We start from the raw sequence: 46,054 nt of genomic DNA, 5'->3' as shown, positions 1-46,054 counted from the left end.
TGTTGCTCCTTCTTTTGCCGAGAAAGGTGGTGGGTGGGGCGACCTGTGGTGACCGGCCAGCTTCCCCGTCCCTCCCGTTGTTTTTTGGCTGCTGGCGAAGCTTGCGGAGCTGTGACCGACGGAGGCCTGTCTACCCTTGGGCAAGGGGTGGGAAATTCCCGGAGGAAATAAGCGACGCAGGAGCGCCGCAGGGACATTTCCTGCCCCGCAGGCCCCGACGAAGGAGGGGCTAGACGGGCCGGAGCGGGCACGTACAATCCGAAGGACAGCAGCCAAAAAACGTCGTAGACACACAGGACCGGGCACGGCGGAGCTCTGCGAGGCCGGGACCGGGCCCAACAGCCGGCCACGGAGCGAAGCGGAGAGGACGCCCAAAAGGGTGCGAGCCCCGCGAGCACGCTCTTCCCTGGTCCCCGCGGATCCGCCCAGATCAGTCCCGGTCTGGGCTTGCCGCACGCACCAGGTGAGCACAGCCGGCCCCGTTGCGGGAACGGCGGTCCGTCGCCGGCAACCACCCACCAGGGCCGGCCACCTGCGGCGGACCGCCCGCCCACATGAGGCGAACGGCCCACCATCGCCTATGCGCCGCTGTCGGACATTGCCGGGATCGGGTGGGTGTTGAATCTACGGAAGTTGGCGGCGATTTCATGGGCAATGTCCGCTATCGGTGTTCCCGGCGTGATGGTCTTCTCGTCGTCGGCGGAGAACTCCACCGGTTCGCCGTCGTCGTCGTAATGGTCCGGGCCGTAGTAGAGCTCCGCCGTGGTGAACCTGGATTCCAGGGGGTTCTTCCAGCTGAATGATCCGGGGCCAATAGTGAATGTGTGGCTGCCTTCGCTCTGAAGGAAAAGGGTGGCGGTGCCTCCGCCGGTTTGGTCGACGTGAAGTTCCAGGCCTTCGGCTTTCATCGCGTCCACCAGTTCACGCGCGGGAAACCATGTGATCTCTTCGGTGGTCTGTCGGGTTTCGGGGCTTTCAGTCATGATCGTTCTTCCTTTACGAATGGGGTGGTGGCCGGGACGGGCGTCCCGGCCACCAGTGGGTTTAGCTGGCGAGTAGTTCGGCCAGTTCTGCGGCGTCGGAGACCAGGGCGGCCGCGCCTTCTTTCAGGAGCCTGTGGCAGCCTGCCGAGTTCGCGCTGTGCACGCTTCCGGGGACTGCCGCCACATGTCGGGCGATGGTTTCGGCGTGGTGCGCGGCGTTCAGCGCGCCGGAACGCCACCGGGCTTCGACAACACAGGTGACTCCGGCCAGGGCTGCGATGATGCGGTTCCGCTGCAGAAAGCGGTGACGCGTGGGCGCGTTTCCCGGGGGCTGCTCTGAGACGACCAAACCGTTGGCCCTGATCGCGGCCGCGAGGTCGGCGTTGCCGGACGGGTAAACCCGGTCAAGGCCTCCGGCGGCAACCGCGATGGTCGCCGGTCCGGTGCCGGTAAAGCCAGCAAGCGCGCCACGGTGGGCGTGGGCGTCGATGCCGTAGGCCAGGCCGGAGACGATGCAGATTCCACGCTGGGCCAGTCCATGGGCCATGTCACCGGTGACAGCTGCGCCGTAGCTGGTGGAATCGCGGGAACCGGTCAGCGCTGCCGCGCGCTGTACCGCGGGGATCCCCTGGGTGATGTTTCCGACGTACCAGAGCCCATACGGGGCATCAGGCAGATCATCGAGGCCGATGGGCCAATGTTCATCACCGGGGATAAGGAAACCTCCGCCCAGTCGTTCGATGGTGGCAAGGTCCCTTTCTGCGTCCACGTCCGGGATCCGCTGCGCCCAGCGGCGCAGCCCTTCGTTCAATTCCTCTTCGCCAATGCGGCGGAAGGTGTGGGGCGGTTGCGCCCCGGTGGCTACTCTCAGGGCCGCGTAGGCGCCCAAAGCGTGGACAAGCGCCCGGCCAGTGGAGTCCTGGGAGTCGAAAAGACGAGTCAGGGCGGCGCGTGCAATGCGGTCGTTCATGGTGTTGCTCCTTCTTTTGCCGAGAAAGGTGGTGGGTGGGGTGGCCTGTGGTGACCGGCCAGCTTCCCCGTCCCTCCCGTTGTTTTTTGGCTGCTGGCGAAGCTTGCGGAGCTGTGACCGACGGAGGCCTGTCTACCCTTGGGCAAGGGGTGGGAAATTCCCGGAGGAAATAAGCGACGCAGGAGCGCCGGAGGGACATTTCCTGCACCGCAGGCGCCGACGGAGGAGGGGCTAGACGGGCTGGAGCGGACACATAGAATCCGAAGGACAGCAGCCAAAAAACGTCGTAGACACAACAGGGCCAGGGTCTCCGGAGCTCTGCGACGGCGCGCCCTGGACCCAACAGCCGGCCACGGAGCGAAGCGGAGAGGACGCCCAATAGCTGGTTGGAGCGCAGCGGAGACCAGAGGTGTGCTCTGACGTTTCCCGATATGCTGCCGCAATGACAAACACTCAAGAAGCCAGATTCCTACCGCCTGCTTATCCCCGGAATGAATTCGTGCATTTGATGAAGAGCCCCGGTGAACCACAACACACGAAGGTTCTCTTGGATGAGGCCCGGATTCAGGTCCAGGAACAGCTGCGTGAGCACGAATTTGTAGAGGTGGAACCGACCAACCTCAACGGCGAGGACGTCGGAGACAATACTCGATGGACTGCAGTGTTTCAGGTCAATGTGAGGACAAATGAGCCTGAGAGCCTCTGATTGAAAACAGAAAGAGCCGACACATGGGTGCCGGCTCTTTCTGTTTTCTCTGCAAAAGAAATTTGTGGGGGCAGCGTGGTCGCTGCCGTGCTTTACAGCTCGTCTAGGCGGTGGTCTTCCAGGGGCCGGTCAACCGGTCCCGTGACTGGTCCGGCTGTGAGTAAGCGCAGCTCCAAGACGTCTTCAGCCGGGCTTGCGTCGGGGGCAATGGTGTCTGCCTCGGTCATGCGGATCTCATCGGCCACGGTGGGGTCCTGCCTTCGGGTGTTGGGCTGCTTGTCCTTTCACCGTATCGGCTGTTCCTGCGATTTGGCTGGATAGTGGCTACGCCCGCGACAGCGACATCGCGGCCGGCGGAGCGTAGCGGGGGAGGCCGCGCGCACCTAGGCGAGATCCCGTCGGGTAAGGCCGGACCCTTGGTGTGAGGTCCGGCCTCATCCGGTTAGCGGCCTATCTTGCGGGCATAGGCCTTTTTCGGATCACGCACGCAGTCAGCGATCAAGCCGCGGCTGACCAAATCGGTCATGAGTTCCGCGAACCGGTAACCCTCGACGTCCTCCAACGCGAGCTTGAAATACCGTCCCGCGAAGCTGGACTTTCCTTTCAGCCATTCCGTCCAGCCGATCACGCTCAGCATCGGGGCGCGTTGTCCTTCGGGGGTGACTTTCATCAGTTCAAAAACAAGTTCCTGGGCCGTATCCACGCGGTTCCAGTCGGGACGGGCAATGAACACACCCAGCAGCACGGAGGTGAACTGATCCGGGGCGTTGGTGATGATGTCCGCCATCAGGTAATCCCGGGTGATGGGGTGCTGCAACGCTCCTGCCAGTTCCAGCGCGGCCTCGTGGGTGAGTCCTTTGGGGCTTTCAAGGAGTTCAGCCCATTGGGTGCGGCGTGCTTCGGTGTCCTCGGGCCAGCCGTCGGGCTTGTGCGCGGCGATCGTTTCGCGCGCTGCATCTTCGCCGGTGAACGGCTCAGGGGCGGTGAAACCGGTGACGTTGCTTCCCCGGTAGATGAAGGCGGTGTTGCCGGTGCTGTTGGTGATCTCGTCCAGTGAGCGCTCGGTGCAGCAAGCGCTGTCCGTGCACAGGTAGTTGTTCCACACTTCCGAGGTCACCATCCATGCGTCTTTCAGGGGCATCCGGGCTGTCTCCAACTCGGTGCGCAACGCCTGAACGTGCTCGGAGAACGGGCGGGGTTCGGCCGTGGTGTTCTCGTCGGTGTAGATGACCAGCAGGGTCCCGGTTGCCGCCTCGTCGGCTGTTGCGTAGCTGACGACGGTTTGGGCGAACGCCTTGGGTTCGAAGCAGAGCGGGGCATCAAGGCGCAGCGTGGCGCCAAGTGCGTTGCCCTGCATCGTCATCAGGACGAAGGATTCCTTGGGGGTCTCGCCCAGCATGTGGGGGACGTAGGCCAGGATGTCGGCTGGGGTGCTGATGTTGATGGGATCGTTCATGGTTTTGTGTCCTTTGCAGAGGATTGGTGAGGGAGCGGTGTGACCCGGCCAGCTACTTTCTTTCCTCCCCCGTTGTTTTTTGGCTGCTGGCGAAGCTTGCGGAGCTGTGACCGACGGAGGCCTGTCTACCCTTGGGCAAGGGGTGGGAAATTCCCGGAGGAAATAAGCGACGCAGGAGCGCCGGAGGGACATTTCCTGCACCGCAGGCGCCGACGGAGGAGGGGCTAGACGGGCTGGAGCGGACACATAGAATCCGAAGGACAGCAGCCAAAAAACGTCGTAGACATACAGGACCGGGCACGGCGGAGCTCTGCGACGTCGGGACCGGGCCCAACAGCCGGCCACGGAGCGAAGCGGAGTGGACGCCCAAAAGGGTGCGAGCCCTGCGAGCACGCTCTTCCCCTGGTCCCCGCGGATCCGCCCAGATCAGTCCCGGTTTGGGCTTGCCGCGCGCACCAGGTGAGCACAGCCGGCCCCGTTGCGGGAACGGCGGTCCGTCGCCGGCAACCACCCACCCAAGCAGCCACCCGCGGCGGACCGCCCGAGCGTGACCGGCCCCGGAGGACCGGCCACCGTCGGGTCTATTCGCGGCGGTCGTGGAGTGGGATGGCTCCGTACTGTCCGGCTGCGCGTCGGAATCGTGAGTCGCTGCTGTAGATGAACGTGCCGCCGAACATGTACCACGGGGCGGGTTCGTCGTCCGGGGTGACCGGTTCGGCGTGGATCACGGTTTCGCGGTGGAGATTTTCGTTTTTGACGAGCCTGACGGCGGGCCGTTCCTTGGTGGCTTCGAAAACGGGGTCGATGCCCTCGCCGATGACGGTCACCTCCATGACGCGGGCGGAGATGCCCTGATTGGAGAAGTCCGTGCCCAGGGCGTCGCGGTAGATCAGTGCGGTGATGCCTTTGGGGGCTGTGGTTTCGTTGCTCATGTGCCTGCTCCTTTTGAAGTGGTGGGGGCTGTACTGCCCGGCTCTGGCCGGGCAGTACAGCGGTTCTCAGTCCCGCTAGAGGAAAGTGGGGCGGTGTTCTGCGGCGAACAGGACGGCTACGGCTTCGTTATGCCACTCCAGTGCCGCGTATTGCCGGGTGGTGGTCAGCTCGCCGGGGTTCACGTTGGCCTCCGTATTGATCGCTTTGGCCATGCCGCGGATGTGCGCGGCGAGGTCAGCGGCGGAGTCGGTGCTGTAGGCCACCGGGGATTTCTCGACGAGTCCGGCGAGAGTTTCGAGGAACACCACGGCTTGGGCCGGGGTTTGGGCAATGCTGCGGTTGCCGGTCATGGTCCTTGGTCCTTCGTGGGTGGAGTTCGGGCCTTGCCGGGCAGTGGGGTTCCGCCCGGCAAGGAGTCGAGGGGTGTTAGGCGGCTTCCTGGTACATCGAGGGAATGCGGTAGCGGCTGGGTAGCTCTGCGGCGGCTGCGGGCAGGTCCGCCGGGCCGTGGGCCTGGCCGTTTTTCCAGTGGTAGAAAGCCTGTTCCGTGATGGCGTCCCAGAACCGGGCCTTGGTCCGGTAGAACGTGGTCTTTACGTCGCCTTCGCAGTAGGTAGCCATCCCGAACAGGTTGCCGATCTCATCGGCCGTGCGGATCCCCGCGACCATGACATAGGGCCACTGGCCGAGGTCCCAGCCATCGGATCCCCAGCTGGGAATCACGGCCCAGCCGTGTTCTGAGATGAGTTCCATCCAGTCGTAGCCGTCGTTCATGTGGTAATCCACGAGCACGGGCACGTCGTGGATCGTTTCCTCGGTGTCCTCCGTGGTGATGGTCTGGACGCTGATTGCGTTCATGGTGTTGCTCCTTCTTTTGCCGAGAAAGGTGGTGGGTGGGGCGACCTGTGGTGACCGGCCAGCTTCCCCGTCCCTCCCGTTGTTTTTTGGCTGCTGGCGAAGCTTGCGGAGCTGTGACCGACGGAGGCCTGTCTACCCTTGGGCAAGGGGTGGGAAATTCCCGGAGGAAATAAGCGACGCAGGAGCGCCGGAGGGACATTTCCTGCCCCGCAGGCCCCGACGGAGGAGGGGCTAGACGGGCTGGAGCGGGCACGTACAATCCGAAGGACAGCAGCCAAAAAACGTCGTAGACATACAGGACCGGGCACGGCGGAGCTCTGCGAGGCCGGGACCGGGCCCAGCAGCCGGCCACGGAGCGAAGCGGAGTGGACGCCCGTCAACTGGTTGAAGCGCAGCGCAAACCAGGGCGAGCCCCACGAGCCTGTAACCGTTGCGGAAACTGTCAGGCGGGGCGGGTACGGTGGGTATGTCCCGCCTGGTTCCCCCAATCCCAGGCGGGACGCTTGTTTCTAAAGGAGAGGTAAGGCGATGGGACTACTAAACTTTTTGAACAGGCGCAGCCTGCCCACTGTGGTTGCTCCCCCATCGGCTGTGGGGCAGGACGCGTCCACAGGGCAGGAGCCGAAGCCGGCCGCCGAACCGGTACCCGGGCAGTTGGCGGACCTCGAGGCTGCGCGCACTGAATTGCTGCAGCTCGCCGCTGCTGTCGGGGTGGAGAGCCTCAACGCTTGCCCGCGGGACGGGAGCCGCTGGCAGGATGATCCTGCGACTATCAGGGCAATCACCGCAGTCATCAGGGAAGCGCATCTGGAGGAACAGCTGTCGGCGGAGGATGGGTGGTCGGCCCGGTAAGGCGTGGCCGCCGGTACTGGCGCACCCCTTGGTGATTCCGGTTTGCCCTTTCTTCTTCCGGTGGTCTTGGTCCTTTAGGCTGAGCGCATGAGCGAGTCCATCCCTCGGACACTTCAACCGCCGGTTGCTGTAGCCCTGGCCAAGCTCGTCAAGACGTTCCCCGGCCCTGGAGCGTTGCCCGGGAAGGTCTACGCGAACCCAAATGGGACGGGTATAGGGCCATCGTCCTGAATGATTCAGACCGGGCGACGCTATGGAGCCGTCAGGGCAAGGACTTATCGAGGATCTTCCCCGACCTCTGCACCGCGATCCGGGACCACGTCCCACCCGGTGTAGTGCTCGATGGCGAGGCCGTCATATGGAACGCGGACCGGCTGGACTTTGAAGCGCTGCAGCGGCGCATGGTCAGTTCCAGGGCGGCTTTGCCGGCCCTGGTCCATGAGCTTCCGGCCGCATATGCGGCCTTCGACGTCCTGGCCGTTGCCGGGCAGGACATTAGGACGATTCCGTTCGAGGGGCGGCGGCAGCTGCTCGAAGAGCTGGCCCGGCAATGGACCGCGCCGTTGAACCTCTCCCCCACCACCACGGACATGGAGCTGGCCAAGACCTGGTTGAAGGATCTGCCCGCAACGCGAGTGGAAGGGCTCGTGTTCAAGGGCGGCTCCCAACCATACGATCCCTCCCGGGCGTGGTTGAAGCTGAAGACCAAAAGCACCTTTGATGCGGTTTGCGCGGCCGTCATCGGCCCGATCACGCAACCGCAGGCCATCATCGCTGGCTTGCCGGTCGATGGGACGCTGCGGATCATTGGCCGGTCCACAGTCCTTTCCGCGCGGGCAGGGCGCGAGCTGGGCCGCCACCTGCGCCCAGCCCAGCCAGGTCACCCATGGCCGGAAGAAATCAGCGAAGCCTCACTGAACAGATTCAGCAAAGACAAAGGCCCGGTCCACCTGACACTGGTGGAACCGATCGTGGTCGAGATCGCGGCCGACGTCGCGTGGACCGGCAAATCCTTCCGGCACCCCGTGAATTACCTGCGGGCCCGTCCGGACCTGGCAGCCGCCGACGTCGAACCCCCTCCATACCTTCATCACCGCTAGTGGGTGGCGGTCTTTGCCTTCCGAGCGTTTACCGCGTCCTGAAATAGGTCTGCGAGGCGCAGCCAGTCGCTGACTGGCAGCTCATCGCACCAGTCCTCCAAAAACTCTTCTGGCGCTGAAGTTTTTGAAGGGCGATGTGGACCTTTGAACGCGAAAGAGGATGTAGCGGGGTTGGTTCGCCCACTGAATTCCACCTTGGGTAATGCCGTGGGTGACTGGACGGTTGGCTCCCATGCCCGCCAAGCGGTCAGGAATGGACCTTCAAAGTCGGGGTTGCTGGTGGGGATCCGAGTGATGCCCCGAGCTGCCAGGGCACCCAGAAAGCCATTGGCCAGGGTGAGGGATTTTTTTCTTGTCCATGATCCTCAACTTTATTCTGGCCAATGTCGTCGGCCCTTGCATGTAGACTCTTGATTCGAACATATTTTCGAAAAGTGGTGTGTTGTGGGCGTGATAGTTGGCCCCCGCGTGATAGATGCGGAGCTTTCTCTGGCGGTGGTTCAGCTGGCACCGGTAGCGGTAGCTGCTGGCTACCCGTCCCCGGCCCAGGACTACTTTGACGGCCGGATCGACCTCAATGAGCACCTGATAAAAGACGTGACCAGCACGTTTATTGTCCGGGTGAGCGGCCATTCCATGGAGCAGGCCGGCATCAGCGACGGAGATGAACTTCTGGTCAATCGTGCCTTGGAACCGAAAGATGGCTCCGTCGTGATCGCCGTCCTGGATGGGGAACTGACTGTCAAGCGGTTACGGATTACCCCTTCGGGAGTGATCCTGCAGGCAGACAACCCCGCCTACCCGGACATCGAGGTTCCGGCCTTATCGGAACTGACCATTTGGGGCGTGGCGACCACATGCCTGCACCACGTATAGGCGAGGTATTGCGCTTACCGGGTGGATTCAGTGCGGTGCCAGGTACGAAGATACAGGCTCATGGATGTGGGCGGAACAGGAGAAACCAGCTGTGACCTTGGCCCCAGAAAGGCGACAGACCCTCCCGGACGTAAATGTCCGGTTCAGTCCCGACGGCACCCCGTTGGCGATCCGTCACGACGGCCGGATCTGGATGGTCGACCCCGACGTCCACACGGCGCACTGGTTCACCCGGGACGCATGGTGGGAAACCCGGACCCGGGCCGCCGTCGGCACCGGGGACATGGTCAGCGTCGAGCACTGGCAAGTCCAAGCCAAACTGCCGTCCGCCAGTGCAGAGCTGCGCACGTTTACGCTAAGGCGCGAGCCCCTGGCCACCGGGTGGCAGCTGGAAGCCCTCAGCTAGTGCCCGCCGACTTGTATCGCTCTCCCATCCCCGAACCATTCTGGGAGCGGATTCGCAACGAATACGGCCTGCCCACCCTGGAACAGGTCCACGAACGACTCTCCGCCGTGCAGGAGGATCCCAAACCCGTCATGCGCCAACTCCTCAGGGTCTTCGTCGGAGAAGGCGCGTACTGTCCTGGTTTCCAGTTCCGCCCTGACCTGTCCCTGGACCCGGTCGTGGCGGAGCTGTTCGACCGTGCCATGGAACTGCGGATCCCGCACAACTACTTTGCTCTCTGGATGATGGTCCCCTCCCCCGCCCTGCAAGGGAGACGGCCAGTGGACCTCCGGAACAGATGCGCAGCATCGACACTGGTCGCGGCCCTCGAACGGGCCTTCACCTCGATGGCGGCCTAGGATATGAGAGTGAAAGTGACCCTGACAGTCGAGGCCTTTACCGGGGAACTGAGCCACGTCGAGGCCGAAGGAGAGACGTACGAGAACGCCAAATCAGCCGCCGAAGCACAAATCCCCGAAGGCTCCAAAGCCATTGCCATCCGCACCAGCTAACAGGCGCTCGTACCTGGAATCGGCGCAGCACATAGCCGCCTACGTCCAGCGAACCGGTTCCCTACCCATTTCCGATGGTCAGAACGGAAGTGAGACGGAACGCCTCGCCCGGGCCCTCACCGTTCTACGGCATCAGAAACGGCGCGGCCACCTCACGGACGAAGCCATCCAGGTCCTCGACGCGAACTACCCTGCTTGGGCGGACGGGACCACCCTGAAAATCGAACGTCAGTGGCAGGCCCGGGCGACGGAGTTCATCGAATGGGTCACCAAGAACGGCAGACGCCCACACCACAGCTCCGCGGACCCGACCGAACGGGCACTGTCCAGTTGGATCACACGGCAACGACGGCACGCCGCCAAGGGCGAGTACCCTGCCCGGATCCAGGAACTCAACGCACGCATGCCCGGATGGGACCGCACACCTGGCCCCGGGTCTTCGAGCTGAGGTTCAAGGCTATCTGTCGGCCCAACGCTCGTGTGCAGCCTGCCGGCTGATCCCTGCCGCACGGCCGATATCAGTCCAGGAAGCGCCCGCAGCTTTCGCGGCCGCGACGGTCTTATCCAGACGATGGGCCGCCTGTCGGTGCTCCTTCGCTGCTGCCTCCACGCCAAGAATCGCTTCGGACGGGGCAATGTGGATCATCCACTCATCCTGAACGGCGTCCTCCACCCGTTCGGAAACAAAAGCTCCCTCACCTGGAGGGCAATACTCTTTACGGGCGTCGAAGTCAGCCTCGGACTGCGTGAGAACACGTTCCCACACCTCTCCCTGCCACCCGCAGGTGCAGGCACCACGCCAACTCATAATGAGGTCGTGAGGAATGATCTCCTCATCAGGGTGGAATTCCCCTGCCGGTTCGTAGTGTCCTGTGATCCCGTGGAAAAGGATTCCTGCCCCGGTCGAAGACCCTGAAAGCCGCCCGTCAGGCGCGATCGCGGCCACCCAGCCCTCGTGTTCGTAGTCATTGGATGTCCAGCCCATAGCCCGCACCTTCCTGTCAGGGTTTCCTGACAGGAAGTCTTGCAGGAGCCACTGACAATATCCAGAACCGACTGGCTCGAGGTGCCCTACTTTTGCGGCGTTGGGGGTTCGGCTGCCTCAATGAGCTCGGGTCCGTTGTTGCGGACGCTGTTCACCCGGGTGGTGACAATCCGGGGTGTCAGCGTGGGTTCCGGCAGGGAATCGAGCAGGTGCTGAACATCTGCTTTGTCGGTCAGGTCAGGGTCGAGCCACTCGCCGAAGCGGTCTTTTGGGATGATCACCGGGGAACGGTCATGAACGTGTCCCAGAGCGTCCTGCGTCGTTGTGGTGAGTACTGTACAGGTCAGCATCCAGCGTTCAGGGTCATCTTCTGGCAGCTGCGGGTCGGCCCAGAATTCGTACAGGCCGGCGAAACCCAGCAATGGTTCCTTTTCGGAGAACAGGTAGTTGGGGATCTTCTTGCCGTCCTCGGTCTTCTGCCACTCGTAATAACCTTCAGCGGGCACAATAGCGCGACGCCTGACTGCAGCTGACCGGAACGATGGCTTCTCCAAGATTGACTCACTGCGAGCATTGATGAGCTTCGACCCGATCTTGGCGTCCTTCGCCCAGGACGGCACCAGACCCCACTTTGCAATGAGTAGGCGCCGATCAAAGGTGCCCTCGTCCAAGCGTTCGGCAATGATTGGCACGTTCTGGGTCGGCGCGACATTCCAGCTCGGTCCCGGTGGGCTGCCTTCAACCTCCCTGGCGTCGAAGTGGCTCAGAAGATCGCTCGTTGCCTTGGACATCACATATCTGCCGCACATGAACCCATTCTGCCTACATACCTGACAATTTGGATGAGCTTGCCCTGGCACGGCTGCGCCGGAGGGCCAAAGATGTGGGGAATGGTGGAAGTCCTGAACTACCGCCTCCGACACCGACGATCTGGCTAGCGTCGAGCACTGGCTGATCTAAGCAATACTTCCTACCCGGCGCTTAACCCACCGCTTCGATCCGCCCCCTTTGGTCCGCTTCATCCTCAGGAGCGGGACCTCCGGATGGTTGATTGGCGCTGGCGAGAACGTCCACATGGTCCTTAGCGCGGCTGCGGGCTCACGTGTGTCGGTCCTTCGCCTGGTAGGCGCAACGCCTCGGAGAAGCGGGCGGGAAATAGCGTTTGCCCCTCCCAAGGATTCCCAAACTTTCCCAAAGTTTCCCATTTGGGATAACATCAGTGGTGCAAAGGGCAGTAGCCCTGAGAAGTGGGTCTGGCAGTCTTCCGGATGGTATGACGAGCCGGGCCCGCGATGTTTAACGGTGGCAGTAGACGATGTCCTGGACCAAAGGTGAAGCCTTCCGAATCCAGTCGCCGCCTTTCTGGTGGCACCAGGCCACTGCGTCGCTGACCCAAAGCAGTGGCTCCTCGTAGGCTTTGCAGTGCATATATTGGAACCCTTCCCCACCGCCCAACTCCTTCAGGTGTTGGGCGATGAAGCGGCGGTCCGCTTGCTGTAGAGAATCGTCACTCTCGAGCACGAGCTTTGCTGCTCCTCCTGCCACTAAATCGTCCAGCAGACGCTCCAGGCACAGGGGCCTGGCCGCCTTATCTGGCATGTTTCGCGCGATGTAGAGCCTTGTCGAGAGTCCTGCCTGAACGGCGCCTTTCAGGAAGGCGTTTCGTGAACTGTCGCTTTCACTTTTGAAGTGGACTCGCCGTTGGCCTGGTCGGCGCAGCGCTGCGATCGCTCTGCGGGCACTGGCAACGTCCGTTGGTGCGATCACGGACGCTGCTACGTAATAGGCCTTCGACTTGGACTCATCCACAAAGACGTGCGCGCCAGCCGAAATGAGGGGATTCACGGGCTGGACTCCATCGAACTGATCATCATTTACTAGTGCGCAGTCGTTGAACTGCCACCGTCTCCCTTCGACACGGCGCCTGGGGCAGCCAGAAGTACCTGCTGTACGTCGTTTGCGGAGAAGTAGCCACGGTTTCGTCCTCCCCGAATGGCTTGTCGCCATGTCGGCTTAAAGACGCGCAGCATGGCGCGGTACGTGGGAAGCATCGGGGTATGTGAGTTTCCCCCTCCGTTCTCCGGTGCGAAGGCGTTCGTTTGTTCAGTCCATCGATCAGTTTTGATCAGAAATTTGGCATAGTTGGCCAGCCGAACTTCGTCCGCATCGTTGTAGTCGAACCCCTGAAACGTGCCATGGTACTCGGCGTCAGCGACATCCAACTGTTGCCAGCCGTCTTTGCCAAGCTTCCTGACACTTGCCTTGATGACCCGGAACATGTCCAGGATGTCCCAAACCAGCTCACACTCAGCCCGGCTCATCGGCGCACTGATGTCTGCGAACTCATGCGGGTACTCGCCGGCAAATCCGTACTCCAAGGTCTTGAGCGCCCGCACCTCCGCGTCGTGGTCGTAGTAAGAGTCGTCAAGGCCGCCCTTGGTAGCAAGAAGGTTGCGATGAAGGAGCTGCAGTACTTTTCGCTGATAGGGGGTTAGAGACATGTCCTCTACATCCTCTGGTCGATCCACCCCAACATCCCCGGCCTGCTCAAGGCGCAGGTGCATCTCAAGAGCCTCACGGATGTAGTCGCTGACAGCTATGGCGCGCGCCTCCGACGCCTTCTCTATCCGCTTCTTGGTCTCGTCGTTAAGCCTTAACGTGACTGTGGCCATACTGCCCACCCCTTCTCATCGCATCGTAAGCGTGTATTACACAAAACACTACCGTACTACGCGTAAGCTTCCGGCGCGTCGCGGCCTCCTACTAGATACGGTGGAGTTTTTTCGGCCGGGACAAGAGGCTTCGGCTGAAATTACTGCGTGCTGTGCAGTCGGGATGAGACATCACCACATCGCCGAGTGAGGTCAGGGAACGCGGCGGCAACCGTGGACAGGGTGGTGATGGCGTTGACTGCTCTACTGATCAGGCCCTTTAGCTGAACCGGCGGAAGGTCATGTGTGGGAAGGACATGAAAAGCGACCTAGGCTTGCTCGTGATAGTACACGTGATCTGTGTATGGACCTTCGTCGTCACGCCGCGTCAGCGCGAGCCTTTGCAGGTGGGTGGTCTTGAGAAGAGGCTGGAAGGGTAGTCCAACGTATCCCATTACGTTCCGGACCAAGGTGTCCGAAATGTCCAACAGCGGTGCAATCGAGAACTCCAGAATTTCGTCCCGTGAGCCGTGGAGCCCATGCAGTAACCAAGGGTTGGAGTGGGTGGCTCCAGAATTGAGATTCCACGCGTAGTGGGTACTGGGCGCGTGTTCCAAGCTCAAGTCCGTTGTCTTGATCTCGATGTTCGCGACTTTCCCTCCTGGCCAGTGGACATTCTGTGCCTGCCCGTTGGCCTTGACCTTCACTAGGAGGCCGATGCTTCGGAATAGCTCGATAACTCCACCGCGTTTTTCTGTGGCCGCCCTGAGATCTTCCTCGTCATCTCCCATCAGGCGGAAAGCCTCTAGAACCGGTACGCCTCCCTGGACCCGGTGGATGAAGTCTGCTGCGCATCGGGCCAGGCGGTCGGTGGAGGACAGCCTAGGGTCGGTGAGGGAACACGCTCTCAGTGTGGCATCGTGGATGGCTCGTACACAGTTCATGGCAGGCAGTGCAAGCATCCTCTCCGCCTTTAAAAGCATAAGAATTCCCTGACGGTACTCCTCCATAGCGATCAGCAGAGTAGCCACTGTCTGCCCTCCACCTGAGTACGTGCCAAGCACAAGCTCAGGGTTGTCACTATTGGCTGCCCACTGCCGGTCCAGGAAGGCAGCGGAGCCTTCTGGCGGGGAGTGAAAGTTTGCCAATGCTTCCGAAGAAGCATTGGCGATCATCTTTCCTTGCTGCTCAAGGATCCTGCGAACAAGTAGATCGAGGTCTGGCAGTCGAGCGGGCATAGAGCAAACTTACGCCAATGGCGTCCCCTGTCTTCGTCCCATTGGCGCGCAGTCAGTAACGCGATACGTATACAGGGTTCGCTGCAGCGTCGCTGATCTCGACAGCCAAGTCCGTGCTCAGCCGGTGGCCATCGGCTTTCTTGGTCAGGAATTTCATGGCCGCAGCTTTTCGCTCCGCTTTGGAGTAGACCACCTGCCATGCGGGGAAGTTCCTAAGTTCTTCGGCTATCTCCGCCTTGCGAGCCCGGAAATCCTGTTCAAACTCGTAAACCTTGGCGCTTATTATCCTGTTAGCTTCGGGCATGACGCGGTGGGACAAGGTGATGTCGTCGATCTCGTCCATTCCAGCTTCAGCGATGATAGTTGCCATCAGGTGCCGACGCTTGCCCACTTGTTCGCCGCGGTACTTGCGGGATTCAGCCAGAACTGTCGCCGCCGTTTGGATGTTGGTGTAGTACTCGGTCAGGCGTTCCCGTTGGGCTTCATTAGTTTCTTCCTCTGACTCTTCGACCGCTTGGTGTAGCTCGTTGAGGAAGGGAACCAGCCAACTAGCACCGGCGTGCCACTCATAAAGCAGCCCGTGGGCGGCCCAGAATACCGTCACACTTTGGTGCTGTCCGTTGTACCGTCGAGCAGCTTCAGTCAGTTTCTTGGCCCGAGCGGACAAGTTTTCCTGGTCATCGACCAGCTCATCTAGATAATTCTGTACCTCGAAGATGGAAGCACTAGAACTAATGAATACCGCCCCGACCTTGGCTGCCACACGGATGGCTTCATCGACGTTGAGGTCGCTGCCACTGAGGGCTATATGGCTCTCCCCCTCGATCTTTGCGCCAGGCACGAATAAAAGGCCGGCCTCATGAGCGCGGGCTGGAATGCTCTCAGTGATTTCTGCCAGCTCGGTGGAGCTGTACATAAACGTCATGGGTCCGATACTAGGGCGTGTACCGGCAAGACGATGACGGCACCACCAGCACTGTCCCACATCCTTAGAAGTAGGACACCCCTAGTAGGACAGTCCTCCGTCGGTGCCCATGGCACTAACACCGATGCACCACGAGACTCCAACGCTATCTGAGTGAGCCATTTCCTTCGGATAGGGTGAGTCAGATGCAGCTTAAGTCTCTGTGGAATGAAGCCGTTCGGAGCGGCTGGGCCAGTGGACCGCTGAAGTACAGTGTCGACGTCGAAGCCCGACTATCCGGATGGATTCCTGTTGCAACAAGGGCCGGGGAACAGGAGACATCCGTTCTCCGCCCCAAGGATCAAGGCCAAGCCCATCCGCACTCCATCAGTGCCGTCCATGGACTCGGCGAGCAACCGCTTCATGTTGACGGGTCACATATGTTTCGCCCGCCAGACGTCGTGATCTTGGTACCAGAGACTACAAGCTCCACCCCAACCAATCTCTGGCGGCTCCCAGGAACCGGCGAACTCCAACACATCGACTCGCTATGGAATGGACTCTTTGTGGTTGGGAGCGGAAGATTTGCATTTCTGTCACCGGCACTAGAGGTAACGCGCGGCGGCAGGAAGCTCCGATTTGACCCAACAATCATGGAACCGGCAGACGCAAGGGCCCACGAAGCCGCCCGGTATCTTCGTGAGGCACAAAATGATGCGCATGCCTTTCAATGGACTGATCCACATTCGGTATTGGTGATAAACAACAGGGCAGTGCTCCATGGTCGGGCTGCCGTGGCCCTCGGCGATGGTGCCCGCAAGCTGACGCGTCATGCGTTCTATCTACAGGAACTGCCGTGAAGCCTTCGTACGACCATGAAACCCTCTGGCTCAAGGCAAAGCTCTTCCTCAATCGCGCCATGGACGAGGAACCTCCCAGGTCATTCGATGAGCAAGCGCTCTGGGCCACCCTCGCCCTTGAGTTGCTGGCCAAGGCCGCCCTGGCCCGGGTTTCGCCTGTCCTAATCGCAGAGCCGAACGAAGAAGGAAAACACATTCTCGCAGCAGTCGGTCTGGGTGATAGTGAGTCGTACTTTATGTCGGTAAGAGCCAAAACCGTCTTCATTCGGTGCAGCAGGGCCTTCAAGCCGTTCAATGATACGAAGGCTATCAAGCTCGCAAACGCTAGGAACGAGTACCTTCACGGTGGCGGCATGGGTTTCGGCATCACTCCTGCCAAGCAGTGGTGGCCAGAGTTTTGGGCGCTAGCAACCATACTCGTCGATAGTCAGGACAAAACCCTAGAAGATTTAGTAGGGCCATCTCGTCTGAACATCGTTGTTGAGCACTTGGAGAAGAATAAGAAGTACGCGGAGGAACGGGTCAAGTCGCTCATCAGCAGCGCACAATCTCGCTTTGAACAAAAGAGGAACGGTAGCCTGCCAGCTAACAGACTCAACCTTTGGAAATCACCCGAGCAGCTGCGGCTTGGGTTGAAGTATGCAGAATCCACGACATGTCCGGCATGCGGCCAGGACGGGGTCGTGGAGGGCGAAGAAGTGGACAACATCCGTCTTGAAGGCGCTGGCTGGGTCCAAGTTTCGGAGGATGACTACGTCTTCGAGGGTAGAGGATTCGGGGACGTAGCTGCTGAGTACTTCTCTTGTGCCAATTGCCAACTGGTGCTGGAAAACTACGAGCTGATGGACGCCGCAGGCATGTACACGGCATTCGAGGTGGAAGATGATGACTTCGTCGTCGATGCAGAGGAAGAACCGGCCTACGGCAACGACTGACACCACACTTGCTCTAATTCAGCCGACCCGACAGCACGTAGCGGCGGAGCGATACGTGCCTTTCCCAAAACCTTTATCGCTGCGAATCTCGATCGATGCTGATCAAGCGACCGTCCTCAGGCTTTTCGCCGTATCGCCACAGCGGCAGCGGGAGCTCTACCGAAGGTCCCCGAAGCAACTCGTACCCATCCGGGGTTTCTCGCCACATCCCGTTGTCGACAAGCTTTGCTATCACATCTGCATCGCCATACTCCGCGGCCACCGCCTTCGGTACTACTCCCGTTCGGCCATTGGCCGAGGTCCAAGATCCACATCGGATCCAAAAACCGAAGGCCGCCAGCCCATGCTCGCCTGTGAAGGCCGGGTGATCTGAGGCATCGGAGTGGAAGTCAAAGCTCATATGTTCAGCCTATGTCACATTGCTTTCCACTAAGACGCCACTTAACTGCGTCTAGCAGATTCCTCGCCGCACTGTCCCACTTCCTTAGAGGTGGAACAGCCATGAGTGGGACGTTGCCCAAGTGCTGAGGTCAGTAGTTTGCGCTCCGCCTAGAGGCCAGTACACGCACCTCCCCAAGTACTAGTGCGGGCTTGTTGGCATTCGTGACGGGAAAACTGAGGAGATTTTTACAAACTATCTGGGCTGGCACTACTTCCGCTGGGCTAAACGGCCGGGACGCTGTCCGGGTTCGCCCTTCAGTTCTCGAAGTACGTAGTGGCCGGGCCGGTCTCTCCTGTCAGTCCGCTGATAATGCCGTCAGCGACGTCATGAAGTTTTTGGTTCCGGTTCTGGGACGCTTTATGCAGGAGCGCAAAGGCTTCGTCCTGGGTGCAACGGTTCTGGGCCATGATCATGCCGCAGGCTACGTCGATGGCTGTCCGACGTGCCATGGCCGCTTTAAGGTCTTCAGCGAGCAGGTCTGCAGCGGCGATTCTCAACACCAGGCGCATGGCCTGGGACGCGATGTCAGCGAAAACGTTTGCCTCTTCGATGGCTTCTCCGGTGAACACCCCCGTTTCGGGGGCGAAGAAGTTCAGGGCCGCCGAGGCGTCCTGTCCCAAGGGCAGCGGCACACCCAGGACGCTACGGACACCGGTCAGGGCCAGGTCCTTGCAGTACTTCGGCCATCGCGGATCCGTGTTTGTATCAGCCAGCAGCACAGGCCCGCCGCTTTCGAGCGCCGCCAGAGCTGGACCTTCTCCAAGGGATTGTTCGATGCCATCGAGCACGATCGCTTCGTCGTTGCTGCCGGCGATGGTCACAGCCCGTTTGCGCCGCGCCAAGGTCACCGCACATTCGACCTGGGCACCGGTGACTCTTGACATGGTGGTGGCCGCGTACCGGGTCATGCCGTTCAGGAAGCCCTTGATGTCGGCTGTGCTGGTGATGAGCTGGTGGAGGCGCTGGAAGTCCTCGTTCTGTTCCTCAGTGTCCACGCCCCCATAGTAGAACCAGAACCCCACGACCCACTCCCCGTGCCGATTGAAGGCATCGAATGGACGGACCCGATGCGTCAGGGCAGGATGGAGTCATCCGCTGAGGCAGTCCGGCGGCCAGGAGACAGCAGATCTCTTGACCACACCGACGCCGGGCGAAGGTTCATGTCCGGAGGAGCAGGACTCATGAGCGACCTTCAAATCGGCGATACCCTCCCGTTGGAACGACTAAGTTTCAGCGCCACTGAATGCCCGGTCTCAACCGGAGCTCCTGGCGCGGAAGAGATCTGCGTCCTGGATGCCGGGCACATCGGCCGTCACCTGTCCGCAGGCGCAGACCTGGTAGTCCGCGCAGTCTGGGGCTAGCGGACCCATGCACCCACTGGTTCTGATGGGCATCGTTCTGGGGGTCGCCATCATATGGTCAGCGTTCGTCTTCTTCATGCTTTCACGACTCGAAAGAGAGGAACGCAAAGCCATGCGTGGCGCCCGGAAAGCAGCTGAAGCAGCCCTCGCGCAAAAACGGTCTCACCGGAAACCCAAACGGGCGTAGAAAAAGTGCCCACTCCCCGGACCCTGGGCCAGCCGAGCAGGCGAAAGGCCGGACAGGCTTCTAAATACCGCTATCCGGCCTTGCCAGCAGATACAGGGGCAAGTTGTCGGCCACTAGGGGGAATAGTGCCGGCTGCTGTCATCCGCTGTTCCAAGTAAAGAGCCGCGGTGGCTTCCTGCACACGAGTAGTCAGTACTCGATTCTTTGCCTGCCCCAGCAGAGGACTACCTAGAGTGTCTAGCTATTCCCTTCTACGAGATTCAGCGTGGGCTGGTGCCCCTTGGCACGGCTGCGCTCGTCATCGCCATCCGGTGGCCACTGGCTGTGCAACCTGGAGCCGACGTCCGCGTAATATCTCCGTCCCAGATGTTGTCCCGAATCATCTACGGAGAACAGCAGTCACAAAAGCAACTTCCGGGACACTTACCTTTGTGGCTCAGGAGTCCATGCCTAGGTATCGGTAGACGGTGGCGCGGCTGGCTCCGATAATCTTTCCGATGTCCGTCGGCTTGAGACAGCGAGCCTTCAGTTCATGTGCCCTTTTGACCTTCTCGTGGTCTGTCGTGATTTCCCGGCGGCCTGCTTTGCGTCCGTTAGCAGCTGCAGCCGCCATGCCGGCCTTGGTGCGCTCGGAGAGCTGGTCTCGTTCAGCTGGGCGAACGCGGAAATGATGGTGACCATGGCCTGGGCCATCGCTCCCCCGACCTCGCTGGCCGGGTCGGTGGCGATGCCGTCCCTAAGGGAACGGAACTTGATGCCTCGCACCTTGAAGTCATCCAGGAGCTCGAGCAGGTGGCGGGTGTTTCGTCCTAAACGGTCCAGTTTCCACACCACGACCTCATCTCCTCGACCGAGACGGTCCAGCATCCTGTCCAGCTCCGGACGATTGACCCGCGTCCCGCTGATCCCCTGGTCTTTATAGATTAGCTCGCACCCAGCTGCTTCCAGTTCCCGGATCTGCAAATCGGTGTTTTGGTCAGCCAGGCTGACGCGGGCGTACCCAAGGCGTGCCATCACTTCTCCGGTCTTATCAAAGGACAAATATGAGTGATGTTGAGAATGCCCTAGCGAGACACATTGTTGGGACTGGCTACATGCCGGAAATCCGCGAGCCTGAATCTTCAACCTGTGAGTCGCAGCGATAAGTGGCGCCTTTCCTACGTGGCTAATTGTCACCCTTTCGCCCGTAAGCCGACGCGTAGAAGGGAACGGATGTCGGCACGTTCAGAGAAGTGTGTGTTCCAGTAGCATGAGCCGATGACTGCAGAATCACCTGACACGTTGAGGGAAGGAATTCACTGGGGGTGGGTAACTACTTCGTTTCTCTCAGGCATTGGGGTTACTCTGACCGCCTTCTTCGTTCACGAATGGTGGGGATGGAATACCGTTGCCGAGGCAGTGTTGGTGAACATCGGGACAGCCCTTGGTATCACGAGCGTCCTTTTTCTCCTTGAAAAGAAGTTTCGTGTCTCCATACGTTCGACTGCGGTAGAGGCCGCAGGGCAGTTGGTGGAGCAAGCGACACGCAATCTCAACCGCCAGATGACAGATCTGGAATCTCGCATCTACGCTTCGGTCGAGGCCTTCGCCAGGGAACAAGACGACGTACTTAAGAATCTGGCTGACGGCGTAACTTACGAGAGCACACTCCGGGCACTGGAGACAGCAAACTCGATCAAAGCTTTGGTTGGTGGGACGATTATCATACGGTCTTCCGAAGAGTCGGGCATGAGTGTTGCTTTCGCCCTCACAGACGACACAGACCCACTTCGGCGATTAAAGCTCTCTGTATTGGACCGCCTCCATAGTCAGAAGAACTTCCAGCGGCGTACGCTCGCCAGAGAATACTGGGATCCGTCAGAGAGCTTCGAGGACGCCGCCGCCCGACTGTCTAAAGCGGTAGTAGCTGAAGGCAAATGGTCAGGCCCCGCTACGCTGCAATGGAGCACGGTACTTCAAAACCTACCAATCGCCTTGGATCTCGCTATCCGCTCGCGGCGAGGGGATGCAGCAGGCACCAAGCTCCGAGGCAGGATCCTCGAAGTCATAGCTCAAGACCTGTTCATAACTGAATATGGCCTCGAAGCCCCTCAACGAGGCCTAGAGCTCAGAAACCCCATAGTAAGCGAATCCAAATACAAGCCAAAATGGGTCAGTTCTAGCGAGTGGGAAGCGGCCGCCGACGCCCACTGGACATCGCTCTTTTAGGGTGTCGTGTCTCGGGCGGCCCCTCACTCCGCGAGACCGATCTGCGCTGTGGGCGACACTCTTGGCCGGGATACGCCGTTTTCGTGGACGAAATGCTTGCTTTCTGTCTTCCAAGAGAGTCTGGTTGCCGATCCTTCACTGGCGTTCGAGGATACTTTTCCATACCGTCCATTCCTAAGCTCACTGATTCCCAGAAGACCCGCCGCAAACTGCCCGGCGAAGGTCCAACCGCGCACTCCTGAACGTCTCACAAGCCTTGGGATACGAGACGTCTCACCGGTTCAGTTCGGCAGTGTCCTGGTTTCTGTGGAATCTCGCCACTTTCTCTGCGTTCGGCGATTCTCATATCTATGTCTCGAAACCTTCTGCTTGAATCGACGTACTGATCATTAGTTATGAGACACATTGGAGGACCGCATGCCGAAACTTATTGGCTATGCCCGGGTTTCGACGCGGCAGCAGTCCACGGACCGGCAGCGGGCGGATCTACTGGCCGCCGGCGTTCGGCGCGATGACCTCTACGTCGACCAGGGTGTCTCCGGAGCGCGCGCATCGCGACCCAAGTTCGATCGAGCACTCGATGCACTCATGGCGGGTGACACCCTCGTCATCACGACGCTGGACCGGCTCGGGCGATCCACCCAGAACATGCTTGCCTTCGCCGACGAACTCCGCAACAGGGGTGCCGGCCTGCGCGTGCTGAACTTGGGCGGAGGCGACGTCGACACCGCAACACCCATGGGCTCCATGTTGTTCACAATCATGGCCGCTCTCGCGCAGATGGAACACGAGATCAAGCGCGAACGCGTCACGGATTCCATCATCAAGCGGAGAGAAGCTGGCAAGGACCTTGGCGGCCGGCCCCGCCGGGTCACTGATAGCCAGGTCAGAAGCGCTGTTAGCCTGGTCAAAGGTGGTGAGCCCGCAGCACAGGTTGCCCGGGACCTCGGTATGTCCCGGGCAACCTTCTACAGACGGTCACGAGCGCTTGCCGACTAGCAGGAGCGACATTTAGCGCAGCAAAAAGACCGCCACTAACCGCCAACAGTCACAGGTCAGAATCATCTCTCCTGACCAAACCCGCGGGTCCCGTCAAAGGATCCTTTGATGCAACGGCCAAGTGGGCATTTTGCCCACTTGGCAACAGAAGCCGAAGTCAACCGAAGGGGAAGATATCTAACTGATATCAATCAGCTATCATTTCGAAAGTCTATTCGTAGCTGTCTCTAACCTGTTCCAGCCCAATCCTCAGTGCTCTCAAAGCCATGGGATGCTTCTTTCGCCCTTCCAGGGTAGCGACTTCCGACAGTAGTTCTACTAGATCCAAGTCGTTGTCGAACCGAAGCAGCATCGTCTTTGGGCGCTCCTTATCCCTAATGTCGCTGAGTTCAGGTGTAAACCTAGGCCTGACAGGTACGACACGTTCGTCCTTGGCGGCCGGCGCCAGAAGCAGAGGTTCAGCTGCGTTGCCAAAGGCTTCGATTGCCTCATCCCGAGCCCTCTCGGACGCTGAGCGTTTCTTGAGTGCCATTAGCCGATCAACTCCTCCACCAAACCCCGGATCTCTCGAGCCGCCTTAGGATTCTTCCATTCGACGACACCCAAGCCTTCCCCAACTACGTCCCGATAAGCCTTGCGTTCGTACAGAACGGTCTGCAAAGGTTCAATGCTCGGGTAGTCGGCGAGGTATTCCCTAGCGTCTGCACTCTCCGATTCGAAAGCGTTAGTTGAGACTCGGGTCAAAGCCCCCCGGACTCGCAGCGTTGGGTTGAAATCTCGTGCGGTTTCGATGAGTTGGTCCACGGTGACCAGGGTGTCTAGGTCAAACTGACTAGATTGAGTCAGGATTAGGAGTTGATGCGCGGCCGTCATAGCCGTACGCATTTCCTTGCTGTCCTTGCCTGCCACGTCGACGAGAACGATGTCGTAACTCTTATCGAGTTCTCGCAGAGTCTCATGTAGGCTACCCAGCTTTTCAACGACAAAGATGCGCGGTTCATGACCGGCTTCCTCGCGATCCACAGCCCACCGCGCGGTAGACCGCTGGCGATCCCCATCTACCACTGACACGCGCATTCCACGCTTCGAGAGCTCAACGGCCATGTTAGTGACGACCGTGGATTTACCCACGCCACCCTTTTCGCTTCCAACCACGATGATCATGACAGTAACGCTACCTGGGTAGAAGCTATCAAACTGGTACCGACACGCTAGTGTTTTGATAGCAGTTTGGAATTGATATCAAACCACTAGTGATTTGATATTGCTTTCAGAAGTAGTCGAAGTAGTTCAAGCGGCCCGTTGCTATCAAAGCGATACTGGCTTAGTAGCAGTTCGATACTGCTATCAGCTCGAAAGCCACAGGGCCTGGCTCAGCGAACATCCATCACATCGACCATTCGGAAACAACAAGACTGGGGAGAGATACCAGATCACTATCACAATGCTAGTGATGTGATATCAGCTTCAGTCATCTCCTAGAGGCAGACCAAAGCTGAACCGAAACGACGCGCCCAAACTGCTCTGATATCTAAGTGATAGCACTTTGAAAGTGCTATCACTCTGGCTGATGATCTGCTGTCGAGTGAATGGCTGTTTGAAATCACTTCGATACCGGCTATCGACCAGAAACTTAGGGGATGATCAGCTAGCGCCCACAACTCGGATCCTTCCGGGCGATCAAAAAAGAAAAAGCTACTGATTTGATAGCAGTTTCATACTGCTATCAAATCAGTATCAGCGTGGCCGAAACCCCGAAACGCCATCAGTAGCCGAAGCCTGCAGAGCTGCCTTCGATGGGGGAGTGGAGTCGGGCCCTCCACCATCTACAGCCACTTCTCTCTCCAAAACTTTCAAGACTATTGCTCGACGTCAACATTTGGCGCTCCTTGGCCCTAGACGAAATTGTGATCTAGGTGGACCTTGACCTCACCACCACACCGGGCAGCACCTTCTCATAGCCGTCCAGCTTCTCGTTCGTCAGGTTTTCCTGACAGAATGAGGTCGCAATATCCCACCTGCCCGCAGACAACCTCATATGGAGATAGAAGCATGAATTGGGACATGCAGGACGGGATCCACGAAGGATGGCCCGCTGCAGTCGCACCAGACGGGCGGATATCGAACGACGTCCGAACGGGTAGCGTTTCAGTCGAAGGTGTCTCAGGAAAATTCTCAAAGCACCCAGTCCATGCAGGGCGTGAGATTATCCCGGACGACACAGTCATTGGTTGGCGCTCATTCTGCGTGTGCGGCTGGACTGGTCCGTTCTGGAAGCGAGCCCTAACAGCTTCAGAGGAAATACGAACCAAGCATCTGGCGTTTGTCCCCTTTCTCGGAGTGGCAGTGCCATCAGTGGCAGTTGAAGCTGCCATGCACCTCGAGTGGTTGACCCATGCGCAGCCTGCTGCAGCAATTTCTGAGCTAAAGGCCGCCGTACGTTCATTAAAGGACGCAGAAGGGCGCGTTGATAGGGGAGTGCATTCAGCACGGTCCGCGGGAGTCTCCTGGGCGGCCATCGGCACTACCTTGGGAATCAGCAAACAGTCAGCTCACGAACGATGGAAGTCGTAGCACCCCTGTCTGTCGCAAACTGCCGCTACGACTCCCGACTCCCGCTGAAACCCTCACAATTCAAATATCGTTCTCGAGCTGAAGCAAGCATCTAACACAAAGATGTCAGCAGGCTTCGTGCGCAGCCTTGGCCGGTGACTCAGGCTACCTGCCACAGCGTGTAGTAGTCGTTGGGTGGTATCCAGATTTCTTCAGTCTCGCAATCATAAAAGTCAGTTTCCTGCAGTTGACTTTCAAGGAACCGAGCAAGATAGGCGTGCCAGATGGCACGTTCCCGGCGGTTGCGGCTGATCTGATCGAAGTAGTCATCGAGGACTCCAAGCCTGCCGGCAAGCATGCGCAGATTGGCGGTGGTGACGCGCCAGGTGCCATTTTGGCGTTGGATCATGCCCAGGGCTTCCATGTCTGCCAGGGCGGCCGAGCAGGCGTTGCGGCTGACACCACTTGAACGTACGATCTCGGCAGTGGTGGGAGAGTGCCGGCCCCGTTCGATGGCCTCATAGACAAGAGCTGCGGGGTCACCCAGGGCACGAAACACAGGCCGAACGGCGTAGATTTTTCCTTTCCGCCAAGTCAGCTCTTTGGCTAGTTCTCGGTAGTGGTCAGGCAGCTGGATGAGGTAAACGTCCGCTGCTTTCTGACGCGCGTCAGCAATCTTTGTCAAAATCCCGTCCGAGGCCGCAGCCAGGATGGGCAGTAGCCGGGCAACCGTGACATGATGCTTACCCATCGCGGCAGCGAGGGTGCGGCAGCCAACGTCAAGAACATCAGTTTCCTTCCCACGCATGTACCCCAGCAAACCGCGGATCAGTAAGCGAAGACTGAGGCCTTCGCGGCCACGCGATTGAAGTCTGTGGTCCAGAACTGCGTAGAGCACATTTTCTAGGTCGTTCACAAGCTGACGAACTCCAGCGGTGCTGGAGTTTCCTCGCCCCCCTGTGGTTAACGGGTGGCTTGTGTTGTTAATAGGGGCACTCTTTTCCCGGTGTTTACGGGGGAGTGGTTTCTTCGCATTTAAGACTGAGTTGGTGAAAGCCTGGGCTTTGGCCCATTCGTAGGGCAGCAGCCGAGCCTGGCGCTCCGCGGATCCGTAAAGGGCTGCAAGACCTGGGAACTGAACCGCAAGCTCGCCCTGAACCTGCTGCAAGGACCAGCCGCAGGCACTGAAGTGGTTCAGCACCGCCATCCGGGCTTCGGACGGGCTCTTGTACGTGGCCGTGTTGTACACACCGCTCCGGGCAACCCGGCGCAACGGGGACTCGCTCCCGCCCGACAGGGGTAGCGTAGACAACGCACCGGTCCGTTGTGCGGCTACGCTCTTCGCTTCGCGTGCCTTCAGCGCACGCTTGCGTTTCAGTTCTGGCGCCAACGCACTACGCAATTCCAACAAGGCTCGGGAGGGGTTGCGGCGGCGAAGAACGTCGTATGCCTTGGACAGGGGAGTGATAAGGGTTTGGTGGCCACCGGACTTATGCACCGAGCCAGGGACACGGATGCACCCGTCGGTGATGTTCTGATGGGGGCTCGGGTCCAGACTGGTGGCTATCAGAGCTAGCGCTTCGACCAGCTCCCGGGCCTCGGCCGCTTCCAGTCGTTCCTGAAGCGGGACGTACAGGTGGCGTCCTCCGCTGGGGGAGAAATCCTCTACAAACCTCATCCCACAGGCGGCCAACAGCTGGCCGATCCGTGCCGCATCGGAATCCACGACACCCTTCAAGGCTTTCGAGGTGTCAAAGTCAAGGCACAACGTGGCAACACAGCCATCGGTGCCGTGCACCATCACCGCAGCAGGACGATGGGGCAAAGAACGAGTGATCTTCAACGCGTTCACTGGGCGGGGATATTGAAAGCGTTGACCAATCCAACGCCCCAAACGGTACGACGGCGCGCCGGCGATCAAGGGAGCGAGACTCCAGGCGTGTTCAGGAGACACTTCCGGCGCGACACTCGCATTTGGGTGCGTTGACGCCAAAACGGCATCCGGTACCATAGACAACAACAGCCTCTCTTTGAGGGTATGGAAAATCCACCCACCAGGGTGGGTGTTCTACAAGTTCAGATCTGATCCCGCCAAGAACTGGATCTGAACAGATACTTAGATGAAGGCCCGCCTAGTGCGGGCCTTCAGTTTTTAACTGGCCTTTGCTATAGGCAAAGTCTCCTGTGTGTGCTCGGCCCGAAATTTTTCCAGATCGATGGAGTCGATGTGGGCAGCAACAAGGGGGGTTAGGTAGTCCACCGCGTTGCAGTCAAGAATGTCTAGGATGTCACGCAGTTTTTCGGCGCGAGTGATGTCCGGTTTGACGTTGAATGTATGCCGTGGGCCCTTAGACGGGCGTCCACCCTGTGCGAGCTTTCGGAGTGCCATAGAGCTATCTAATCGGTTTTTGTTATCGAAACCCTAGATGCTGGGGGGCGTGTCGCGTCCATTCTTTGGCAAAGCGTCCACGGCTCACCTTATGGGGGGTGATCCTTGCTCCCGCAAAGAACGTTAGATCCCGTCTCATATGGAGCCCGTCAGGTAGTAACGACGGTCCGATAGTCCCTACCGCGGCCCGGTACGTCGGAAGAGCCTTAGCCAGGTGTCCTTGATACTTCTGCGGATGCGACTTGCCGCCACACTTGGTTTCCATAACTGAAGTCCGCGGTGGGCAAGGGGTGTATCGGTAGGGGAATCGTATGCGAGTTTCGTTTCGGCCGTGGACTGCGTAGTTAGGATGTGACATATGTTCTTTGCTCCTCCTACGTTCGCTTGATCATGATTGACGAGTCTTAAGCATGCTCAACGTTCATCCTATTGCATCATCGGCCCAGTTTGCAGAACGGCATTTAGGCCGTTTAGGGAGATTTGCCGTATCTGCCTTGGATAGGCGGCGGACCGCCCGAAGAGTGTCCGCCTTCACCCGGGCGGTGGAACTGCCTTCGCCTCTAAGTCTGGACAAGCTCATACGATTTGTTGAGCTGGTTACGGAGAGGCCCATTCAGCTCTCCCGGAGGGATGCCCTGCTCGATGTGGACATGTCAGGTTTTTGGCATGAGGGCGAGGAAGTAAACCGCTTGCTCCATGTGGGCGACCGGTCAGAATTCGCCGGCGAGATGAACATTTTGCACGAAATCGCACATGTTCTGCTCCAGCACGATCCGGAGCCCCTGTCAGGGGAGGAGCTGGCGGTCGTCTTCCCGGATTTGGATCCCCTAAAGGTCCTGCACGGGTGGAGGCACACCAAACTGCGCACCGGAATCGAAGCGGAGGCCGAGCTGCTGGCGGATCACCTTTACGCACAGATCCGCTCAGGTAAGAGGGATGAAGAGATTTTAGGCTTCGGAGATGTAATCGGTTGACGCTCGCTGGTTTTGTTCTGATTATTGCCGCCGTCGTGCTTCTGCTCTCGTCTGTGGCCATGTACGTTTCCCGGGGTCGCCGGATGCACGGTTCGTGGATCTACGGCAGCTTCTTTGGCTCGCTCACGGCGATCTTCCTTGTCGAGCCGATTTTCTATGCAGTGGATGCAGCCCTAGGAGGTATCAACTACCTCGCCTTGGCGCACCGGGCTTTCCTAACAGCAACCTTGCTGTCAATGCATATAGGCATTTGGAGAGCCATGGCCCCTTCACGACTAAGGCGTCCGGTTATTTTCGCTTGCGTCATAGCAGCGGCCAGTTACGGCGGCCAAGTGCTCCTGTTCGTCCAGGCAGCTCCATCGCTTAGCAGTTCGGGTATGCGCCAGTACGAGAGCAATCCGCTAGTCGCCACTTATAGCCTTCTGATGCTTGCGCACCTTGCCACTGTGGCCTATTCAGCGATGCGTCTCAGTGTCCACTACAGGCCACAGCTAAAGTCCTTGCGTAGGCGGCGGTCCCTGGCCTTCGTAGCTCTCGGCTCCGGTTTTGCCTTGGCTGTCGCGCTGATCCATTCCATAATGACCTTGACTGATTTGGTTGGTTCCCCACTAGAGATTCTCGGAACGCTGGAACGGATCTTTACGGCCAGCGCCGCCATTGTCTTTGCTTTGGCCATCGGGATCCCGACGTTTCCTCGATGGCTGGAGTCCGCCAGGAAAGACTTCATCGCACGACGGGAGCTCTGGGATCTTTGCCCGCTGTGGGCCAGGCTGCAGCCTGAAATTGATCAGTATGTCATCTGGCCGTACCGCGGTCGGCTGATGGAAATCATGTGCCGGGACCCCGCGATGCGAAGGCATCGAAGGGGAGTGGAAATACGCGACTGTTTTGAATCGGATGCAACCCTAGAAGGTAGACTCTCTGAAGCCGAACTGGCGACAATTCAAACGATGGAAGTTAACACACATGCTTGACCAGCAAACCACCCCGGGACGTTCGGCAGAAGCCGTTAGCCGGATTCTTCACCCTGCGGTCATGCTCCTGGTGGCAGCGGTTGCAACAGCCATTAGCGCTCCTGGATCCGTCCCGGCACTGATCGCTACCCTGGCGGCGCTGGCAGTTGTGATCCTCCTTGGCGTACTGGTCTTTCCGCGAATTGGTAAGTCCTTGGGCTGGCCTGAGGAACGCAGGAAGACACGGAGCTTCATGGCTTGTGCAGCCGTGCTTGGTCTCGGCCTTATAGTCACGTCTATGCTGGGAGCCCCTGGGCTGCTCATCGCCAACGGCATCGCATTCTTCGTCGGAGCCACGCTCATTGCACTGGGCCGGTCGCGGTGGAACATCTCGGTGCATACCGCCATTTTCACCGGCATCGTGCTGGGCCTCGGAACCTCACTGTCTCCACTATGGTTCGCCGCATTGATTGTGCTCCCCGTCCTCATCTGGTCTCGGGCAGCCTTGAAGCGCCAGAGCGTTGCGCAGTCGCTCTGGGGAAGCGCCATAGGCGTGGTGGCATGGCTCGCATACCTGCTTAGCTTGTCGCTGCTCGGAGCATAACGGTGGCGCCCAACCTCAACGAGGCACGGGATGCCTGGCGCCAAACCTTATCGGAGCGATTAAACCTCCTGCTCGACGTGATGGTAGCCAGTGGGGGAGAGCCCTACGAGTTTGAAGACATCCGCCGGGGACTGGAAGAGCAAGGCGTAACTCTCTCTCGCTCGCGGTGGCTCTATATGCGTGATGGCAACGGGGCCACGGTGACGGATGAACGCCTGCTCACGGCGTTGGCCAACTTCTTCGGGGTGAACCCCGCGTACCTCAATGACTTCGAAAGCGAGATCCCGGAGCGCATTGAAAAGCAGCTCCACTCCTTGAAGACTCTCCGCGAGAAGAGAGTGAAGAAATTTGCTGCTCGCAGCCTGAAGGGAGTCTCCCCTGAGAAGTTTCAGGCAATAGCCCGAATCCTGGACGAAGAAAATTAGAACAACCTTGAGCTTACCTTGAGCGTGCTTTTTTCATCTTGAGCATGCTCAAGGTAGGCTATTGGCGTGCCTATGCTCCAGCAATTTGACTTACCCCCACCCGGAGACTCCAGAGCGGTCACTCCTGCTGGGACGACGTGCTGTCAGGATTTACGAAGGCTACCCAAATCCTCGGGTCGGTCTTCATTGAGGCCGAGGGCCCGCCCCAGGATCGAGTAGCGGCGTGTCACTTCATCGACGTCGACGCTATACCTGACCCTCTGGCCATTCCGCTCTTCCGATGCCGGAGGATCCGCAATGAGCACCCCCTCGGCCTCCAATTGCACCAGGTTGTTCTGCGCCGTCGGAACCCCTATTTCCAGCCCCCTGGCCACATCACCCCTAGTGGCCGGCCCCGCTTTAGCAAGGTAGCCGACAATCGCCACTTTTGTTGAGTTGCTGAACACGCCGATTGCCCGCTCCGTACCGGAGGGGATTTTAGGGCGGGCGTAGCGGGGCATGGCTCTAATTTTGCCGCACGACCACCCAAAAAACGTCATTTCTCTTAGCGGTTAGTTAAACTATTCGCTACCATGGACCTGTCATCTGTTTTATCTCCAGCCCGTACCGCCAAGGAGGCGCTATGCAGCCCACAGTTCACTTGCCAGAACCACGACGCCCAATCGGCTGCGTAGTTGTAGAGGTGTCAGTGAATGCGATGCGCGGAAGCTCCTCTGCGAGAACAAGAAGTACGAGCCCGCAGCGGCGTCGTCTCTGGGCTTTCGACGGGCACCACAAGTCCAAGTGCGGGGAAATGACCGGTTGTCTAGCGAGTGGAATCGTCGCGGGAGAGCAGTAGAGAAAGAGATGTCTGTGGGGGAAGGGCAGGTTCTAATGAGCATGCTGCCGCTCAACCGGTCGCATGACGCGTCGCTGACTGCCGGCATGGAGGAATGCCAGTGAGCGCTCGGAACGTCGTAACCGGGGCGGCCATCGTGGCGACGCTGACACTCGGTTTGGTCACGGTTGTCCTGGACGACAGCGACCCGGCACAGGCAGCATCGTCGTGCGCTGCACCGGCGGGTGTAGCTGCCGGTCCTGCCCCTGCCGGGGGAGTGGCAGGGTTTGATGCCGAACAGATGAAGAACGCTCAGGCGATCATGAACGCGGCCAAGTCGCTGAAACTGCCGGTCGCTGCTCAGCTGATCGGGATTCAGGCAGCCATTGGTGAGTCGACGCTGCGCGTCATTGACTACGGTGACGGGGCCGGGCCTGATTCGCGTGGTTTGTTTCAACAGCGCGCCAACGGCGCGTGGGGCTCGTATGCAGACCGGATGGACCCCGCTATTTCGGCGACGAACTTCTTCAAAGCACTTCAGAAGGTGGAGGGTTGGGAAACCCTCGAACCAACTATTGCCATTCACCGGGCGCAGCGGAACGCGGACCCGAACCACTATACGAAGTTCCGCGCCCAGGCCACGGAAGTCTTCAAGGCCTTGGGTGGGGAGTCCGCCGCAGCGGTAAGCCCGTCCGGCGTGTGCCCAGCTGAGGGCAACCAGGTTGTCGGGGACTTGGCCGGTAAATGGGTCGCTCCCATGGAAGGGGCGATCAACAGCAGTGGTTACGGGCCCCGCCCGGCCCCGCCCGGCACGGCCGGGGGAGTGCTGGCGAACTTTCACTACGGCATCGACTTCGTGCACCCCGGAAGCGCCGGGACGATTGTGGCGATCACGGACATGAAGATCGTCAAGGTCCGCAACATGGACGGTCTGTTCGGCACCGGGGTTACCGGCCAGAGCGTGGACGGGAAACTCACCATCGGCATGTACCACATGGAAGCCGGCTCGGTGAAGGTCAAGGAAGGCGACACCGTGGCCGCCGGAACACCCTTGGGCACCGAAGGCGCAACGGGCAACGTGACCGGTCGCCACCTTCACATGGAGTTCTTCGCCGGAGCCCTGCCCAACCCCATGGTCCCGATCAATCCCACCATCGACCCGACTCCAATCCTGAAAGAGAAAGGCATTCTCTGATGCGCAAGCACCTCGCCCTCACCGCCGTCTTGGCCGCTGCGCTCTCCTTGAGTGCCTGCGCCGGTAACGCGGCCACCGAACCGGTAGCCGGTTCCACTCCCACGGTGACCACTGGCCAGGCTGGCGAGGAGAGCCACCATGCCGACGACGGCCACGGCCACAGCGCAGACGAGCACTACGGAATCCCTGTGGTGACGTGGGATGCAGCGGCGGAAAAGTCGGTCAAGGACACCGCGGCCAAGGTCATGGCCCTCTTCGCCCGGCCCGACGTCCCGGAAACAACCTGGTTCGCTGACCTCGCTCCGCACCTTGCACCGGAATACGCCGAGGATGCGAAGTACATTGACCCGGCGCGGGTGCCCGTCCGGAAGATCACCGACGGGCCGGCGATCAGCAGGGACGCCGGCAACCCAATGACTGTGACCGCTACGTTCTCCACCAATGCCGGCCGCTGGACGATGCTCCTGCACCGTTCCGGGCAGCAGCAGCCCTGGCTGGTAACAGCCATATCCCCGCAAGAGCAGACCTCATGACCACGACCGAACCTGAACCGAGCGAGAGGAACCATCCGATGAGCACGAACTGGCAAGGAAGCGAACGGAAGAGCCGCGCACCCATCAGCCTGACCGACGCCGAACCCGAAACACCAGACACGGCTTCGGCCACAGTCATCCACGCCGTACCGAACGCCGAACCGGCCGCAGCAGCAAAGGTCGACACCCCGGTGGTGGAGGACCTGCACCGGGAGGCTCCGCTGGTCAGCGGCCGCCGCAGCGCAGCAGTGCTCCGCAAGGAGAACGTGAACGACCAGTTGCCGCCGGCCACCGGCTGGCAGGCATTCCTGCGGGCGATCAGCTTCGGCTTGATCAGCCCCAAGGTAGGCGCAGCCGAGCTGGCACGCCGGGCGGATCTGTCAGCGATCCAGCGGGTCTACTCCCGTCCCATGCAGGTCACGGTCGTTCAGCCCCTGGGCGGGGTGGGCAAGACAATGTGCAGTGTCGGAATTGGCTCCACGTTTGGGATCCACTCCGGCCAGCAGACGCTGGTGTGGGACAACAACGAAATGATGGGCACCGCCGGCGTCCGGACCAACTCGAACGACTCAACCCGGACGGTATGGGATCTGTTGAACGTGTTGGACACCTTCGAGACCGTGACGGCCCGTAAGGGCGAGTTGTCCTACTACACCCGTCATCAGGGCAACAACCAGTTCTCCGTCCTGGTCGCGGACGAGGACGCGGACCGGATGAAATCCATTGGTGCCGATGAGTTCAACCGCATCCATGCTGTGGTGAGCCGTTTCTACGACACCATCATCGTGGACACCGGGAACAACACCCGCTCAGCGAACTGGCTGGCCGCGATTGAGGTCACCGACCAGCTGGTGATCCCCACGACGCTCAAACGCAACGCTGTTGTCTCGGCCCTGCGGATGATCGAACAGCTCGAGTCCATGTCCGAGCGCACCGGCAACCCGCACTACAAAGACCTGGTGACCAACGCTGTCGTCTTGGTCACCCAGGGCGGCGGGGCGAAAGTCTCCGCAGCCGAGCAGGCAGAGCTTCGCGAGAACCTTGCTTCCGCCGTGCGGGTGATGATCGACATCCCGTATGACGGGGCGTTGGATACCGGCTCGATCATCGACTGGCAGCTCGTCGGTGACCCTGCCCGCCGTGCTTTCGAACGGGCATCAGCGGAGATCACTGAAGGCCTCCTGGCCGTTGACCGCACTACCTCCACCAAAACCACCAACCGATAAGGAAACCAAGAATCATGTTCAGCACCATCACCCGCGAAACCATCATCCGAACTGCCGGCGACAACCCTCTCGGAGGTGTTACACCCAACATCAACGTCTTCGGTGTGCAGTTCACCGGGGCGATGCAGCTCATCCTCGGCGGCCTGTGGGCCATTGTTCTGTTCCTTCTGGCCGGTGCTTTCCTGTGGAACCTCATGAAGTGGGGCGTTGCCCGTCAGCGCGGCCACGCCGATGACATCGAAGAAGGCGCATCCGGCGCTAAGAAGACCGGCATCGCCTTCGGCGCGGCCGCCGGCGCCAGCGTCATTCTCGGTGGCATCCTGGCACTGACCTCGGCAGCAGGAGCCTAGCCCATGCGGAGGCATTGGAAAGTCCTCACAGCCTTGGGGGCGGTGATCCTGGTCATCGCCGTTGCCGTCGTTCTGCTCAACCCGCCGGCACCGGCGGCCAAGCAGGATGATCCCAGCCAACTGCAGGCGTCCGGGAAGTTCGGGTTTCCGGTCTCCGGTATCAAGATCGGCGAAGGCGGCACCAAAACCGCCAGCGATGGGAAAACCATCACCGGCTATAACGGCAGTTGCGATTCAGCCGCCCAAGCAGCCGCCAACTACACCCACCTCATCGAGGATGTAAACGTTTCGACGTGGGCACAGCAAAAGAAGATCCTGACTGAGGTAGGCCAGCAGGGCCCCTGGGTGGAGAAAACCAGCTACAAAGGGGATCTGCTGACCACTGCCAAAGATCTGTCCAACGGGTCTTTTGACGGTGGCTGGTTCTACCGCACTGATGTGGCCGCAGGTGGTCTCTACCGCGTAGCCAGCTGCGAGCAGAAGAAGAACGCGGTAGTTCAGGTGTTCTTTGGGGCTGTAGGCGCGAATGTACAGACTGCCCCTAGTGCATTCTTCAAAACGGCTACCTTCGAGCTCGTATGGGACGGCGACTGGAAGATTTCAGATGCCGCAATCGTGGCCAACGGCCAGGATTTCGGCGGACGAGTCAAAGACAGCGGTCCCATGAGCGTGGGCACCAACATGGAGGACGAGGCCACGCCGGTTCTGCGGGACGATCTGGTCAACGCGTTCTTCAAGGACATCAGCCGTGAGGGGTGGGTCGAGTATGCGAACGCTAAGCGTTAGCAGGACGATCCGCCTCGTCGCAGTTTTCTTGGCGTTGTTCCTCAGCTTTGGGGTAATCGTCGCCGGTCCTGCGCAGGCGGCAGACGAAGTGAGCAAGTCGGAGAAGCTGAACGCGGACCAACTCAAGCGCCTCGCAGGGCTCCCGGAGGACCAGCGAATAAAGATCAGAGACCGCCTGAACCAGGAGCTGGCGAAGTCGGTCTGTGGTGATCCGTTGTTCTTCGGAGCCATGGGTGGCAACAGCTGTGAGAACGTTGCGGCCAAAGCCTTCAGTTCCTTCCTGACGACGCCAGAGAAAGTGTTGGATTACGACGGAAAGAACACCATTCCATTCTGCGCCGCACTTCCAAGTGCTCGCGCTCCGGATTCGGGTACCACCTGGTGTGCCGGAGGCGCTGTTTTCAATAAGTTCGCTCCGATCGCTGGCGTGGTGATGCGGACGGTTATTTCCTCGATGCCGGGTGGTCAGGTGGTGTTGGGCACGGTCGATACCGTGGCGTTCATCGCGAATGCGAAGGACGGGTTTGAGAAGTTCGCAAACACGGTCAAGGCCGAGGGCGTGAAGTCCACCAACGAGGTGTTGAACAACCTTTTGAAGGTCTCCGTATTCGACATCGATGATGGGTTCCGTAATACGTGGGCCGCCTTCGCGGCGATCGGGATCCTGGTCATGGGCATCATGTACTTCAAGCTCTGGAAGGACGTCTCGAACGAAGAGATCGACATGGACTCCGCCAGGACGTCGCTGCTTTGGTACGGGCCATTGTCCATGCTCCTGGTGCTGTTCGGCCCAGCCATCGGATATGTGGTTAACGGCTGGATGTCAGGGCTGACCGAAGGAATCACGTTCTGGACTTCCAGCCGGGTCACGGATTTCGGGGTCGCTATTTCCCGGTTCGCGTCCTATGAGTCCAGCGGTGCTTTCGGGCCTCTGGCGGCGGTGCTGTTGTTCGGTCTGTTGTTTATCTCGGCCTGGGCGATGTTGGGGCTGCTGGCTCTGCAGCCGTTGGCCCTGTATCTGCTGGGGCTGGGCATCGCCTTGATGATCGGCTACATGATCCACCCGAAGTACCGTGAACGGGTGGGCAAGGTCGGGGCTCTGTGGATCGGCATTTCCCTGTCCAAGCCGTTGCTGCTCCTGCTCATGGGAGCTGTGTTCAGCTACATCGCCTCGCGCCCGGCATTCGCCGGCGAAGGCGTGGATGACGGCATGGTCAATGCGACGTCCGTGTTCCTGGCCGCGGCCGCGATGTGCGTCCTGGCGTTCGCTCTGCCAATGCTGTACAAGTACGTCCCGATTCTGCCGTCGTCCTCTACCAGTCTCGGTGAGGGTCGGCAGTCCGTAGCCGGACCGGCCATGGTCGCCGGTGCCGGCGCGGCGATCTCCTCTGCGATCAGGCAGCGCAGAACCTCACAGGTCCAGTCAGGCACCCCCGGCGGCGGGAACCGCTACGGCGGGACCAGTGCCCCGTCAACGCAGGGCACTGTGGGGCAGGGAGCTGCTCAGGGTCCGGGCCTGGATCAGGGCATAACGGGTGCGGGTCTGTCCGGGCGCCGCAGCGCGGCGGCCAGGGTCCCGAACGAACCGGGGGCACCAGCTGGCCCCAATAATCAGGGCAGCACACAGGGACAGCCGGAAACCCGCACGATCGGTGAGCTGCAGAAAGCCGAACGGGCAGGTACCGGCGGGGCGAAAGCAGCCCAAGCGTTCAAGTCCGGGGCCGGCGCAGTCGGCCGGGGATCCGCGAAGGTCGCAGCCGGTGGCGCTACAGCTTTCCTGCTGGCAGGCCGGGAAGCAGCACGCCAGGCATCCATGCGGGGCCAGCGCTCGGCTCGCTCGATGGCGCCCGATACCGACCACATCAGTGGCCGGTAAGAGAAGCACAAGGAGTAGGTAGTCATGGGAAGAATGGTTGTTGTCGGCGGTGAGGTCCAGAGCCGCGGCCTGTTCGGAGGAAACCGGACAGCACCGGAATGGATCGGCCTGTCTGCCGCGATCGGGGCGGCGCTGCTGATCGTGCTCGCTGGCGGTAGCCAGATCGTCGCCCTGATCATTGCAGCCGTTTTGGTCCTCACCGGGGTCATCTTGACCACGCCCAACAAGTTCACCGGCCACCGCTCCCTCGGTGCCTTGTATGTCGAAGCCCGGCACAAGAAGGCCCGCGCCAAGAACAAGTCCCTGGTCTACGTTCCGGTCAAGGACCGCCCGCAGACCCGGATGGTCAAGGCCGGGAAGAAGGACCGTGACCGCGCCGATGAGAACGGCATGATCGAAGTCCCTGTCCGGCACAAGGACAACGCCCCGCTCATGGTGGGCACTGTCCGCCACTTCTCCATCGACACCCCGGAGGGACCGCTGGTGATCTTCCGGCATCAGGGCAAGGTCAAGAAGTCGTACTACACGGCCACGATGGAAGTCATGGGCTCGTCCTCGGGAATCCGTGAGGAGTACCGGAAAGAATCCGGGCACGTGGCCCGTGGCCAGTACCTGGCCCGGCTGGCTCGCCGGCAATCCCTCGTCACCCACGTCCAGACCCTCGCCCGGGCGGTGCCGATGGACTCGGCCGACCACCTGCTGTGGGTCAAACGCCGGGTCGCTCCGAACGTTCCGCGGATCCTGTTGGAGTCCTACGGCGATCTGTGCGAGACGACCCGTTCACGCTCCGAACAGCACCGCACCTATGAGACGTTCCGGATCCCCGGGACCCCAGCCCTGTACCGCAGGGCCGAAGCCTACGGGCCGGGGGATGAAGGGATCGGGCAGGCGATCTATCAGGAGATCCGTTCAGCGATGGCCCAGGCGTCGATGATGGGTTCGATCACCAACTCCCGGCCCCTTGGCGCACAGGCCATGGCCGCGCTCCTGCGGCACCTGCAGGACCCCGACTTCGACATTGACGACTACGACGGCGCCAACCTGATGGACTGCTGGCAGCACCTGGACGGCGCAGCGTCACCCATCTCCCTTGTGGTCAACAACCACTGGCACATCCGCACCGGCTACGTGCCGGCCCCGGCTTTCAGCCCCGCACCCATCCCCGTGGAGGCGTTGGAAGCGATCATCAGCGGCATCCAACCGGCGGTAGTGCATTCGGTGTCCATGGTCATGGAACTCGAAGACGCCCGCAGCGCCCGGTCCAAGGCCAGGACGGACGCCGCGATGGACCGGGCCACGAGCAATAAGGTCAGCAAGTCCGGTGTCGTGACCGATGGCACCGAAGAAGTGTTGATGGGAGCCTCCCACCAGCGCCTCCTGGACTTGAAGCCCGGTTCCGGCCACCACGGCGCAGCGTACGGACTGTACATCTCTTTCGCCGTGGAAGACGCGAACGAGATCCTGTCCACCACCGACATCGTTGAGGCCGCGGCCTCCGATGCCGGTATCGAGTTCATTGACTGGATGGACCACCGCAACGACCTTGCCCTGATCACCACCATGCCGTTCACGAGAGGAATCCGATGAGCACGATGGAAGAAGAGATGCTGGGCCTGCCACGCGCCCAGAGCCGGAAACTGTGGCGGAAGAACACCTCCCGACGGAAGACGGAGGCGCTGGCCTTGGAGGCAGCCAAGGACAGCAAATCGCGGAAGCGCCCGGTTTCGAAATCGGCCGCGAAAAAAGCGGAAAAGAAGGAAGCCAGGGAACGCGAGCTCATCGAATCGAAAGCCACTGCGGCCACCCGCTGGCATCACGAACGGAAGTGGGGTTTCGCGTCCAAGCTGGGGTTCTATGACCCGGCAGCCCCGGGCGTGCCGTCTTCGACCAGGCAGATGGAATTTTCCCACATGGCCATTGCCTCCCCGCCAACGTCTCACCGCGGCTTGGTATTCGGCGTCGATGCCGGTTCCGGCTGGATGATCGTCCATGACCCGTTCACCGCTTACGGTGACACCATTGAATCCCCGAATGTCTGCGTCATCGGTGACCTCGGGCAGGGAAAGTCTTCGGCCATGAAGACCTGGGGCGTGCTCCGGCAACTCGTCCTCGGCCGCCGCGTCGTCGTGATCGACAAGAAGTACCAGAAAGACGTCAGCGGAGGGGAGTACACACCCCTGGCCCGGAAGCTGGAGGTTGCCCCGGTGCAGTTCCGCATCGGCGGAGGTGGTTCCCGGATCAACATCCTGGATCCCCGTATCGCTGCACGAGTGAACGAAGAAGCCGGCGAAGGGGACCAGTCCACCCCCGCCGGTCAGTCCATGCTCCTGCGCGCGGTCATGGAAGAAGCGCTCCGCCGGCCCATGACCCCTAAGGAAGGCAAAGCCGTCCGCATGGCCCACCGCCAGGCGCTGGCCGCGGCGAAAGCCGATGGGGAAGTCGCCCACATCGGACACGTCCTCAAAGCCCTTTACACCCCCGATGAGGCAGCAGCCACGGCCACCGGCCTGACTTCCGACGAGCTGCGCGAATGGGGCCAGGACCCGGCCTTCGAACTTGAACGCATGATCGAGGACGACCTGGCCGGACTGATCGACGGGGAAACCAGCGCGGACATCCAGCTCAACGCCGGCCTGACGGTCTTTGACGTGTCACTGCTCCCTGAAGACGGCCCGGCCCTGCCGATCGTCATGACGATCATTAACACCTGGCTGGCGAACACCCTCTACCGGCAAGAACATGCAGTCCCCACGGTCCTGCTCATCGAGGAGGCCTGGCACACCGTCCAAGGCTCGGTGGCCACGGTGACCCGACGCAACACCAAACTCTCCCGCGCCCTGTCCCTGTCGTGCCAGTTCGCGTTCCACCACATCTCCGACATCCCGGCGGACAGCCCCGCGATCTCCATGCTCAAGGAATGCGGGACGGTCCTGTTGTACAAGCAGCAAAAGAGTGCCGACGCACTGGCCTGCGAAGAAATGTTCACCCTCCCGGCAGGGACCGCCGAGGTCATCACGAAACTGGTCAAGGGCACGTGCCTGTTCAAGATCGACCAATACGATCCCTTTGAAGCCATCCACGTCCGCAGTCCCCTGGAAGTCGAGCTGACCGACACCGACGGTGCCATGAAGTCCACCTCCACCATCGGTGTCACCGAACAGCCCAGCACCACAACCATGGAGGACGTGCCGGCATGAGCAAGCAAACCTCAACAGACACACTGATGAAACTCGGCCTCGCCGGCTTCGTTATCGTGCTGGTTGTCCTCGCCTGGGTCGCAGCGTTCTTTGGCGAGTTCCTGACACCGACCGGAATGCCATGGACCAACTTCACGGAGTTGGTGGCCCGTTTCAAGGAAGGCACCTTCGCTTGGCCGGAAGCTGCGACATGGATACTGATCGTGCTCGCAATTCTTGCTTTCCTGGGAATCGCGTTCCTCACCATCGTGCTCGGGGGCAGCAAGCCGAAAGATGACGGCCTGCCCCGGTACAAGGACCTCGAACCGCGGATGGGTAAGAAAGCGGCGCTGGCCAAAGCCCGGCAGTCCTTGCACCTTCCCGAGGACGCACCCGAAACGGACATCATCGTCCCCGCGTTCAAACTCGACAGCAAAGTACTTTATGTCCAGCACGAAGACTCCATGTGGGTGTACGCGCCCCAGCGTTCGGGCAAGACCCTCTATATCGCCGTAGGAATAGTTTTGGACGCCCCAGGCCCTGTACTGACGACGTCCACAAAGAATGATCTGTTGATGTACACGGCGGTGGCACGCCAACGCCGCGGCACCGCGCAGGTCTTCGATCTGCAGGACATCTCCGGGTGGCCCGACACCATCAGCTGGAGCCCCGTCGCCGGATGCGAGGACCCTGACGAAGCCCTGGCCCGCGGCAAAGCATGGGCAGGTGCGCAGCCGATGGGGAACGTGAAGAACGGGGACTGGTTCAACTCCAAAGCCGCAGCGATCCTGGGCCGGTTCCTGCACGCCGCAGCCTTGGATGGGGGAACCATCGAGGACGTCGTGCGCTGGTCCAACAACTTCGCAGACCCGGAACCTTTGGAAATTCTCCGTGAGCATGGTGCACCGGCCGCGTTCGCTGAACGCCTGCAGGCGCTGACGTCCTCCCGCGCCGGCGAAACGGTGGATTCCATTCAGGAGACCCTGGCAGGACTCTTGGAGCCCCTTTCCTCCCCGAAGGCATTGAAGTTCCTCACTCCCGCCGAGGGGCAAGGCTTCAGCGTGGAGGAATTCCTGACGGGGGTGAACACTCTGTACCTGCTCACCGACGGCGAAGATTCCCCGGTTGCCCCGTTGGTCACCATGTTTGCCGATCATGTGTTCCGCAAAGCCCAAAAAATTTCCCAGACCCGCGCCGGTGGCCGCTTGTGGCCGGTTTTCACCATGGTCCTGGATGAAGCTCCGAACGTCGCGGCGTTCCCCAAGATGGCCGGTGCCCTTTCGGACTCCGGCGGCCGCGGGATCCGCATCATCGGGTTCAGCCAATCATTCGCGCAGAACCGTGCCCGCTGGGGCAACGATGGAGCCAAAGCCATCCGGGGCACCTCCTCAGTGCGTTTATTCCTTCCCGGACTGGAGGAACTGGAAGAACTGGAAACGGTGGCCAAGTCTGCCGGGACCACCCACCGGAAACGGGTTTCCACCTCCCAAGGCAAGAGTGGCTCATCCAAAACCACCAGCGAAGAGGAACGCCCCGTAATCCGCGCCCACGAAATCCAGCAATTGCAGCAGGGCAAGGCCTTCATGCACTACACCAACGTCCGCCCCGCCGTGGTGGAACTGACCCCCTACTGGGAGCGCGATGACGTTGAACAGATCAAAGCGGACAAAAAAGCCGCCGAGACCATGACCCGCAGGATCACCGCATGAGCGGGGATCCGTATGCCGGCATCCCCTTCCCGGACGAGGAACCGGCACCGCCAGATAACGGTCCCGGCAGGGGAGCAGAAGCACCGCCCTTGGCGGACGCGCCTGCCGGCGTTGACGCCGATGGCGTACTGCCCTCGGTAGAGGAATTGGTCCTCGAACACGACGACGACCTGAAGCAGCTGTCAGCAAATGTCGATGGGCTGACCGAACTGGTGGGCAACCTTCTCAGGAATCCACCCCAGGAGCAGCCTGCGCCGTGGAACTGGAAGGAACTTAACGGCCCGGGCGCGGCAGCGCTCCTGACGGAGCTGCGAACCTGGGTCGATTGGTACAACGACAGGTACGGGGTAGCCGCTGAATCCAGGATTCCGGGTTGCTGGTACCGCCACGGCCCGGTCGTGGAAGAACTCACCGGCGTATGGATCGCCTGGCGTGCGGCGTATTACGGCCACAAAACCCCCAATGACGCCCCCGCATACTGGCACGAACGGATCCTCTGGCCGACCATCAACAGGATCAAGAAAGGCACATGGGGTCTGTCGGCGTGCAACCCCGCCCACAAAGACCCGCGCCCGAAAAACGAGCCCCCCACCGACGATGGATTCGCTGCCTTCCTTGGCGACATGAAGTCAGAACAACCCTCCCCACCCGCAACCACATGACTCCCGCCATGGAAAAGACGCGAACGATGAACAACACACCACAGGCGATGAGCAACGCCGGCACCCCTGCGGGCAGGTCAACAGCAGCAGTCCCAGGCGTACCGAGGGACGAAACCCAACCCACCTTTGCTGGCGTGGATAACGGAGGAACCGCGAAATGAATCTGGAAACCTACATCGTCGCCCTCGTCCCTGCGGGTGTATTGGTTTTATTCAGTATTTTCCGAGTGGGCTTGCCCTCCGCCAGGTGGAGCTTCGGAGAGAAAACTTATTGGTCTGTGGAAGGGACCATGATGCTCTGGGGAACGCTGGCCACTATGGCAGGGGTCTCCGGCTGGGCGTTCTCCCTCGCTTTGGACATCACTTCCGGTGCGCGGAATGGAGAATCACTGACCGACGCGATGATCAACTCCATCGTGGTTGCAGCATTGACCGCGGCAGCTGCGGGAGGAATCCTCCAATGGGCCCGGCTGCGGGCAGCGTTCCGTAAAGAGCAGCGGTCCTCCCTCCGGGTCGCCCAGGATTCCTAAATACCTCTGCCGATACCTGACCCTGGAGATCATCCGATGACGAGCCCTGACAGACGGCGGGGACTGGCCCGCGAATGGATCACTTCAACGACTGAACTCCAGACCTTGACTGACCCAGCCAGCCCCGCCAGGCCGTTAGTGGAACGCCTCAAGGAAAGACTGGGTGCCCGCAGAGCCGAGGCCCGAGCACGGGAACTGCGCCGTGGGCTGCATTCGACCGCGCAACACATGGCGTATCTTTCCCTGGGTGCGGACCCTCATGTGTGGGGTGTGCTCTCCGGTGGTCAACTCAGTGGACGTAGAGGAGGTAACGGTTCTTTCGTGCTCGAAGACACCCTGCAAACGCTGACCTGGCCCAGCGAATCCACCCCGGCAACGGCAAGCCAGGCACACCACATCCTGGCCGTTCTTCCCGCCGCACGTGCCCAAGCCGAACTCGGAGACCACAGTACCGTCCCCGGCATCGAAAACCTGGTCCTGACCTTGGCTGAACACCCTGACCTTAAACCCCATCAGCGGCGAAGGCTCCTGGACCACCTCCCGGCACGCAGCCGGCCAATCCCGGACTCCCAGGACTCCCTGGAACGCGGGCAGCCGCCGGTGACCCTGTATGTCGACGTCAAAGGCCCGGAGGAAGCACTCTCTTACGCCAGCACACCAAGGATCCGATTGGCAGACATCGTCGTGGCCGACGGGCTCCAAGGTAAAGGGTTGGGCACCGCGGCCCTGACCGAGCTGTGCATGTACGCGGACCGCCACGGCCTGCCCATCGAAGGGACGCTCCAGCCAGGGGAGGGGAAATCCGAGGAAACGGTAGCGGCTATGTCTCGATGGTACGCACGACTGGGCTTTACCCAACGCGACCGGGAACCTCACCAATGGACGCGCGGGGGAACCATCCACCGCGCTCCCCGCGCACAAAACTTGGCGGCACAGGAAAGCTGTAGGAGCGCCAGCCGCGATCTCTTTCCACCGTTGTATTCAGTTCTCGGGGCGGGTGCAGGTGAGGCGCCTCGAAGGGGACGATCCTAGTCATTCGAAGATAGACGCCGGTCGGCATCATCGCATCGAGGGCATCGCGACCACGCTAGCCGCGCACGGATGCTGAGCACGTCAGGACGCTAAAGCGGACAATAGTTTAATGAAAAGCAAACAACTTGATATATTCACAACTATCGGTACTTGAGCGGGACGAGTAGAAGTAGATGAGACACCTCCTCCAAACTGCCTTAAAGCGATTTCTTCATCCTGATCTGGCTGCTGTCGTCGACCCCACTTAGCCTTTTTCGGATATGAAGAAACCCGCCACACGAAACCACGGTGCCTGTCGCGATGGCAAAGCAAATGTGCCACAAGCTGTGGCACATTTGGTGCGCGTCTGAAGACTGGCCTGTCACGGCTGTACATAGGACACTTCCAAACGCCTAGTGACTTACGTATGCAATTGTCCAGACTGTGTCTGGACAATTGCATCGAGGCTGTCAGTGGTCCCCGATAGGGTTAAAGGCATGACGGACTCGCGTGACTTGGACCTGCCCTTCGGCTATCCGGACCTTCTCGAAGATCTGAAAGCAACAGTCAAGGCAGCCAGGACCAAGGCACTACGGGTGATTAACACCCAACTCATCGAACTGTACTGGGCGATCGGTCAAGGAGTCCGGCAGCAGCAGGAACAGCAGGGCTGGGGGAGCGGGGTCATCAAACGACTCTCGGAGGACTTGCGCCAAGAGTTCCCTGACATGAAGGGACTCTCACCCCGAAACATCCAATACATGACAACTTTCGCCGCAATGTGGCCCGACGGGGCAATTGCGCAGCAAGCTGCTGCGCAATTGCCGTGGGGACACATCATGGTCCTGCTCGACAAGAAACTCGAGCCACAACTCACCGACGCCTACGCCGCCGCGGCCGTGAAGTACGGTTGGTCACGCAACGTCCTGCTGAACATGATCATGAATAAGACCCTGGAGCGCACAGGGAACGCCCCCTCGAACTTTGCGCAGCAGCTTGCTGCGCAATCTTCAGAACTGGCCCAGCAGGTAGCCAAAGACCCTTACAACTTCGAATTCCTCGGGCTGTCGGGGGAAGTCGCCGAACGTGACCTGGAAAACGCCCTGACCAGCCGCATCACCGAAACCCTTAGGGAACTCGGTCCAGGGTTCTCCTTCGTCGGGCGACAGGTGCACTTTGATGTCGACGGCGACGACTACTTCGTGGACCTCCTCTTCTTCCACGTGGATCAGAACCGCTACGTGGTCGTCGAACTTAAGACCGGGAAGTTCCAACCCGAGTACGCCGGCAAGCTCAACTTCTACGTCGCCCTGGTCGATGACATGCTCCGCCGCGAGCACCACAACGAAACTATCGGCATCCTGATCTGCGGCACCAAGAACGACCGCAGCGTCCGGTACAGCCTCGGCCGTTCCACCTCACCCATGGCCATCGCCGCCTACACCTACGACAAGCTCCCCGCCGACGAGAAACTCGCCCTGCCCAACGAAGGACACGTCGTCGCTGCCCTCGAATGGGCCGAACCCGAGTCAAACCAGCCGGACTAGGAATAACCTCGGGGACACCGTCTTGAGGCAGGAGCCAAAACCTGTCACGTTCGGCCCAGACTCCACCAGTAACCCTCGCTGAAAGGGTTACCGGGATCCCGGAACGTGCAACGATACGCTGGGGATATGGCCGACGGGGAAGCTACTGCGCAGACAACCAAGCCGAAGAGCACGACCAAATCGAAGAACAAAGGTACTTGGAAGCGGAAAAGCTTCGCCAAGCGGCAGCTGGACGCCCGCGCGTGGCTTGAACGTCTCGTCCCGCCCGAACGAATCAC

At 60.3% G+C, this 46,054-nt stretch carries 52 protein-coding genes (1 of these 52 only partly in view); 31 read left to right on the top strand and 21 right to left on the bottom strand.

Annotated elements, in window-relative coordinates:
• Positions 1–578: 578 nt before the first annotated feature.
• Both ACFX4T_RS13375 and dprA read right to left on the bottom strand, forming a co-directional pair.
• Entirely contained in the window at positions 579–983 is a 405-nt protein-coding gene (locus ACFX4T_RS13375) for a hypothetical protein (RefSeq protein ID WP_377652299.1), read from the bottom strand.
• A gap of 61 nt (positions 984–1,044) precedes the next feature.
• On the bottom strand, positions 1,045–1,953 hold the full coding sequence (dprA, locus tag ACFX4T_RS13370) for a DNA-processing protein DprA (protein WP_377652298.1): 909 nt from the start codon (positions 1,951–1,953) through the stop codon (positions 1,045–1,047).
• Between the two features lie 442 nt (positions 1,954–2,395).
• On the opposite strand from dprA, the gene ACFX4T_RS13365 reads away from it, so the two are divergent.
• Positions 2,396–2,659 carry a hypothetical protein gene (locus tag ACFX4T_RS13365; RefSeq protein ID WP_377652297.1) on the top strand — a complete coding sequence of 88 codons (264 nt, stop codon included), beginning with the start codon at positions 2,396–2,398 and terminating at the stop codon, positions 2,657–2,659.
• A gap of 92 nt (positions 2,660–2,751) precedes the next feature.
• On the opposite strand, the gene ACFX4T_RS13360 is transcribed toward ACFX4T_RS13365, so the two are convergent.
• The 5 genes from ACFX4T_RS13360 to ACFX4T_RS13340 all read right to left on the bottom strand — a co-directional run bounded on the left by ACFX4T_RS13360 (position 2,752) and on the right by ACFX4T_RS13340 (position 5,906).
• Positions 2,752–2,904, bottom strand: coding sequence for a hypothetical protein (locus tag ACFX4T_RS13360; protein ID WP_377652296.1), 153 nt, complete (start codon positions 2,902–2,904; stop codon positions 2,752–2,754).
• A gap of 197 nt (positions 2,905–3,101) precedes the next feature.
• Positions 3,102–4,115 carry a DUF4192 domain-containing protein gene (locus tag ACFX4T_RS13355; RefSeq protein ID WP_377652295.1) on the bottom strand — a complete coding sequence of 338 codons (1,014 nt, stop codon included), beginning with the start codon at positions 4,113–4,115 and terminating at the stop codon, positions 3,102–3,104.
• Positions 4,116–4,696: 581 nt separating this feature from the next.
• A complete protein-coding gene (locus ACFX4T_RS13350) occupies positions 4,697–5,047 on the bottom strand; it encodes a hypothetical protein (protein ID WP_377652294.1) in 351 nt (116 codons plus the stop codon).
• Between the two features lie 75 nt (positions 5,048–5,122).
• Positions 5,123–5,398 (bottom strand): hypothetical protein, encoded by a 276-nt coding sequence (locus ACFX4T_RS13345; protein ID WP_377652293.1) that lies wholly within the window; start codon positions 5,396–5,398, stop codon positions 5,123–5,125.
• A 76-nt stretch (positions 5,399–5,474) separates the two neighbouring features.
• On the bottom strand, positions 5,475–5,906 hold the full coding sequence (locus ACFX4T_RS13340; protein WP_377652292.1) for a hypothetical protein: 432 nt from the start codon (positions 5,904–5,906) through the stop codon (positions 5,475–5,477).
• A 528-nt stretch (positions 5,907–6,434) separates the two neighbouring features.
• Here ACFX4T_RS13340 and ACFX4T_RS13335 point away from each other — a divergent pair.
• From ACFX4T_RS13335 to ACFX4T_RS13300, 8 genes are all read left to right on the top strand, one after another.
• Positions 6,435–6,758: a hypothetical protein gene (locus tag ACFX4T_RS13335; RefSeq protein ID WP_377652291.1), complete on the top strand. Its 324-nt coding sequence runs from the start codon at positions 6,435–6,437 to the stop codon at positions 6,756–6,758.
• A gap of 87 nt (positions 6,759–6,845) precedes the next feature.
• Positions 6,846–6,989 carry a hypothetical protein gene (locus tag ACFX4T_RS13330; RefSeq protein ID WP_377652290.1) on the top strand — a complete coding sequence of 48 codons (144 nt, stop codon included), beginning with the start codon at positions 6,846–6,848 and terminating at the stop codon, positions 6,987–6,989.
• The gene (locus ACFX4T_RS13325) at positions 6,980–7,858 is read left to right on the top strand and encodes an ATP-dependent DNA ligase (protein ID WP_377652303.1); all 879 of its coding nucleotides are present in this window, start codon (positions 6,980–6,982) and stop codon (positions 7,856–7,858) included. Before ACFX4T_RS13330 ends, ACFX4T_RS13325 begins: the two co-directional genes overlap by 10 nt.
• A 444-nt stretch (positions 7,859–8,302) precedes the next feature.
• The gene (locus ACFX4T_RS13320) at positions 8,303–8,734 is read left to right on the top strand and encodes a LexA family protein (RefSeq protein ID WP_377652289.1); all 432 of its coding nucleotides are present in this window, start codon (positions 8,303–8,305) and stop codon (positions 8,732–8,734) included.
• Positions 8,735–8,825: 91 nt separating this feature from the next.
• Complete coding sequence (locus tag ACFX4T_RS13315) at positions 8,826–9,140, top strand: hypothetical protein (protein ID WP_377652288.1); 315 nt, start codon at positions 8,826–8,828, stop codon at positions 9,138–9,140.
• Positions 9,140–9,538 carry a hypothetical protein gene (locus ACFX4T_RS13310; protein WP_377652287.1) on the top strand — a complete coding sequence of 133 codons (399 nt, stop codon included), beginning with the start codon at positions 9,140–9,142 and terminating at the stop codon, positions 9,536–9,538. The genes ACFX4T_RS13315 and ACFX4T_RS13310 overlap by 1 nt, the downstream gene beginning before the upstream one ends.
• Before the next feature lie 9 nt (positions 9,539–9,547).
• Complete coding sequence (locus tag ACFX4T_RS13305) at positions 9,548–9,691, top strand: hypothetical protein (RefSeq protein ID WP_377652286.1); 144 nt, start codon at positions 9,548–9,550, stop codon at positions 9,689–9,691.
• Entirely contained in the window at positions 9,672–10,139 is a 468-nt protein-coding gene (locus ACFX4T_RS13300) for a helicase associated domain-containing protein (protein ID WP_377652285.1), read from the top strand. Before ACFX4T_RS13305 ends, ACFX4T_RS13300 begins: the two co-directional genes overlap by 20 nt.
• A gap of 9 nt (positions 10,140–10,148) precedes the next feature.
• On the opposite strand, the gene ACFX4T_RS13295 is transcribed toward ACFX4T_RS13300, so the two are convergent.
• The 7 genes from ACFX4T_RS13295 to ACFX4T_RS13265 form a co-directional block, all read right to left on the bottom strand.
• Complete coding sequence (locus ACFX4T_RS13295) at positions 10,149–10,676, bottom strand: hypothetical protein (protein ID WP_377652284.1); 528 nt, start codon at positions 10,674–10,676, stop codon at positions 10,149–10,151.
• An 86-nt stretch (positions 10,677–10,762) separates the two neighbouring features.
• Positions 10,763–11,485: an SOS response-associated peptidase gene (locus ACFX4T_RS13290; RefSeq protein ID WP_377652283.1), complete on the bottom strand. Its 723-nt coding sequence runs from the start codon at positions 11,483–11,485 to the stop codon at positions 10,763–10,765.
• 487 nt (positions 11,486–11,972) lie between these two features.
• The gene (locus ACFX4T_RS13285) at positions 11,973–12,521 is read right to left on the bottom strand and encodes a hypothetical protein (protein ID WP_377652282.1); all 549 of its coding nucleotides are present in this window, start codon (positions 12,519–12,521) and stop codon (positions 11,973–11,975) included.
• A 32-nt stretch (positions 12,522–12,553) separates the two neighbouring features.
• A complete protein-coding gene (locus tag ACFX4T_RS13280) occupies positions 12,554–13,348 on the bottom strand; it encodes a YfbU family protein (RefSeq protein WP_377652281.1) in 795 nt (264 codons plus the stop codon).
• A 308-nt stretch (positions 13,349–13,656) separates the two neighbouring features.
• On the bottom strand, positions 13,657–14,565 hold the full coding sequence (locus ACFX4T_RS13275; protein ID WP_377652280.1) for a hypothetical protein: 909 nt from the start codon (positions 14,563–14,565) through the stop codon (positions 13,657–13,659).
• Positions 14,566–14,617: 52 nt separating this feature from the next.
• Positions 14,618–15,490 (bottom strand): hypothetical protein, encoded by an 873-nt coding sequence (locus ACFX4T_RS13270; RefSeq protein ID WP_377652279.1) that lies wholly within the window; start codon positions 15,488–15,490, stop codon positions 14,618–14,620.
• Positions 15,491–16,074: 584 nt separating this feature from the next.
• Positions 16,075–16,302, bottom strand: a complete 228-nt coding sequence (locus ACFX4T_RS13265; protein WP_377652278.1) for a hypothetical protein — start codon at positions 16,300–16,302, stop codon at positions 16,075–16,077.
• Positions 16,303–16,325: 23 nt separating this feature from the next.
• Here ACFX4T_RS13265 and ACFX4T_RS13260 point away from each other — a divergent pair, with 23 nt between their 5' ends.
• Entirely contained in the window at positions 16,326–17,264 is a 939-nt protein-coding gene (locus ACFX4T_RS13260; RefSeq protein WP_377652277.1) for a hypothetical protein, read from the top strand.
• A gap of 73 nt (positions 17,265–17,337) precedes the next feature.
• On the opposite strand, the gene ACFX4T_RS13255 is transcribed toward ACFX4T_RS13260, so the two are convergent.
• On the bottom strand, positions 17,338–17,664 hold the full coding sequence (locus ACFX4T_RS13255) for a hypothetical protein (RefSeq protein WP_377652276.1): 327 nt from the start codon (positions 17,662–17,664) through the stop codon (positions 17,338–17,340).
• A gap of 296 nt (positions 17,665–17,960) precedes the next feature.
• Positions 17,961–18,701 carry an ANTAR domain-containing protein gene (locus tag ACFX4T_RS13250; protein WP_377652275.1) on the bottom strand — a complete coding sequence of 247 codons (741 nt, stop codon included), beginning with the start codon at positions 18,699–18,701 and terminating at the stop codon, positions 17,961–17,963.
• A 186-nt stretch (positions 18,702–18,887) separates the two neighbouring features.
• Here ACFX4T_RS13250 and ACFX4T_RS13245 point away from each other — a divergent pair, with 186 nt between their 5' ends.
• On the top strand, positions 18,888–19,067 hold the full coding sequence (locus ACFX4T_RS13245; protein WP_377652274.1) for a hypothetical protein: 180 nt from the start codon (positions 18,888–18,890) through the stop codon (positions 19,065–19,067).
• Positions 19,068–19,779: 712 nt separating this feature from the next.
• Here the strand turns inward: ACFX4T_RS13245 and ACFX4T_RS13240 are convergent.
• Positions 19,780–20,268, bottom strand: a complete 489-nt coding sequence (locus ACFX4T_RS13240) for a recombinase family protein (protein ID WP_377652273.1) — start codon at positions 20,266–20,268, stop codon at positions 19,780–19,782.
• Between the two features lie 243 nt (positions 20,269–20,511).
• Here ACFX4T_RS13240 and ACFX4T_RS13235 point away from each other — a divergent pair, with 243 nt between their 5' ends.
• Together ACFX4T_RS13235 and ACFX4T_RS13230 are read left to right on the top strand one after the other, a co-directional pair.
• Positions 20,512–21,462 carry a hypothetical protein gene (locus ACFX4T_RS13235; RefSeq protein WP_377652272.1) on the top strand — a complete coding sequence of 317 codons (951 nt, stop codon included), beginning with the start codon at positions 20,512–20,514 and terminating at the stop codon, positions 21,460–21,462.
• Between the two features lie 417 nt (positions 21,463–21,879).
• Positions 21,880–22,461, top strand: a complete 582-nt coding sequence (locus ACFX4T_RS13230; protein WP_377652271.1) for a recombinase family protein — start codon at positions 21,880–21,882, stop codon at positions 22,459–22,461.
• Between the two features lie 211 nt (positions 22,462–22,672).
• Here the strand turns inward: ACFX4T_RS13230 and ACFX4T_RS13225 are convergent, their stop codons facing one another.
• The 3 genes from ACFX4T_RS13225 to ACFX4T_RS13215 all read right to left on the bottom strand — a co-directional run bounded on the left by ACFX4T_RS13225 (position 22,673) and on the right by ACFX4T_RS13215 (position 26,866).
• Complete coding sequence (locus ACFX4T_RS13225; protein WP_377652270.1) at positions 22,673–22,993, bottom strand: hypothetical protein; 321 nt, start codon at positions 22,991–22,993, stop codon at positions 22,673–22,675.
• Positions 22,993–23,625 (bottom strand): AAA family ATPase, encoded by a 633-nt coding sequence (locus tag ACFX4T_RS13220; protein WP_363933985.1) that lies wholly within the window; start codon positions 23,623–23,625, stop codon positions 22,993–22,995. The genes ACFX4T_RS13225 and ACFX4T_RS13220 overlap by 1 nt, the downstream gene beginning before the upstream one ends.
• 1,549 nt (positions 23,626–25,174) lie before the next feature.
• Positions 25,175–26,866, bottom strand: a complete 1,692-nt coding sequence (locus tag ACFX4T_RS13215) for a hypothetical protein (protein ID WP_377652269.1) — start codon at positions 26,864–26,866, stop codon at positions 25,175–25,177.
• Between the two features lie 1,058 nt (positions 26,867–27,924).
• Between ACFX4T_RS13215 and ACFX4T_RS13210 the strand changes: the two genes are divergently transcribed.
• Genes ACFX4T_RS13210 through ACFX4T_RS13195 form a run of 4 tightly spaced genes read left to right on the top strand, consistent with a single transcriptional unit; the run spans position 27,925 to position 30,359 of the window.
• A complete protein-coding gene (locus ACFX4T_RS13210; protein WP_377652268.1) occupies positions 27,925–28,377 on the top strand; it encodes a hypothetical protein in 453 nt (150 codons plus the stop codon).
• A complete protein-coding gene (locus ACFX4T_RS13205) occupies positions 28,374–29,351 on the top strand; it encodes a hypothetical protein (protein ID WP_377652267.1) in 978 nt (325 codons plus the stop codon). Before ACFX4T_RS13210 ends, ACFX4T_RS13205 begins: the two co-directional genes overlap by 4 nt.
• Positions 29,344–29,934, top strand: a complete 591-nt coding sequence (locus ACFX4T_RS13200; RefSeq protein WP_377652266.1) for a hypothetical protein — start codon at positions 29,344–29,346, stop codon at positions 29,932–29,934. Before ACFX4T_RS13205 ends, ACFX4T_RS13200 begins: the two co-directional genes overlap by 8 nt.
• A 2-nt stretch (positions 29,935–29,936) precedes the next feature.
• Positions 29,937–30,359: a hypothetical protein gene (locus ACFX4T_RS13195; RefSeq protein WP_377652265.1), complete on the top strand. Its 423-nt coding sequence runs from the start codon at positions 29,937–29,939 to the stop codon at positions 30,357–30,359.
• A gap of 143 nt (positions 30,360–30,502) precedes the next feature.
• Here the strand turns inward: ACFX4T_RS13195 and ACFX4T_RS13190 are convergent, their stop codons facing one another.
• Positions 30,503–30,859, bottom strand: a complete 357-nt coding sequence (locus ACFX4T_RS13190) for a winged helix-turn-helix domain-containing protein (RefSeq protein WP_377652264.1) — start codon at positions 30,857–30,859, stop codon at positions 30,503–30,505.
• Positions 30,860–31,297: 438 nt separating this feature from the next.
• On the opposite strand from ACFX4T_RS13190, the gene ACFX4T_RS13185 reads away from it, so the two are divergent.
• From ACFX4T_RS13185 to ACFX4T_RS13120, 14 genes are all read left to right on the top strand, one after another.
• The gene (locus ACFX4T_RS13185) at positions 31,298–32,371 is read left to right on the top strand and encodes a M23 family metallopeptidase (RefSeq protein WP_377652263.1); all 1,074 of its coding nucleotides are present in this window, start codon (positions 31,298–31,300) and stop codon (positions 32,369–32,371) included.
• Positions 32,371–32,904 (top strand): hypothetical protein, encoded by a 534-nt coding sequence (locus tag ACFX4T_RS13180; RefSeq protein ID WP_377652262.1) that lies wholly within the window; start codon positions 32,371–32,373, stop codon positions 32,902–32,904. Before ACFX4T_RS13185 ends, ACFX4T_RS13180 begins: the two co-directional genes overlap by 1 nt.
• 38 nt (positions 32,905–32,942) lie before the next feature.
• Positions 32,943–34,130, top strand: a complete 1,188-nt coding sequence (locus ACFX4T_RS13175; RefSeq protein ID WP_377652261.1) for a MinD/ParA family protein — start codon at positions 32,943–32,945, stop codon at positions 34,128–34,130.
• A 14-nt stretch (positions 34,131–34,144) separates the two neighbouring features.
• The gene (locus tag ACFX4T_RS13170; RefSeq protein ID WP_377652259.1) at positions 34,145–34,480 is read left to right on the top strand and encodes a hypothetical protein; all 336 of its coding nucleotides are present in this window, start codon (positions 34,145–34,147) and stop codon (positions 34,478–34,480) included.
• A 3-nt stretch (positions 34,481–34,483) separates the two neighbouring features.
• Positions 34,484–35,266, top strand: a complete 783-nt coding sequence (locus ACFX4T_RS13165; RefSeq protein WP_377652258.1) for a hypothetical protein — start codon at positions 34,484–34,486, stop codon at positions 35,264–35,266.
• Entirely contained in the window at positions 35,247–37,142 is a 1,896-nt protein-coding gene (locus tag ACFX4T_RS13160) for a hypothetical protein (RefSeq protein WP_377652257.1), read from the top strand. Before ACFX4T_RS13165 ends, ACFX4T_RS13160 begins: the two co-directional genes overlap by 20 nt.
• 24 nt (positions 37,143–37,166) lie before the next feature.
• Entirely contained in the window at positions 37,167–38,729 is a 1,563-nt protein-coding gene (locus ACFX4T_RS13155) for a hypothetical protein (RefSeq protein WP_377652256.1), read from the top strand.
• Positions 38,726–40,339, top strand: a complete 1,614-nt coding sequence (locus tag ACFX4T_RS13150; RefSeq protein ID WP_377652255.1) for an ATP/GTP-binding protein — start codon at positions 38,726–38,728, stop codon at positions 40,337–40,339. The genes ACFX4T_RS13155 and ACFX4T_RS13150 overlap by 4 nt, the downstream gene beginning before the upstream one ends.
• Entirely contained in the window at positions 40,336–42,027 is a 1,692-nt protein-coding gene (locus ACFX4T_RS13145; RefSeq protein ID WP_377652254.1) for a type IV secretory system conjugative DNA transfer family protein, read from the top strand. The genes ACFX4T_RS13150 and ACFX4T_RS13145 overlap by 4 nt, the downstream gene beginning before the upstream one ends.
• On the top strand, positions 42,024–42,689 hold the full coding sequence (locus ACFX4T_RS13140; RefSeq protein ID WP_377652253.1) for a hypothetical protein: 666 nt from the start codon (positions 42,024–42,026) through the stop codon (positions 42,687–42,689). Before ACFX4T_RS13145 ends, ACFX4T_RS13140 begins: the two co-directional genes overlap by 4 nt.
• Positions 42,690–42,846: 157 nt before the next feature.
• The gene (locus ACFX4T_RS13135) at positions 42,847–43,218 is read left to right on the top strand and encodes a hypothetical protein (protein ID WP_377652252.1); all 372 of its coding nucleotides are present in this window, start codon (positions 42,847–42,849) and stop codon (positions 43,216–43,218) included.
• A 105-nt stretch (positions 43,219–43,323) separates the two neighbouring features.
• Positions 43,324–44,250, top strand: coding sequence for a hypothetical protein (locus ACFX4T_RS13130; RefSeq protein WP_377652251.1), 927 nt, complete (start codon positions 43,324–43,326; stop codon positions 44,248–44,250).
• Positions 44,251–44,726: 476 nt separating this feature from the next.
• Complete coding sequence (locus ACFX4T_RS13125) at positions 44,727–45,776, top strand: YhcG family protein (protein WP_377652250.1); 1,050 nt, start codon at positions 44,727–44,729, stop codon at positions 45,774–45,776.
• A 126-nt stretch (positions 45,777–45,902) separates the two neighbouring features.
• A protein-coding gene (locus ACFX4T_RS13120) for a hypothetical protein (RefSeq protein WP_377652249.1) crosses the window boundary here: on the top strand, positions 45,903–46,054 show its start. The gene runs 601 nt beyond the window's last position; 152 of the gene's 753 nt are visible here — the first part of the coding sequence; it begins with the start codon at positions 45,903–45,905; the stop codon falls past the right edge of the window.

This window comes from Paenarthrobacter sp. YIM B13468, from assembly GCF_042788025.1.
Lineage (GTDB): Bacteria > Actinomycetota > Actinomycetes > Actinomycetales > Micrococcaceae > Arthrobacter > Arthrobacter aromaticivorans.
Note: the sequence above shows the minus strand (reverse complement) of the source record. Positions and strands in the feature narration are given on the sequence as shown.

What these genes read in the sequence shown, in the direction of transcription:
- ACFX4T_RS13175 (WP_377652261.1), top strand. Translation starts at nt 32,943, where the DNA reads ATGAGCACGAACTGGCAAGGAAGCGAACGGAAGAGCCGCGCACCCATC.
- ACFX4T_RS13160 (WP_377652257.1), top strand. Translation starts at nt 35,247, where the DNA reads ATGCGAACGCTAAGCGTTAGCAGGACGATCCGCCTCGTCGCAGTTTTC.
- ACFX4T_RS13280 (WP_377652281.1), bottom strand. Translation starts at nt 13,348, where the DNA reads ATGGCCACAGTCACGTTAAGGCTTAACGACGAGACCAAGAAGCGGATA.
- ACFX4T_RS13165 (WP_377652258.1), top strand. Translation starts at nt 34,484, where the DNA reads ATGCGGAGGCATTGGAAAGTCCTCACAGCCTTGGGGGCGGTGATCCTG.
- ACFX4T_RS13330 (WP_377652290.1), top strand. Translation starts at nt 6,846, where the DNA reads ATGAGCGAGTCCATCCCTCGGACACTTCAACCGCCGGTTGCTGTAGCC.
- ACFX4T_RS13240 (WP_377652273.1), bottom strand. Translation starts at nt 20,268, where the DNA reads ATGGCACGCCTTGGGTACGCCCGCGTCAGCCTGGCTGACCAAAACACC.
- ACFX4T_RS13255 (WP_377652276.1), bottom strand. Translation starts at nt 17,664, where the DNA reads ATGAGCTTTGACTTCCACTCCGATGCCTCAGATCACCCGGCCTTCACA.
- ACFX4T_RS13375 (WP_377652299.1), bottom strand. Translation starts at nt 983, where the DNA reads ATGACTGAAAGCCCCGAAACCCGACAGACCACCGAAGAGATCACATGG.
- ACFX4T_RS13125 (WP_377652250.1), top strand. Translation starts at nt 44,727, where the DNA reads ATGACGGACTCGCGTGACTTGGACCTGCCCTTCGGCTATCCGGACCTT.
- ACFX4T_RS13235 (WP_377652272.1), top strand. Translation starts at nt 20,512, where the DNA reads ATGACTGCAGAATCACCTGACACGTTGAGGGAAGGAATTCACTGGGGG.
- ACFX4T_RS13145 (WP_377652254.1), top strand. Translation starts at nt 40,336, where the DNA reads ATGAGCAAGCAAACCTCAACAGACACACTGATGAAACTCGGCCTCGCC.
- ACFX4T_RS13155 (WP_377652256.1), top strand. Translation starts at nt 37,167, where the DNA reads ATGGGAAGAATGGTTGTTGTCGGCGGTGAGGTCCAGAGCCGCGGCCTG.
- ACFX4T_RS13335 (WP_377652291.1), top strand. Translation starts at nt 6,435, where the DNA reads ATGGGACTACTAAACTTTTTGAACAGGCGCAGCCTGCCCACTGTGGTT.
- ACFX4T_RS13265 (WP_377652278.1), bottom strand. Translation starts at nt 16,302, where the DNA reads ATGACGCGTCAGCTTGCGGGCACCATCGCCGAGGGCCACGGCAGCCCG.
- ACFX4T_RS13245 (WP_377652274.1), top strand. Translation starts at nt 18,888, where the DNA reads ATGAGCGACCTTCAAATCGGCGATACCCTCCCGTTGGAACGACTAAGT.
- ACFX4T_RS13135 (WP_377652252.1), top strand. Translation starts at nt 42,847, where the DNA reads ATGAATCTGGAAACCTACATCGTCGCCCTCGTCCCTGCGGGTGTATTG.
- ACFX4T_RS13190 (WP_377652264.1), bottom strand. Translation starts at nt 30,859, where the DNA reads ATGCCCCGCTACGCCCGCCCTAAAATCCCCTCCGGTACGGAGCGGGCA.
- ACFX4T_RS13345 (WP_377652293.1), bottom strand. Translation starts at nt 5,398, where the DNA reads ATGACCGGCAACCGCAGCATTGCCCAAACCCCGGCCCAAGCCGTGGTG.
- ACFX4T_RS13355 (WP_377652295.1), bottom strand. Translation starts at nt 4,115, where the DNA reads ATGAACGATCCCATCAACATCAGCACCCCAGCCGACATCCTGGCCTAC.
- ACFX4T_RS13230 (WP_377652271.1), top strand. Translation starts at nt 21,880, where the DNA reads ATGCCGAAACTTATTGGCTATGCCCGGGTTTCGACGCGGCAGCAGTCC.
- ACFX4T_RS13200 (WP_377652266.1), top strand. Translation starts at nt 29,344, where the DNA reads ATGCTTGACCAGCAAACCACCCCGGGACGTTCGGCAGAAGCCGTTAGC.
- ACFX4T_RS13150 (WP_377652255.1), top strand. Translation starts at nt 38,726, where the DNA reads ATGAGCACGATGGAAGAAGAGATGCTGGGCCTGCCACGCGCCCAGAGC.
- ACFX4T_RS13180 (WP_377652262.1), top strand. Translation starts at nt 32,371, where the DNA reads ATGCGCAAGCACCTCGCCCTCACCGCCGTCTTGGCCGCTGCGCTCTCC.
- ACFX4T_RS13275 (WP_377652280.1), bottom strand. Translation starts at nt 14,565, where the DNA reads ATGCCCGCTCGACTGCCAGACCTCGATCTACTTGTTCGCAGGATCCTT.
- ACFX4T_RS13170 (WP_377652259.1), top strand. Translation starts at nt 34,145, where the DNA reads ATGTTCAGCACCATCACCCGCGAAACCATCATCCGAACTGCCGGCGAC.
- ACFX4T_RS13140 (WP_377652253.1), top strand. Translation starts at nt 42,024, where the DNA reads ATGAGCGGGGATCCGTATGCCGGCATCCCCTTCCCGGACGAGGAACCG.
- ACFX4T_RS13225 (WP_377652270.1), bottom strand. Translation starts at nt 22,993, where the DNA reads ATGGCACTCAAGAAACGCTCAGCGTCCGAGAGGGCTCGGGATGAGGCA.
- ACFX4T_RS13295 (WP_377652284.1), bottom strand. Translation starts at nt 10,676, where the DNA reads ATGGGCTGGACATCCAATGACTACGAACACGAGGGCTGGGTGGCCGCG.
- ACFX4T_RS13270 (WP_377652279.1), bottom strand. Translation starts at nt 15,490, where the DNA reads ATGACGTTTATGTACAGCTCCACCGAGCTGGCAGAAATCACTGAGAGC.
- ACFX4T_RS13220 (WP_363933985.1), bottom strand. Translation starts at nt 23,625, where the DNA reads ATGATCATCGTGGTTGGAAGCGAAAAGGGTGGCGTGGGTAAATCCACG.
- ACFX4T_RS13365 (WP_377652297.1), top strand. Translation starts at nt 2,396, where the DNA reads ATGACAAACACTCAAGAAGCCAGATTCCTACCGCCTGCTTATCCCCGG.
- ACFX4T_RS13340 (WP_377652292.1), bottom strand. Translation starts at nt 5,906, where the DNA reads ATGAACGCAATCAGCGTCCAGACCATCACCACGGAGGACACCGAGGAA.
- ACFX4T_RS13290 (WP_377652283.1), bottom strand. Translation starts at nt 11,485, where the DNA reads ATGTGCGGCAGATATGTGATGTCCAAGGCAACGAGCGATCTTCTGAGC.
- dprA (WP_377652298.1), bottom strand. Translation starts at nt 1,953, where the DNA reads ATGAACGACCGCATTGCACGCGCCGCCCTGACTCGTCTTTTCGACTCC.
- ACFX4T_RS13350 (WP_377652294.1), bottom strand. Translation starts at nt 5,047, where the DNA reads ATGAGCAACGAAACCACAGCCCCCAAAGGCATCACCGCACTGATCTAC.